Here is a 57,671-nt window from a genome sequence, read left to right as displayed (position 1 = left end):
CTTATGGCGGTTCGCCTCAATCTTCTTTGAATTCATCAGTCGAATGGAACGAGCACCAAGCGCCAATCTTGCTTCAGCTTCTGGCAGGTTAATCGATGCCCCGCGATAATGATTGCGAAAGAAACGTTGCACTATCGCAGCGGGAAATCAGTTGCTTGAGGTGGCTCGCAAGGGGGGGAAATTGTCTTGGGAAATGGGGAAGATCATGAATATCAGCGAGAATACAGTCAATTTTCATATCAAAAATGCGATGCGAAAGATCGGTGCGACCAGCCGGATTCAGGCGGTCACTATAGTAATTCGCCTCAATCTTCTTTGAATTCATCAGTCGAATGGAACGAGCACCAAGTGCTAAATCTTGCTTCAACTTCTGGCAGGTTAATGGATGCTTATGGAGCTCCGCAACCTCACGCGGCGAGAGGTTTCGGACTTGCCTCAAGGAGTGTTGTACTTGCGGCTTCGCCGAAAGTGCCATCAGATGTTGAATCGACGGACCTCGTCCGCCCGTGTTGAGGTCAGGCGGCGTCGTTCCATCCAGCCGGTGATCCCTGCTTAGACGAACTCGGACCTGGTGCTTCGGAAGGGGAAGCAGCGTGTGAAGAAAGAACCCCGACCGCGGTCGGGGCTCCCGATTCACGCAACCGCGTCGAGATCATTATTTGGCAAACCCAGGGCCGAACTTGTAATTGAGCCGTGCCGTGATGAGATCGACGTCCTGGTGGACGCGATCGGCCGCAACGGCCGCTGGGAAGCTTACGTTGCTGCGCTGCATGAACAAGTGGGAATACTCGACGCCAGCTGACCAGCTGGGCGCGAGGCTGACTTCGGCACCGGCGCCCAGCGCGCCACCCCAACGCACATCATTGTCTACAATCTCGGTGCCAGTAGCCACCGAGTTCAAGTGATAGGTGTTGCTGGTCACCGCAGCACCGCCCTTGGCGTACAGCAGCACGGCATTGAACGTGTAGCCAATATGGCCGGTGAGCAGACCGAACGCATCTGTCTTGGTGCCAATGGTGTTTGCTGGGAAGGCGGCGCTGACATTGGAGCCGCTGAAGTCGGCCCAATTGCCCTGGCCTTCGATCCCGTAGACCATGTTGAAGATGTGCCAACGATAACCAATCTGGCCGCCAACGGTACCGCCAGTCGAATTATGGCAACCCTCGGGAGTGACTCCATTGAAATCCCAGCAGTTGCGGCTCGTTCCCCAGCCGCCATTGACACCGATATAGTAGCCGGACCAATCGATAATCGGGGCTGCGACCCGGAGCGGTGGCGCCTTGACCTGGGCGGGCTGCCCGGCGAGGTCCGTGCCGAATGCGGGAGCGGCCGCACTGAGTGCGCCGATGCTTGCGGTCAGAATCAGAAAATTCTTCATTCGAGTGTTGTTCCTTTCGGTGCCCCCAGCGCCGTGCGTTTAACAACATGATCGCGAATTGCTGTAACTGCCGCACAACATGTCTTCGAAAGAAAAGGGTCAAATCGCACGCCGCGTCAGATTGTGGCGCGCGCAACTTGCCATGCACTGCCTCGGCCGAAATGCTGCGAGGTGTTTGATTCCCTCTCGCTAACTAGCGACAAGGCCAGTCTGCGCCAACACGTCCCGTGCATGCTCGCTGTTCAGAGAGTTCGGCAAATGAAGACCGCTGATCGAAGACGTCTCGGGCGCGCAAAAGCTCATTCTTCCGGCAGGAGGGCCGTGCTGCCGCTTGCAGTCATGGGCGATGCGGCGATGATCGATCACAGGCCTGGATCGCTTTGGCTCCGGACCTATCATAAGTGCAGCACGATTTTCCTCTGCTAAGACCTCGATCGACCATGCCAAGAAGCCGATGCGGCTGTGCCTGACGAGGCTCTCGCTTGAAGTTGAGCAAGCTCGTGCCGAGCCAAGGTCAGGAGAGAAAACGCTAGGGCGTTTCCGCTGGCGCGAGCGAATATTGCGCGGCTGTTCCGTCCCGTCGCCGACTTGCTCTGGGTTCCAGGTTACTGGTCTGGGGTCACTAGAAGAGCTGCATAGGCAACAGTCGTCGCGAACGTGCTTGTCTTCAGCGGGGCTGAACGTGAGTGGAGGAAGGTCAGCTCGAGCACGCTCTGCCCCGGTTGTTTTCCCGCCGCATAAGGTCCCCTTATATGGCAGTAGAGGTTCAAGCGCCTTATTGCTCCGTCGACGGCGCCAGTTCAGCCCGCAAGCTGCGTATCGCCTCATTTGCCAGATTTAAAGTATTCCGTTCGCCTTTCCTTATCGAAGACTCAAGGAAAGTGCGCAACCGGCTGTGGAGGACCGTCTTGAGATTATGCGCCAGCAACGGATCCTTCTCAACAAAGCGCCAGGCCTTATCAAATGCGACGCTCACGATAGCATCTGTCATCTGCACTTGCTCCGGTAAGAACTGATCCATCTCAACACTCCACGACGTCCTGATACAAGGAGGTACTTTGGCAAAGCTAACCGAGAGCCTGTGGCTTGTCCCAGCAAGTAAGACATCAGAGCAGCAGGACGCTCGGACATCGAGCTGCTCTCGGTGCTTCAATGAATCTATAGATGTTTGTTGAAGTTCCGATGACCCCGCAGTCGTATTGCCAGGCGCAATTCGAATAATTCTGAAGCGGCTGAAACGAGCACGCGTCGCGCGACTTCGTTACCGCAGCGCTCTTGTTGCTCGGCATCGGTCAATAACTGCGGCTCTTCCTGCAATCGGAAAATCGGCGCCATGCCAATCACGACTAAAGCCACAATGAAAATGGATCGTTACGCTCCATTCGCAGTCTCAAGCTAAGAAGCGTTTCTGGAAGCGTGTGGCGTTTTCCGAACACTGCTTGTTTGCTTTCTGATACGTGTCCGGGGCCCATCGTCCTTTGCTCTGCCCTGCGCGTGGTCTCCTGCTCTCGGTGCAGGCTCCAGCTTTCGAGCATGGTGGCGAACAGTTGCGATATGGAAAAGCCAGCGGAACCGGCGCGCTTACGGGACGGTGTGCCCATAGACGCCAAGTCGTCGATCCCCGGTACGTACGGCCGCAGCAGTCAGCCCAGGGACGTTCGATAAGCGCGCCATCAACCGCAGAAAAAGGCAAATGAAATCTCAGTCGGCTGCTGCTGAACGTGACAGAATTAGTTTCGCGATCTTCAGTTGATTTGCGGGAGTTCGAAGCACTGCCGGTAATGCTGCCACGGCCTGATCGAGAAGGCGTCCCAAAACCTGAAGGTCTTCTGGGTAGTAAACGCCACGGTCTCGCGACAGTCGCGTCGTTCGCTGGTCGCTGGCGCGGCCCCCGGTACTGGTATCGCCTAGCTGGCCGAGCTCCACTTCCGCCGTAATCATTTGGTTTGTGAGTGCGTTCAGCAGTCGGATCGCATCGAGCTCGTTGCCTTCTTCGCGTATGAGGGCGGCCACGATGTCGAGTTGCAGGTCGATGCGTTCCTCAAGGTCCTCTGCGCGTGAATTGGAAGGGTCAAGTTCCACGGTGTTGCTCCAAAGTGGTTAAATGCAGGCAGCAGGCTGATTAACGGTTGTGGCAGACGGCGATAGAACGAATGGCTGCTGCACAAGGCAAGGTGCGCACGCACGGTCGCCGAAGGGAGAGGATGGCAGGCATGTGCCGCGAAACGACCGCAAAGGCGGAATCGACGGTATAGAGCGCTGCGAACTGCTTGTAGATGGCCCGTCATTTGATTGGATCGTCGAGCCGGTCCAGCGCGTTGGGCCGTGGCAGTGACTCCAGCTAGCGGGGACACCGCTGATGACGGCAAGTCGAGAAGCGAGGCCCGAACTGCTGCGGGATTGCTTGCCGCCTGACATAGCGATCTAGACGTAACCGGAGGCCTCGCCAGACGAGGGATAACCGCGTCGGGATATGGTCGAAGAGCGCCGGCGCATAGAATGAGATAGGGTGGCGTCAGTCTGTAAGCAGTGGATGTGGGGGCGGCCCGCCGACGAGTACTGTGCATGCGAGCGGAGTGAGAATCCGCGATCACACGACGTATGGGCGTGGGCAGCAAGATCGCCAGACTGGTCTCATCACGCCGATCGACATCAGTGCATCGTCCTGGCCGGAGGATATGTCGCTTGCACTTAGCCTGGTCAGATAGCTGATCGCACTGCTTTGCCTGAAGGCCGCGACAGCGGCGGATTGTCGACGCTGCCCGCCTGGTCAGGGCGGAAAGTCCCGCCCGCACCGGTGTAGAGGGCAGTTCGACTGCCCGAATTCTATGCAGCGCACGCATTTGCTTTGGCCAAGCAGTGTGCGCGAGAGCCGATCTTCTTGGAGCGCCTTAGTAAGATTGCAAAGGGGCAGGCGACAGCGCGATACGCTGCGCGCCAGACGTTGCGATTGGCCATCCGACTGGATTTGCGCCGCACGCGTCTCGATTCCAAAGATTGATGGGTGTCGTTAGGGATGCAGCCACGAGAAGCTTGAATCGGCCTGCGACTATGCTGATAGCAAGAAGGATCCATGGTCACACGACATTCGTGAAATGTGCTTTCCGGAAACCGGCGATCGACTTATGGGGTATTTGGCTGAAATTGGTAAAATCGAAAGTGTTGATGGGACGCATCCAGTTCGTGGATCGCGTACACGAGTAATCTCATCGCGTACATCGAAAGTGGGTTATTTAGTGTTTTCCCGCAGTCTTGGTTCAGTGAGTTTGAGGGCCTTTAGGCGAGCCTGCTGATTCGTTGATGACCGGCCATGATAGAGAAGACAAAAAATCGCAGCGAATACGTCTAGATTGGACTCCAGATGTCACGAGGGTCCCACAAAAACTCCACCGATGTGCGTAAGAAGAGAAGGCCGTGGAATCTCGACGGCGACTATCCACCAGCTCCGGCCTCCCGCAGATGCAGGATGACCCTGAGCAATCGCTGGCCTTCATTGAAAAGGCCCGCGAGATCGAAGCGGACGAAGAGCGTCCGCCTGCGGATGAGTTGATAAACGCTCGCAACACTGAAGTGGACCCCGGGAGCAGGAGCACTGACGCCGCCTTCTTAGTTGGAACTCTCGCCGCTCCGATTTTCTGATATCGGGCCGCGAGGGCCTCTGTCTGCGTCTGTTGTTGAGGTTGTGGGCATGTGGGCAACGCCTCTTCGGCGTTGTCCACCATGTCCACAGCCTTGGCTGTAGCGCCGGCGCGCCAGACCGCTATCGGCGTGCGATAGCCGTGTGCCTGGTGCGGGCGCTCCTCGTTATAAAAGGCGATCCAGTCGGCGAGGCCCGCGTGCGACAGGCGGGTCAGATATCGCCGATTTTCTCCAGTATAACGTGTACCGGACTACCTCAACCATGAGCGCCTGTGGCTTCCCATCTGAGAAGTTGGCAGGCCAATCGAGCGTCAGGCTCCATCTGTTGTCTGCCGGTGCTTGAGCGCCAATTGCAAGCGTGCCGCCGGTTGGCGCATATAAGTGACAGTCCCCTTTATGCGGCCGCCTGCTCGATGTAGGTGCCACTATAGCGAAGGTTTCCAACATCGACCCCGACAATCTTGCCGTTGCTGACGTAGACGGCACCGCCGCCAGTTCGCCCATGCAGACAGTCCATTGCGCAAAGCGCGCTCACAACGAAGAATTCTCTTCGAAAGCAGAGTTTCATGTGCCGAAGTAAGAAGAAGCGCAGTCAGAAAAAGTGAATGCTTGATCGCTCCCATTGAGGCTGACGATCGCCTTCGCGCCCAGGGCAAACGACAACCAAAATCGCAACCAGATTCGGACAACCTCAGTGCGCCGGTCTCCTCTGCCAAGCCTATGATTCCCCAATGTAGACATTAACCACCAAAGCTATCGAGAATTTCAGCTTTGATTGCGGTTGCCGTGTACACGGAGACCTCCAGCGGAAGGTTTCCAAATGCAAGCTGGCAAAGCAAGTAGTTGGCACCTGCCTCTTCCATCTGCTGAAGAAGAAGCTGCCGGACGGAAGCTGGCGTTCCAACGACACACAATTCGCTCTCAAGTGCTGCATCGAAGGTCAGCGGAAGGGCGGGCGGCGTCGGAATGGCGTTCAAGTCGTAAAGAAACTTGAAGCTCTCCAGCCATCGTCCATACGCAGTTTTGGCCGCCGCATGAGCGTCCTGGTCAGACTTAGCAATTACGACCATGCGGGCGAGGCCGAGAAATGGCTCGCGGCCATGTGCGGTTGTATTGTGGCCGCGTTGGGAGCGGTAGGCCTCCGTAACTTTCCGGACAACAGAGGCGGGGCCTATGCACGCCAGATTGGCGCCATTTGCAGCGGCCCACTGCGCCGACTCGGCCCGATTGCTGGCGATCCAGGTCGGCGGATATGGACGTTGATGAGGCCTCAAGGTTAAGGGTATTTCGCTCAGCTCAAAGTGGTGTCCCTGATAGGATAGCGTATGTCCCTTCAGTGCAATATTCAGGATTTCGCTGGCTTCAGTATAACGGCCTGGTGCGGTTTCTGCACTGATGCCGAAATAGCCCCATTCAATCGGCTGGGAGCCGCGGCCGATCCCGAGCTCGAGCCTGCCGCCGCTCAACTGGTCAAGCATGCAGATCTCTTCGAATGCGCGCAATGGGTGATAAAGATTGAGCAACAGGACGAGCGGACCAAAGCGCAATTGCCGGGTGCGCTGCGCCAGGCTTGATAGAAACAGGTTCGGCGAGGGCCCTCTGCCATGAGGTGTGCAATGGTGTTCGGCCAGGTGATAAGCGTAGAAGCCCAGAGAATCACAGGCCTCCGCCAGCTTGAGACGATCTTCATATTGTCGTGCGGCATCTCGACCGTCGTCATCCAAATGGTCGAAAATGCCGCACCTTAGTCTTGAAGGAAGGCCACTCTTCACTCGATCAATCTCCGATTATATGGGGCGGCGAGCCCTGGTTGCTTCGTGCCGTCGCGCTCAAAGAGGTGTTGTTCCTCATTTGACGGCTTAGTGCGTTTCTCTTTGGGTGCGTGGATCTGACGTTGCACGTGTGATTGGGTCACGAGAATGCGTAGATGGCGGTCCGGCAGTTACTTTGAAAAAAGGTGGCGAAGCGCCTCCTCACCGAGCATGTGCTCGACCAGAAGCACCGTTAGCTTCGCGTTCTCCTCTTCTTCGCCTGCCCCAACGCTTGGCCGCAGAAATGTCCATGCCACCTAACCTAGCACCATTGTAGATGGCCGCTTCAGAGGTCATGTGCCCGCGAGCCGGATCAGCGCGACAGGCTACTATTTGTCTATGGTCGGACGCAGCGTCTCGTTCAGGTCGACATCAGGTAGCTCTGCGAGGGCTGCAACGAACGCGACGAACGCTACGAAAGCTGCAAGAATAAGAGAGCTTGCGAGTATCGCTGCTCCAACGTCCTGAGGGCGTCTCATCATCCGTGTCACTTTGGGTTTGGGGAGGCGGCGTTGACGCCAATCAGTTCTGCTCGACAGTTTCAACACGGCCGTCGCGCCAGCGGTAAACCAGAAAACCAGGAACCGCATTATCTCCCTTTGTATCGAACCGCACTGGCCCAATCACGGTATCGATCGCCCGTGAATGAAGTGCGCTGGCGACGCGCGCAGCATTGAGCGAGCCGGTCCGGTTCACCGCCTCTGCCCATGCTTGCACGGCAGCATAGGCGTAAAGCGTGTAGCCTTCAGCGGACAGGTTGGAAGCTTTGAGTCCGGCTACCACGCCGGCCGCATTGGCATTCCTGGCGGGATCCGGCATGAAGGTAAACAACGTGCCATTTCCAGCGGTGCTGGTAATGGCCCAGAATTCAGAGGTCATCAACGGATCGTTCGCCATGACGACGAGGCCCGCTCCTGCCTCTGATGCCTGGCGTACAAACAAGCCGATTTCGGTATGATAGCCGCCGATATAGACGACGCGCACCCCATCCTTCTTCATTCTTGAGACCAGGGCCCTGTAATCCTTTTCGCCGGCTACGTAGCTTTGCCGAATGACTTGTTCACCGAACATCTGAAGCTGTGCCTCAACCACGTCGGCAATACCCTTGCCTGCGGTGCTCTTGTCGTCGAGCACTGCGATCTTGGCGTTAGGGTAGTTCCTGTGAATGTACTCAGCGGCAGCGGTGCCCTGTTGGTCGTCGCGGCCGCAGATCCGAAAGACGGTCTGAAGGCCTCGTTCTGTTAGCTGAGGATTTGTCGAGCCAGGGGAGACCTGAACGATGCCTGCTTCGGCATAGATGTCGGAGGCCGCGATCGACGAAGAGGAACAAAAATGACCAATGACCAACCGTACCCGCTCTGTTGTGAGCTTATTCGCGACTGCGACGGCTTGCTTCGGGTCGCAGGCGTCGTCGGCGACACTCATAACCACCCTGGTATCGGGAAGTAGGCCCGAAGCGTTCAACGCCTCGACCGCCGCAGCCGCACCATCGCGCATTTGCAAGCCGAACGCAGCGCTGCTTCCGCTCATTGGCCCAGCCACGGCAATCTTGACTTCGGAGCCGCGCGCAGCCGAAGCGAGGGCGCAGAAGAGAAGCGCTGCACTCGCAGCAGAAGCGTTATGCCCATTTAACATTGTAAAGCTCCCAATGCTCACCTAAAGTGAACCGCCAACAGCTGTGATCAGACGTGGCTGCAGGTCGAGGCCGCCAGCCAAGCGAAGCGTGCGTCAGGTCGGCCAGATTGCGACCACGTAAGAGCCTACAATTTGACGTTACGTGCGGTTCAAGCCCCGTCTGAAGGGAGTCTCGATCAAGGCGTCAGGGAGCCCCGGATCGGCGAGGCCATGACGATCTGTCCGCTCGAACCCGTAAAGCTGTCGGCCAGCATCAGAGTCGCCGATCAGCCAAAGTACGGCTGATCCTCCAACCCGCCAAGGGCGAGATCGAGATATTGCATGAGGCAGGGATCCCAACCAGCCAGACTGCGGGGGGCGCTTAAACGTGCAAGTACCTTCAGGATCATCGAAACGCGTGAATCGGCGCCGGCGATTTCGCTGATCAGCAGGCGGGCTGCAGCTGCGACAGCTTTTGCTCGCTCGCCGCAAGGGGGCTCGCCCCGATCCATACAATCACGCAGGTCGTCGCGGATCTGCCGCCACCGCTCCTCGCGATCTGCAGCTAGCTTGCAGGTGCATCGGGATTTCTGACTACGCGTCTCGACCCGCGACATGGCATTCAAGGTAGCTGGCAGGTCATCCACACTTACCTGGATCTCACTGTCGATGGTCATGTTGCGCAGGCGATCTCGCAACAGAGTTGCCCGAGCGACTTGAAGTTCTATCCGCTCAAGATGTTTGCGCAGCAGGTCCGTGAGTGAGGCCGTGCCCTCCATAGCTTTGCGGATCTCGACAAGCGAGAAGCCAAGCTCACGTAGCGCCCGAATCTGGTTAACCCGTTGCACGGTTTCGCGGTCGTACATCCGGTGGCCGCCGTCAGTACGCTCTGAGGCTGCTAGTAGCCCCGTATGTTCATAATGATGCAGCGTGCGTACCGTTACTCCGGTCGCCTCTGCAAGTTCGCCAATGCGCCATCGACGCCTTCGTGGTGTAGCTTTGCTCATGTTGTTCAATTTCAAAGCCTACAACCTGACGTCACGTGTGATTCAAGCTTTTTCAAAGCTCTAGCTGGATCGTCTTCCATTCCAGCGCGAGAGTGGTGACTATCCTCAGAATGGCGGGGGATCAACCCTGAGGGCAAATGGTGTTCAACAAGTTCGTCAGGCATGCTAGTTGAGCATCGCCAGCCGCTGTACGCTCCAAGATGAGTTTGGCGATTGCAGTGCAATTTTCCGGATTTCGCATCGATGGGGGTAGCGCGATGACCGCACTATCATAAAGGCGTCCCAGGACGGAAAGCTCTTCCGGATCGAACACGCCGCTGCATTGCTCCAACGTCAGCTCCTTGTTTGTCATTGCGTAATGGCAGCGCACGTCGTCAAGACGTTTGGCGCCGATAGGGCCAAAAGAAGTCAGACCCGCGGCACGGAGCGACGAAGATGCGATGTACTCCAGGCTGATGCGATAGGGCAACACGCGTGCGCGATGCTTGCTTCGACAACGCAAGAGATCGTGGTCATGTGCATGATCGATGACCACCACGCTCACTGTGCGTGGTGGTACGACTCGGTAACCGCAAAGAACCGTCTCCGCTCGTCGGGAGCCACTACCGATTCGGAGAGTTGACGACGACAGCCCGGCGCCGATTCTGCTGTATCGAGGCAGGTGCGCCCGACGGCCAGGTGCAACGTGCGTCCCTGTCTCCAAAAGCAGGCCAACGGTCCAGCCGCCGCTCGCACGTCGAGCCTAATGCCAACGTTCGAAAGACCTACACAACGTCGTCATCATAGCCGTCCGCTGCGAGGATCTTTATAGAGCGACCACGAATTCGAGAGAGGCGAGCCTAAATTGTGCGTTGAGACATTCGTTGGGATGTAAGGTTCGCACGATCTTGAGATCGTCCTTACGACAACGGCGAGACGGGTCGTGCGAAATCTCCGGCAGTATCCGGTCGTTCCGAAGTGCAGATGATGGAGGGCTCTTGTCCAGTTGCCATGCGGGTAGCCTCCTGCAACAATATCTCTCGCATCCACTGGCTTTCCGGATCGCTATTGTGAAGCACGGGCCATTGGACCGCCTCAGTGAAGGCGGGGAATGGCTGCGGAAGCTCGGCAATCCGAAGGGGGATCGTTCTTTGGAAATGCCTTACAAGCCCTAATGGCATCGTCCCTATGCGGTTCGTGCCTACCAGCAGGGGCGGGATCATGCTGAAGCTCTGCACGAGAATGTCGATCCGCCGATTGAGACAGAGATCGAGTAGAAAGGATTCCTCGACCAGCGTCTTGCGCGCACCTCCGAGCTTAACCGCAACATGGCCCATCGACATATACCGATCAAATGTAAGCCGCCGTAGTAGTTGGCTGTTCGTGCAGCAACCTACACAAACGAGTCTCTCCTCGAATAGGGCCGCCCTGGGGTGCACGCTGGACATGAATAATTCCGGCAAGATAACAAAATCGACTTCGCCGCGGCGGAGAAGCTCATCGTGCTCATCGGTGAGCGTCACGAGTTCGAAGCTGACAGCAGGCGCTTCTCGCGCGACGCGCTCCACGATATTTCGAAAGAATACGACTGTTATAAAATCAGAAAAGCCGATCCTGAATCGCCGGTTCGATCGAGCTGGGTCGAACGCGTCCCGCGCGATTATTGAGAGCTCAATGCGCGTTAGAGCTTCGCGCACAGGAGCTGCGAGTCCTTCCGCGCGTGAGGTGGGGACAAGTTCCCGCCCCCTCATCCCAAACAGCTCGTCATCGAAATAGGAGCGCAGGCGGGCAACGGCTGCGCTCATGGCCGGCTGACTAAGGTTAATCTTGCGTGCCGCCGCGCTGAGATTGCGCTCAGTCATGAGAGCATCCAGCGCGACGAGAAGATTTAGATCTAGACCTTTGAAACGCATGTCTTCTTATCCGGCAGGAACGTAACTGCGGCGCATACAACGAGCGGTGACGGCTGCGTCTGGAGGTCCTATTGGCTCGCCCGAATGGACATCGTTTCCATCCTGCGATCGCGAGAAGACGCTCGTAAAATGACCGCAACATTGGAGAGCAAGGCGGCAGGCCACCCAGCGGCGGCCAGAAACCGTCAGGAGTCCCGAAGCTGATCGGTCTCGCCGTTTCCAGCGAGCCACGCAACAGGGCCCGATCAGTTGGTTAATGGCAGTTCAACCCAGTGTCCCGGCCAGCGCCGTCAGTTCACCAAACCGCCCAGTCGACGGTCGCGTAGCGCAGCGTTAGCACGGCGGCCAACCTACAACCTGACGCGGGGTGCGATTCAAGCGATTTTATCGGGCAAGCCAAACATTGTCGCACTGGTGGAGGCGAGTTCTGACGCGATAGGGCCGGGCGTCGCCGGTTTGAGGTGCAAGCGCACCAAACCTCACCAGCGAGATCACCGCTCGCCACTCGGCAATTCTTCGCAACCGATCGCCATCTCTGGCCGCTTCGCGCCAGAAACGTTGAAGTGACGAAAGCGGCCGAGCATGTCCAAGGGTTCGGAGCGTATTTGGAACTTGCCGAGAGCGGCTTATGATTCTAGCAGCGTCTGCGAGTTGGAGTCTCCTGAGGCCCAGATGCCATGTTGGATGCTTCCTCCAGCAATATCCGCCGCATCCAAATGCTTGCCGGGTCGGTATTGTGGAACGCAGGCCACTGCACAGCCTCGGTGAATGTGGGCAGAGGGAGCGGTGGTTCGACGATCCGCAGTGGCATCCGCTGTTCGAAGTGTTTGGCGAGTCGTAAGGGCATTGTGCCGATACGGCGCGTATCTAACAATATAGGCGGAATCAGGCTAAAGCCCTGCACAACGATCTCAATGCGTCTCTTGACGCCGTGCTCGAGCAAGAACCATTCTTCGAGGTTTGGTCTGAGCGCCCGTCCGAATTTCGCCGTAACGTGGCCCATCGAAATGTATTTCTCGAACGTAAGTTGCCGCGATAGCTGCTTGTTCGTGCGGCATCCCACGCATACGAGGGTCTCGTCGAACAGCGTCGCCTTAGGATGCGCGCTCGACATGAACAGTTCCGGCAGAATGAGAAAGTCGACCTCGCCCCGGCGGAGCAGCTCATCGGGTTCATCGGAAAATGGCAGCAATTCGAAGCGCACCGCGGGAGCTTCCTGTGCAAGACGGTCCACAATCTTGCGCAAAAAGACGATCGTCATGAAATCGGAGAGAATGAACCTGAAGCGTCGGCTCGACTGAGTCGGGTCGAACGCGTCCCGTGATATGATCGAGAGTTGGATGTGCAGCAGCGCCTCGCGAACCGGGCCTGCAAGCGCCTCCGCGCCAGGTGTCGGGACGAGCTCTCGACCTCTCATGGTAAATAGTTCATCGCGGAAATAGGTACGCAGCCGAGCGATGGCAGCGCTCATAGCGGGCTGGCTCAGGTTAATTTTGCGCGCCGCCGCTGTGAGGTTGCGCTCCGTCATCAGAGCATCGAGCGCAACGAGAAGGTTTAGATCAAGTCCCTTGAACCGCATCTTGTAAGTCTATCCATCGTGTGGATGTGTTCCATCGGAACTATCGATTTTACCAAATAGCGGGATGTTGGATAGCAAACATCAGTTTGGAAAAAATAATCGAGCATATCACCATGGCTGCTGCTCGTTCACGCGGACTCAGAGAACAACTCCTGGACGTGCGAGCTGGCGCCGCATGTGTTTCGAGAGCGGCTATGGGCGCGCCGCGCGAGCCGCGTCGCTTCTTCTCTGTGCGAAGCTCGCTCGATCGAGACGTCAGGCGGACCTCGATAAACCTTGGTATGCGTGTTCCATCCCTTTCCATATTGCAGGTTTACCCGCGTACACTTGAGAGCGCGTTCAGCCGCATTCTAGTGTCGCGACATAACGGCAGGCGCAGATTGCGGATGCCAAGAAATTCAGGCGACTCTGCAAATGGCTCGCCTATCCACCGCATTCAGGGCGTGTCGAAGATGGATAAGAACCAGTGTGATTTGATGGCGTTCCGATGCGCCATCGATGAGGCCCCGCGCATCGAAGACCTGCCCTCAGACGTCAAAGCGTCGACAGCGATGCTAGACGAGGCGGCAAAGCTTCGTGGTGCAGACAGGCTCTCGCCAGTCCAATCGCCTCGTCGGCATCTTTCGGCATATCTCGCGCAGGGCTTTGGCCGGATCACGAGCGCGAACCATGCGATATCTTCATCGCGAGCGAAGGCGCACGGCGCGGTGCAGGCGAGGAGTGCCGCGCTCCGACGGGTCATAGCAGCGCATTTCACTGTTGGCGACTAGCGAGTTCAAGTGACCATCTCCGCTCTTCATTCCACTGGCACAAGGAAGCTCGCCATGAACATCGCCGTATCCCGGACTGCGGAAGCTCCTTCTACACGCACTCAAGTGCAGTGGAGCCGTCGCTGGGAAAACGAACTGCGGCTCACCGATCATGCCGAACTCGCCGAGTTCTTCCGCAAGAGCTACGGGCCGACCGGTGCGTTCAATGCGCAGCCATTTGAGGGCAACCGAAGTTGGGCCGGGGCAAGACCTGAGCTCCGCGTAATTGGTTACGACGCGCGCGGGATAGCTGCTCACCTCGGGCTACTACGCCGCTTCATCAAGATTGGTGGGGTCGATCTCCTCGTGGCCGAACTGGGGTTGTATGCGGTGCGTCCGGATCTCGAAGGGCTGGGAATCAGCCACGCAATGCGCGTGATGTATCCCACACTGCAGGAGCTCGGGATTCCATTCGGCTTTGGCACGGTTCGGCCTGCGCTTGAGAAACACATGACTCGACTGGTCGGAAGGCAGGGGCTTGCCACCCTCATGTCCGGCATTCGCGTCCGCTCCACGCATCCGGATGTCTATCCCAATTTGTCGCCGACCCGCATCGAAGACGTGATCGTGGTGGTTTTCCCGGTTGGACGCTCGATAGGCGAGTGGCCGGCCGGGACGGTCATCGATCGGAATGGGCCTGAGTTGTGAAAGAGCATCTCCCCCTATCTGCTGTCCGCTGCGACTATGCTGACGTGGCCGGAAGTCGCCCCGTCTATTTGACGTTCGATGACGGGCCAAATCCATTTTGCACGCCAGAGGTGCTCGATGTGCTGGCGCAACATGGGATTCCGGCGACGTTCTTTGTGATCGGCACGTACGCGGCCGAACAACCTGAACTCATTCGACGAATGATCGCGGAAGGGCACGAGGTTGCGAACCACACGATGACCCATCCGGATCTTTCCAGATGCGGACCAGCGGAGGTACGCGATGAAGTTCTCACGGCGAGCGAGGCGATCCGTTCGGCGTGCCCGCAGGCCTCACCTAGGCACATGCGAGCACCTTACGGCATGTGGACGCAAGAGGTGCTCGCTGTGTCAGCGAGCGCCGGTCTCACAGCTGTGCACTGGTCGGTCGATCCGAGAGATTGGTCCCGCCCCGGGGTCGATAGAATTGTGAATTCAGTACTCGCGAGCGTTCGCCCGGGTGCAATTGTGCTCCTGCACGACGGATATCCTCCTGATGAGGAGCGACCGTGCACTGATGCCACGCTGCGCGATCAGACCACGATGGCCCTGTCACATCTGATCCCGGCACTACAACGGCGCGGGTTTGTAATCCATCCACTCCCTCAACTTCACTGAGCAAAAACTGACACCCTATGGACCTGCTCGCTACAACCAGTGCCGTCGCTGTTTCGTCTTATGCGCTGCTCTCGACGATCTACAAGAGCGCGCAAGCGCTTTATGCTCAACCGGCGATTAACTCATCGCTGCAGCACAACCTGGGACGATCGGAGGTGGTCCTTCCCAGTGTAGACGTCATCGTGCCGTGCTTCAACGAAGATCCAATCACGCTCGCCGAATGTCTGGAGTCGCTTGCGAGTCAAGACTACACCGGAAAGCTACAGGTCTATGTGGTCGACGACGGATCTGCAAATCGCGACCTTGTCGCGCCTGTGCACAAAATCTATGCGAACGATCCGAGGTTCAGCATCATCTTGCTGGCAAACAACGTTGGAAAACGCAAGGCGCAGATCGCTGCGATACGCAGCTCATCCGGTGACCTGGTCCTCAACGTCGACTCGGATACGATACTTGCCGCTGACGTTGTCACGAAGCTGGTATTGAAGATGCATGACCCGCAAATCGGTGCGGCCATGGGTCAATTGATAGCGAGCAATCGCAGCCAAACCTGGCTGACCAGGCTGATCGATATGGAATACTGGTTAGCATGCAACGAAGAGCGCGCGGCGCAGGCGCGTTTCGGTGCGGTCATGTGCTGCTGCGGCCCATGTGCCATGTATCGTCGCTCCGCGCTCGCCTTGCTTCTTGATCAATATGAAGCGCAATTCTTTCGAGGGAAGCCGAGCGATTTCGGCGAGGATCGCCATCTAACGATCCTCATGCTCAAGGCGGGCTTTCGAACCGAATACGTCTCGGACGCGATCGCAGCAACAGTCGTCCCGGACCGCCTTGGGCCATATCTACGTCAGCAACTCCGCTGGGCCCGCAGTACCTTCCGGGACACGTTCCTCGCATTGCGCCTGCTGCCAGAGCTCGATGGCTATCTGACGCTAGACGTTATCGGGCAAAATCTCGGCCCGTTGCTTCTCGCCCTTTCATCACTCGCTGCGCTCGCGCAGCTCCTAATGGCAGGCTCTGTACCCTGGTGGACGGTATTGACGATTGCAGCAATGACAATGGTCCGGTGCAGTGTGGCAGCCATTCGTGCTCGCGAACTGCGGTTTCTCGGCTTCTCGCTCCACACACCGATCAATATCTTTCTCTTACTTCCTTTGAAGGCTTATGCGCTTTGTACATTGAGCAACAGCGATTGGCTCTCGCGCAAGGTCGCCAACGTGCCGGCCGATGGGGAAAAGCAATCTGTCATTCTGCACCCGAACGCTGGACGAAGTGCTGCAAGTAAATGGGGAATGTCTAGTATAATTCGTAAGGCGAGGGTTTCCCAGAGCCCATCGAGCCTGACGGCAACAAAGAGTGTTTGCGGTAGCGATCGTTCGACTGCCTGCAAGTAGGTAATTGGCTCATGACCGTGGACGCAAACCATCAGCAATTAGAGCGAGAGTTGGCTGCCGACGATCCATGGCGTCTCGACAGTAGTGCCTTCGAGCAGGAGCGATACGCTCAAATGCTCCGGATGTCGGGTTGCAACGGAGATGTTTCGTGTGGCCTCGAAGTAGGATGTGCAGCCGGTGCATTCACGGACATGCTGGCTCCGCTATGCGAACGACTCACCGTGGTCGATGTCATGCCGCAGCCGATCGAGCGAGCGCGACTACGGACCAGGAAGTGGTCACATATCACGTGGGTGACCTGCGACATTCAGCGGTTCTCGACCACTGAACAGTTCGATTTGATCGTCGTGGCCGAGGTTCTTTACTACCTCAAGGACATTGTCGAGATGCAAGCGGCTATCCGCAACCTGGTGAGGATCCTAGCACCAAATGGGGCTCTGATATTCGGGTCCGCACCTGATGCCACATGTCAACGGTGGGGGCATGCTGCTGGTGCCGAAACGGCGATCGCCGTCTTCAACGAGAGCCTATCGGAGGTCGAACGTCTGCACTGCCACACCGAGTCAATCAACGAAGACTCCTTGATAGTCCGGTTCCGGAAGCCGGGTCACTCGTCAGAACAATCAAACGTCGGCCACTAGACTAGGGGATCGTATGCGCATCTGCGGCATCAAGTTAACCCATGACGGGGCAATTGCTGTCATCGAGGACGGGCGGCTTGTCTTTTGCACCGAGCAAGAGAAGTGCGGCAACGGTCCACGCTACCAATCCGTCGAGAATCTCGATGCAGTCGTGCTTGCCTTGGCGGAGCATGGCCTGGATCCGCGGGATATCGATCAGTTCGTCATCGACGGCTGGGATGGGGAGATTGAGTCGCAGTTCCAGGTCCTAAGTGGAGCTGTGCCGATCGCGCTGAAGGGGGCGCCATATGTCGAGCGCCATGCTGAGGGCCTTCTTGATTCCGTCGACGGCTTTGGCCTGATCCTCGGAGACAAGGTGTTTCCATATAAGAGCTACCCGCACGTCACAGGCCACGTCGCGTCAGCATATAGCACCAGTCCCTTTGCAGGTGCGGGAAAACCCGCGTTCTGTCTGGTATGGGACGGCTGCATCTTTCCACGTCTTTACTATGTGGAACCTCGGGGGGCACGGCTCATTGCATGCCTGTTTCCGATGATCGGACATGCCTATGCTGCCGCGGGCCTTCACTTCGGCCCATACAGGCAGCCGAACCGCTCCAGCTGGGATTTGGGCATCGCCGGCAAGCTGATGGCTTACATCGCGCTTGGCTCTGTCGATGAAAGCATCGTCGCAGTGTTTCAGGAGCTCTATGAAAAGCGCTTCGCCGCTGACACGGAGCAGGCACGTCGGTACCGCGCTGAGATCAACAATCCGGAAGCGTCTCTTGCAGCTCTGCACGACTTCTTCGAGGCAAGCGCTTTGCGCCTGACGGCCAAGCGAGCGGAGGACGTCCTTGCGTCGTTTCATGTGTTCGTGGAACGTCTTCTTGTCAAGGAAATGGCGATGGTTCTGCTGCAACACTCGTCGCTTCCGGGAGCGCGAAATCTATGTATTGCCGGCGGCTGCGGTCTCAATATCAAGTGGAACAGCGCGCTTCGTGCGACTGGATTGTTCGATAATGTTTGGGTGCCGCCGTTTCCGAATGACAGCGGCTCGGCGATCGGCGCTGCTTGCGGCGCGATGGCGGCGCAAAATGGCTTCGGGCCATTGGAATGGTCAGTCTACAGGGGTCCGGTCCTGCACGACAGCGAGCTTCCGCCGGATTGGGAGGCGGCGCCGTGCAGTCTGCGTGAACTTGCGGCGATTCTCGCGGACGACAAGCCGGTCATCTTCCTTTCCGGGCGCGCCGAACTTGGCCCGCGGGCGTTGGGCGGCAGAAGCATTCTTGCAGCCCCGACCTCCCCGGCAATGAAGGATCATCTCAACGACATCAAGCGTCGCGAGCAGTTCCGACCGGTGGCGCCGATCTGTCTGGAGGATCGGGCGCCGGAGATTTTCACCCCAGGTACGCCAGATCCCTACATGCTGTTCGATCACCAGACCCGCGCGGAATGGCGCGACAAGGTCCCCGCTGTCGTCCATCTCGACGGTTCGGCGCGGCTGCAGACAATCTCCCGCGACTCTCCGCACAAAATCGCCGAGCTTCTCGTCGAATTTGAGAAGCTTACCGGCATTCCGCTGCTCTGCAATACCAGTGCTAACCTCCACGGGCGTGGATTCTTCCCGGATGCTGCCGCGGCCTGCCACTGGGGACGCGTTGAGCATGTGTGGTGCGACGGCCTGCTCTGGACCAAAACGGTGGTAGGGAAGCCATTGTCGGACGAACGACTTCTCTCAGCCTAAGAGTGATCATGTCCACCGTAGCAATCGACCTTGCCGGCGTGAGAAAATCATTTGGCGACAAGGTCATCGTCAATGAGCTGTCGTTCTCGGTCGCGCGCGGAGAGTGCTTTGGCCTTCTCGGGCCGAATGGAGCCGGCAAGAGCACGATCGCGCGCATGCTGCTTGGCATGATCTCGCCGGACGGAGGAAAGATTACGGTGCTCAATGAGCCTGTGCCTGCACGCGCTCGTGTCGCACGTGTGCGTATCGGCGTGGTGCCGCAATTCGATAATCTTGAACTCGAGTTCACCGTGCGAGAGAATTTGCTGGTGTTTGGCCGCTACTTCGGCATGAGCGCTCGCGAGATCGAGGCGGTCGCCCCCTCGCTGCTCGAGTTCGCACGCCTCGAGAGCAAAGCGGACACGCGCGTTGCCGCGCTGTCCGGTGGCATGAAACGGCGGCTGACGCTGGCACGTGCGCTAATCAATGACCCGCATTTGCTCGTGATGGATGAGCCGACGACTGGTTTGGATCCGCACGCCCGCCACCTGATTTGGGAACGTCTGCGAGTTCTGCTTGCGCGGGGCAAGACGATTCTCTTGACCACTCACTTCATGGAAGAGGCCGAACGCTTGTGCGATCGGCTGTGTGTCCTCGAGGGTGGACGCAAGATCGCCGAAGGCAAGCCAGACGACCTGATCGATGAGCATATTGGCTGCAACGTGATCGAAATCTATGGGGGTGATCCACATCACCTCCGCGAGCTGATCAGGCCGTATGCGCGGCGCGTCGAAGTGAGTGGAGAAACGCTCTTTTGTTATGCGCCATATCCGGAGCAGGTGCGCGAGCAACTGCGTGGGCATGCGAGCCTTCGTATTCTGCAGCGCCCCCCGAATCTCGAAGACGTGTTTTTGCGGCTGACCGGGCGCGAGATGGAGAAGTGAGCGATGGGTGAAAGTTATGCGGCGGTGATGCCCGCTAACGCGTACAACTGGATCGCGGTATGGCGTCGGAACTTCCTCGCATGGAAGAAAGTCGCACTTGCATCGATTCTCGGCAACCTCGCAGATCCTCTAACCAATCTGTTTGGCCTCGGCTTTGGCCTTGGACTGATCCTGGGGCGCGTTGAGGGGACTTCGTACATCGCGTTCCTGGCGGCAGGCATGGTCGCGACCAGCGCCATGACGTCGGCGACCTTTGAAACCATGTATGCAGCCTTTGCACGCATGGACGCCAAGCGCACCTGGGAAGCAATTCTCTCTACTCAGCTAACGCTTGGCGATATCGTCCTAGGTGAACTGGTGTGGGCGGCCAGTAAGTCCGTTCTGGCCGGAACAGCGATCGCGATCGTCGCCGCCGCTCTCGGTTACGCATCATGGCTATCCATTCTCTATGCGATGCCAACAATCGCCCTTACTGGCCTTGTCTTCGCCAGCTTGGCGATGGTCGTCATATCACTTGCGCCAAGTTACGATTACTTCGTGTTTTACCAGACACTTGTCCTCACTCCTATGGTGTTTCTGTGCGGCGTGGTCTTTCCGTCAAGCCAACTGCCCGACTCATTTCGGCACTTCGTCGGCTTATTGCCTCTCGCACATTCGGTCGACCTTATTCGCCCAGCGATGCTTGAGCGCGGTGCCGACAGTGCTGCCCTGCACGTAGGTGCGCTCTGCGTTTACGCGGTTTTGCCCTTTTTTGCGTCGACAGCACTATTTCGGCGCCGCCTGCTGCGTTGACGTGAGTTGAGCGAAACGGACAAAGTCAAATCGATGCAGTGTCACGATGCTTCTGCGGTAGCTCGGGGGTGACCTCGTCTATTAGAGCAGCTTCTGCAATGGCCTTAAGAGGCCGCAATCGAGCCGGTTCTACGGTCGCCTGTTCGGTCGATCGGTGTCGGGGGCTAGCAGTCTTGCTTCTGAGCGCCTGTCGCTAGGCGCCGAGATGGACCTAGCAAAGTTGTGTTGTGCTGTCTGGCACGCGCGCCCGGCGGGGCGCGACTGTACAGATTAGATCGGTGGGGCGGCAGTTAGCCTTCCTGTCATGTTCAAATGGAGAACGGGATGTTGTGCCTGGGAGTGAGTGGCGGTCTTGATAAAGTCTATGAGAGCTCTCCGGAGCTGCCGACTACATTTCTTCACGATGGCGCTGCGGTTCTTGTGCAGGATGGCCGCGTAATTGCTGCTGTCGAAGAGGAGCGCCTCAACCGCGTCAAGCACTCCAACAAGTTCCCGAGCAATTCGATCCGATACTGCGTTTCTACCGCAGGAGTCTCGCTCGGCGAGATCGACCGTATCGCGTTCTACGCGACTGAAGCCTACTGCAAAACCATGCTCGAGCGTCTTTCTGTTTCTCAGCCCGTTCCCTTGGACCCCAAACTGTTGCTGCGGCAGCTGCTGGCACGGGAGTTCGGCGCCGAGATCGATCCGTCTCGGCTTTCCTTCGTGAATCACCACGAGGCACATGCCGTGAGCGCGTTTGCCATGTCCGGGTTCGAGCAAAGTCTCGTTTTTACGATCGACGGCGGTGGCGATTTTCTCTCGGGCTTATTGGCGGCGGGGTCTGGCACTGAAATTGCGCAACTTGCAAGCTTCCCGGAACATAACTCCCTGGGACTGTTCTATCTCGAGACGATTCGATATCTCGGCTACGGGTTGTTCGATGAGTACAAAGTGATGGGACTTGCCCCATACGGTGATCCCACTCCCTATCGCGAACTCTTCGCGCAGTTCTACGAATTGTTGGACAGCGGTGGCTATCGCGTTCACCTGGATCGAATCGGTCCGGCCCTGGTCCGCAACATCGATGTTCGGCGAAAAGGAATGCCATTCACCCAACAGCATCGAGATGTCAGCGCTTCGCTGCAGGAAGCGCTTGAGCGGATCGTGTTTCACATCCTGCGGCACCATCGTGAAGCGACGGGCATGACACGCTTGTGCCTGGCTGGCGGGGTAGCCCATAATTGCACGCTGAACGGTAAGCTGCTTTATTCCGGGCTATTTGATGACATCTTTGTTCAACCCGCGGCGCACGACGCCGGTTGCGCGCTCGGCGCTGCATTGATGGTCTCAAACGAACTGGGGAGGCCAGCGCCGCGCGAGCGACTGCCGGACGTTTATTGGGGGCCTGATCTCGGGAGCGAGCAAGCCGTAGAGCATGAGCTCAACGCATGGTCAGGCCACCTCGACATTCAACGAAGTGATGACATAGCATCCAGTGCGGCAGACTGGATGGCAAATGGTGCTGTAATCGGCTGGGTGCAGGGCCGCTCTGAGTTCGGCCCACGTGCGCTTGGTAACCGCAGCATTCTTGCGGATCCGAGGCCTGCGGAAAACAAGGACCGCATCAACGCCATTGTCAAGAAGCGCGAGGGCTATCGCCCCTTTGCGCCATCTGTACTGGAGGAGGATGCGAGCGAGTTCTTTGAGCTGCCGGACGGCACGCGGCAGCTCCCCTTCATGAATTTCGTGGTTCGTGTGCGTGAAGCCAAGCGTAACGTGCTCGGTGCGATTACCCACGTTGATGGGACCGCTCGGCTGCAGACAGTATCGCGAAGGACAAACCCCACCTATTGGGATGTAATTAGTGCGTTCAAGAAGCGAACGGGCATTCCGATACTTCTAAATACCTCGTTTAACAACAATGCCGAGCCGATCGTGCAGTCCGTGTCAGATGCGATCACCACGTTCTTGACGACTGACCTGGACGGACTTGTTGTTGGCCCTTTCCTCGTCAGGAAGCGGCCAGCATCACTGCAGGATTGGTGTGCACTGGGCGTGTCATTGCCGCCGTATGCATCCCTTCATCGTGTTCGATCCTACACAGCGCCAGATCGCCAGGAAACGGTGTGCGAGATCCGCACGGGACATTCCGCCCACAATAGTATGCGTATCTCACATGAGCTTTTCGAGATCTTGATGCGGATCGAGGGCGAGGCGTCGCTCAGCTGTCTTTTCGACGCAACCATGCTGGACCAGGCCAAGCGTGAAGATCTCGTGAAGGAATTGCGGCTCGTGTGGGAGGTGCGGGGCGTTTGCCTGCATCCTCCGCGCGCTCGAGGGCACAATAAAGTGCAAAACGAAACATTGCCCGAACTCATGAGCAATGGCCATGGCTATACCAGCATGTGAGGGGGCCAGGCTATCCAGCGCAGAGGGTGGCATCGGGCGTCCGCCTGAAATCGGGTACGTCGACGCAACACCGCTGAAGAAAATACGCAAACTGTTGAAAAAACGCGGCTCACCAGGGATAGCGCTGCTATGAAGTTCTACCGACGCAGCTCGCCGGCACCGCGATTTCAGGCCATGGCCTCGGACGAGATGATACGTGAGATGTCTGCGATGACGTCTATTGTCCAACCAGGAGCCCGGGAAGAGAAAATGCAGATGCTTAGCGGTTCGAGGAATGACCGGTTCGTAGTTTCCCGGCGACGTACGGGGTTCGGCGATTGCCTGTGGTCACTGGCGGCAGCCTGGCGTTTTGCAAAGCAGACGGGACGGACGCTAGCCATTGATTGGCGGGGATCTTGTTATCTCGATGAGCCATTCACCAATGCTTTTTCAGTCTTCTTCGAACCGGTTCAAGACATTGCTGGCGTGCGGGTGATTTGCGGTGACGAGATTAACCAGTGTTCATTTCCGGGACCATTCTTCCCGGCATGGTGGAACAAGCCGTCAATCGATTGCGTCTATCGCCCGGACGAGCAGATTTTCCGGGAACGCGACGAACTCGATCAACTGTTCCAAAATCAGAAAGATAGTGAGGCTAACACGGTTGTGTGTGACGCCTGCCTGATGTGGCGCTGTGATCAGGAGGCCGAACGAGAAATCTTTCGAAGCATCAAGCCACGACCTGAAATTCAGGCTCGGATTGATGCTATCTACCGCGAGAACTTTGAATCGTACAGCGTAATCGGCATCCATGTCCGGCATGGCAACGGCGAGGATATCATGGGGCATGCTCCCTACTGGGCTGACCCGGAGCGCGCCTTGCGACAGGTCTGTAACGCCATTGATAAGGCCATGGGGTTACCCCACGCAAAACCCGTGAGGGCTTTCCTGTGCACGGACAGCGCGCTCGTCCTTGAGAAGGTTTCGACTATATTCCCTGATGTTTTCACGATCCCAAAACGATTCCAGGCGCCTCAGGCTGGCCCATTGCACAACGCGGCGCTCGGAGCCGAGGGCGGCTTTTCCGCTCTCATCGAAATGTATCTCCTTGCGTGCTGCGACACCGTGATCCGTTTTCCCCCGACGAGCGCCTTCACGCGCTATGCGCGTCTCTTTGCCCCACGCGTTATAGAATTCGATTTGAATGATCCGAGCCGATTGATCTTGATTGAAGAAGAATCGAAAGATCTCGTAGCTTCATGAAAGTCGTAGCTCGATTGATCGATCTGATAGCCGCTCTTTGCATCCAGCAGTACTGGCAGTTCTTTTCGGGGCGGCAATTGTCTGTCCAAACGGATGCGCTGCCGCGAACCTCCAGCGGAGAACAGAACGATGCGGCGGGCGAATGCCTTCCGCAGAAGCTCGACGTCGATAAGAATGGCGCCAACGCGCTGCAGCCGCGTTAAACAAGTGGAACACATCTCGTCTTCGCCTCGGGCGGACCCGCAAATCGAAGCTGATCGGTGGTCGATCGCGGATGAACATATCGAAAGATTCGCCGTTCAGCCGGCGAGTTCCGTCGTGGCGGTCGGGCGCTCGCAGGTGCGACGGGCGCTCTCGAGATCCACTATTTTGGGGAAACATTCAGCACGCCAGGTCGTGGTCCGGAATCAATCCGCCCGGCGATGTGCCAGTGTTTGGACACAGCAGAGCAGGGCGCTATGAAGTCAGCATCAGCTGCCGGCAAATCTAACGTACGAAGCTTGTAACGTCAGTTTTCGAGTTGACGCGGCTACTGGCCGTGGCCGCTATCCTGATCGATCGTTGCTTCGACAAGAGGCGCTGGCCTCCGCTGGCTCTTCCGCCTGTGCAATCAGGAGAGAACGTGCGGCTTGCAACCTTGTCTTGACGCAGGCGAGTGTGCTCGTGACATTACGTAGCTGATGCACCATCACTGTCACAAAGCAAACGCACCGTGTCTTGAACCCGCCAAGCATTCCGCGTGCGCGACATTAGGACGCAAAACGGAGGCGGATTTACCTGCATCGCGGTGGCCCAAATCCTGCTACGCGTGCGGCGCGCAACAGGAGAGGAGGCGGGCGTGGGTCTCGATCTGCCAAATGACGATCTGATCACAGGCTCGTTGCCCGAAACACATTTGGGTTGCCCCTTTCACGCCGATAAAGCCCGCGTTCATGGCGGAGAACAGAAGGCGATGTTGCTCACCGGAGCATCGCGCGGAATTGGTCATGCCACTGCCAAGCTGTTCTCGGAGGCGGGCTGGCGCATCATTTCTTGCGCGCGTCAACCGTTCGACGGCGAGCGATGTCCCTGGCACGCAGGGGACGAGGATCATGTCCAGATCGACCTCAGCAATCATCGAATGCTGCCGCGCGCGATCACTGAGGTCAAGAAGCGCTTGGCCGGTGCACCTTTGCACGCGCTAGTGAACAATGCCGGTGTCTCGCCGAAAACGCCCGCTGGCGATCGGATGACGTCGTTGACGACGTCAACCGAGACTTGGATGAGGGTGTTCCATCTCAATTTGGTGGCCCCGATCCTGCTGGCGCAGGGTTTGTTTGACGAGCTAAGAGCCGCGTCAGGATCGATCGTGAACGTGACTTCGATCGCGGGCTCGCGGGTGCACCCGTTTGCCGGCAGTGCCTATGCGACGTCGAAAGCTGCGCTTGCGAGCCTCACACGCGAAATGGCGCACGATTATGCGCCGCATGGCATTCGTGTGAATGCGATCGCGCCCGGCGAAATCAGGACGGACATGTTATCGCCCGACACAGAAGCGCGTCTCGTGCCAAGCATCCCGCTGCGCAGAGTGGGAACCCCGGACGAAGTGGCCAAGGTCATCTTCTTCCTGTGCTCGGATGCGGCGAGCTATGTCACGGGGGCCGAGGTGCCGGTCAATGGTGGGCAACATCTGTGAATCGGCCGGCCTTGGCGACACAGCTAACTTGAGCTGCAGCAGCGGCGCTTATGGTCTCCGCTGACGATGCGCACGCAATCCGCAAAAATGAATGAAGGCACACTGTAAGTTTATCGTCGTGCCATGAAAAGGTGTCACGGTTCTATGTCATCTCGTCAACACTTGGCGTTAGATCGAGAGTGACATGCAAAACGAAGCTCGCCAACCAGGACAAGGTACCAGGGAGGATGATCAAGACAACGGAGGCCGCCTCATGCTGGATATCCCTTTCTCACACGAAAGATCTGCCTCGCAACCTGAGCCGGAGGGTAAGCCCCCGGGGGAGCCGTTGCGTGAGAGCGCGCTCACCGGCATCTTCGAAATATCGAAAATTCTTGCCGCTCCTTGTCGGCTCGAAGTCACGTTGGCCAACGTTGTTGGTCTTTTGCAATCGTTTGTGCAGATGCGACACGGCATCGTCTCACTGTTCGACGAGGACGGCATGCCGGATATTACGGTGGGCGCCGGCTGGAACGAAGGCAGCGACGAAAGTTACCGGATGCGACTGCCGCGGAACGCAATCGACCAGATCATCGCGACGGACAGGCCTCTTGTCGCCGAGAACGTGGCCGCCGAGCTGGTATTCAGCGCTGCCGACCGGGAAGTGCTCGGCGCCTCCGATAGTATGCCAGTGTCGTTCATCGGGGTTCCCATTCGCATTGACCGTAAGGTCGTGGGCACGCTGACGGTCGACCGCATCCGGGACGATAGGTCGAGTCTCCGGCTCGAGTACGATGCGCGACTGCTCGCCATGATCGCCAACCTGGTGGGTCAAACAGTGAAGTTACACCGCTTGTTCGCCTGCGATCGCGAACGACTGATGGCGGAGAAAGACCGGCTACAAAAGGAGGTATTAGAGCTCAGGCAACCCTCTCGGGAGCGCAAGAAGCTACACGCCCATGGGATCATTGGCGACAGTCCGGCGCTGCGCGGGCTGCTCGAGAAGATTGCCGTTGTAGCCAGATCGAACAGCACGGTTCTGCTGCGTGGTGAATCCGGCACCGGAAAGGAACTCGTAGCCAAGGCCATTCACGAATCATCGTCCCGCGCCAAGCGCCCGTTCGTTAAGCTGAATTGCGCGGCGCTTCCTGAGACCGTCCTGGAATCCGAATTATTTGGTCATGAGAAAGGCGCCTTTACCGGTGCGTTTAGCTCGCGCAAGGGACGCTTCGAACTTGCTGACAAGGGAACGCTTTTTCTTGACGAGATCGGCGAGATCTCAGCTCCGTTCCAGGCGAAGTTGCTGCGCGTTTTGCAAGAGCAGGAGTTCGAGCGCGTCGGGAGCAACCAGACTATTAAGGTCGATGTTCGAGTGATAGCTGCGACCAACAAGAACCTCGAAGAGGCTGTCGCAAAGAGCGAGTTCCGGGCGGACCTTTACTATCGCATCAGCGTAGTTCCCTTACTGTTGCCACCGCTACGCGAAAGACGCAGTGATATTCCTCCGCTTGCCAGGGAGTTCCTCAGAAATTTCAATAACGAGAATGGCCGTACTCTGACTTTGGAGCCGAGTGCGATCGATGTACTGATGAACTGCGGCTTTCCGGGAAATGTCCGCGAACTCGAAAACTGCATCGAGCGAACAGCGACGCTGTGCGCCGGATCATCGATCGTGAGAAGTGACTTTGCATGCTGCCACGGCCAGTGCCTTTCCGCGATGCTGTGGAAAAGCACGTCGGACGAGAGGAAAGAGCAGCCCGTACCCATGCCAGCGGTGCCGGCAAAGCCCATCATTCCGCTAGCTGAAGCGAGCCAGCCGGTCCAGTCTGTCGGCGACGAACTGGCCTCACTGGGGCCTCCCGGCACAGTTCTCGTTAGTGGCGCGAAGATGGCCGATCGCGAACGGGTCGTTGCGGCCATGGAAAAATCTGGCTGGGTGCAGGCAAAAGCAGCGCGCCTGCTCGGACTAACGCCGCGCCAGATTGGCTACGCGCTGAGGAAATATGGGATCGAGATAAAGCGGTTCTGAACGACGACATCGGCCGGAACTGCTACTCCCAAATAGCTATATGAGGACGATCTCCGATAGGCAATCTCATCGCAATCTGAACGGAATGGTCCGCCCTGGGCGGCAACTTGGCCCCGAGCGAAACCACCCGCCCGCTTGCGGGACTGCTGTCGAAAGGCGGGTTTACCTGGTTCGGTGAGAGATGGACTCGCGCGCCATGACATACCGAGCGTCACCTGTGGGCCATGCAATCGCGAATCGTCGGTTGCTCACCTCTAACAAGCTATGATGCCTATCCGCCGATCCCCGGAAAAGTGTGAAGCGTTTTCCGAAAAGATCATGCTCAAACAAAGATCTAAAGCGCGATGATGATTCATCTTAATCTCATCGCGCTTTAGTGAGCGGCAATGCTCAATAAACGTCAATCGGTCCGCCGCCCGCTGGTGATTAGCGACCGCAATCTGTCAAAAGGCTGGCCTCACTCAGCTGGCGCGCCGTGCGGAACAGCGCTGTCGCAGCCCTGACTTATGTTGGCATTGTTCGTTGGGAAGAGCGAGCTAGAGGGGCGCATCACCTGATCTAAGCCTGTGTGATAGCAAGCCGATTCCAAAGGGGCGGGTGATGGTACAACACTTGCTCTGCTCTTCGCAGCTGTCGCAATTGTTGGAGCAACACCGTGCACAATGTCGTCTGCATCAAACAGGTTCCGGACTCGGCGCAGATCCGCGTGCACCCCGTGACCAATACAATCATGCGTCAGGGGGTGCCGACCATCATCAACCCATATGACCTCTTCGCGCTCGAGGCCGCGCTCGAGCTGCGCGATCGGTTCGGCGGCGAAATTACCGTGCTTACAATGGGACCGCCATCGGCGGAAGAGTCTTTGCGAAAGGCGCTGACTTATGGCGCCGATCGCGCCGTCCTACTCACCGATCGCTGCTTTGCGGGCTCCGACACCCTGGCAACAACGTATGCACTTGCAACAGCCATCCGAAAAATTGATAAGGAATATGGCCCGACAAAGCTCATCTTCACGGGAAAGCAGACCATCGACGGCGATACGGCGCAGGTTGGGCCCGGCATCGCAAAGCGGCTGGGCGTAATGCAGCTAACTTACGTTGCGAAGGTCAGATCCTTAGATCTCGCCAACCATACAATTGAAGCGGAACGACGCTCCGAAGGTGGTGTCCAGGTGCTGCACACGAGGCTGCCCTGTCTCATCACCATGCTGGAGGCAACGAATCAGATTCGGCGCGGCGCGATGGTGGATGCCTTGCGTGCCGCGCGTGCCAAAATTGTGAAATGGAGCGCGCACGATGCCGGTATCGAAGACGTCTCCAAATGCGGCCTCAAGGGATCGCCGACCGTCGTCAAGCGAGTGTTCGCCCCCTCTGCGCGGGCTGAGAAGGCGGCGTTGGTTGAGGCCGCCGAACAACCGGCGCAAGCGCTGATAGACGCGATTTTCAAGCGTGAACCGAAGCTCGAAGCCGATCTTAAGGCACTTGTCCGTGACGCTTGATCTGGAGAGTCCTGGCAACGACAGATTGAAACGGTCCAAGGATGTGCCAACGCCAAGAGGCACCGGAGTCAAGTGAGCGCGCAAGATGTAGCTAGGCATCGCGGCCCGCGACCAGCGCATTCGGGGTGCATGCCGTTCTCGATTGCTCGCGATCACCTGGGACCGCATGTTCCGTAGACCACGGTTATGGCCTCGATCGATGTCCGGAGTTGGCCGCGATTGTCAGGCAGATCGACAAAAGGGCTGCGCATGCGTCCAGATCCCACTGCATGGTCGTGTTCGACGGCGTTGAGGCGACTGTTTCGCGCGTAGTTGTCACGAGCAAAGACGGAATACGTCCGCGACCGGGACCACCATACTAGCGCCCGAACGCCCAAAGCACTGTCGCGCTGTTGAGGGTGCGAAGCCCACCTATGTGGCATCTTTTGGCCAATCTCCGCGATTCAACAGCCCTATACCCATTGTGAGTGGCGGCTGGCTCTTCGCCGTTTGGTTTTTGACGGCCGTGCAAGCGCTATCAGGTTCAATACACTTGCAATGAGAAATCGGTCGCCAGCGCTTTGTTTCAATGTATTCAGAACCTGTGGGGTGAGTGCAAGAGTTGGCACGGTGATTGCTGTAAGCATGCAAGAAAGCGGCGGGGCGGTGCTCGCGAAGCGCGAAACCTAGCGGCGGTCTCTTTGAGAAGCTCGTGCCGGCCAGCAGCCGGCATTCGCGCGGCTTGCGGCCGAAGGCCCCAAGAGTCAGGTGGATGCGGATAGTCCTTGTAATGCTGTACGAAGATCATAGCGGTTTGACCAACTGGCAGGAGCAGAAATCGAGAGGGCCTGCGCGGCGCAAATCTCGCCATGGCTCTGCAAGCGAATGCTGGCCGTGTCGGGAATTCGCGGCATCGGACTTTTCGTGGACCGGAATTCGTCTGGATCGCCGCCGCTCAGCTGATGAACGCGTTCCCTTCCATGCGCGCGAACAGGACTGAACATGCCGCCGTCTGCTAACGCGAAGGTGGCCACCAAGAATTTCGCCTGGATGGTAAACGCGATCACAAGCCCATCGAAACCAACGAAATGGCGGTAGCCAATAGTTGGCCCGGATACGAAGTTGCTCCGTCAAGGACCGTTCTCTCCTCATCGCCAGGGGTCAAATGGCATCTCAAGCGTCTCGATTTACACCCGGTCAGCCTCCGCAGATATGCTGCGAGTATTTGACCGAGCAAGCGCGAGCCCTGTTCGGCCCGCACCCGTTCGCTGCGGAGATGTCCCAGGACCAGGTTGCTAGCCTGCTGCCTGAATATCTGGCGATGTCACAGGCGTTCCCGTACCTGCAGGCGGGCTCGCAAAAGGATCTCATATTCGATGCAATGAATCACAATCGAGATCTTGCGAGGGACGTTGAACTAACCAGCGTGGTCGCAAATTTCATCTGTTGGGATGAGATGGGTGGTTATGGCCAAATTCTCCAGGGCGGAAAGGCGGCGCTACCCGGTATTCTGGTGACTGAAAACTTCCACTCGAACCTGTTTAGAAAGGATGCGTCGCAACTACTCGGCCGAGCAATACGGCCCAACTACAGCGCCACGACGAAGCGGTACCTGCATTCTCTCTATGCGGGATTGTCATCGAAAGACCCCTTGGTGCGTTGCGCCTCCATGGTCGCTTTTGAGCTACATGCTGCGGACATGATCCAGTCGCTATGGACCACTCTGGTCAAAACCTTTAAGGCGCGGCCTGACGATCTTGAGTACTTCCGCAGCCATGTCGGCGGAGAAGATCCCGCGGAGAAGTATCATGGAGAAATGACAAGCCGGCTGATTGGCGAACTTGTCCCGGCTGACCGTAATAATCGCTTTTTGGATGAATTCGATCGAGCCTATCGGCTCAGCTTACAGTGGTGCCGCGATCTGCTCCGAATTGTCTCACTTTATGATGATCAGTCGGAGATCGAACACCATGGCCGTTGTCATTGTGGCTCTGTCAAGTTCTACGTCCAAGCGCCGCGAGAGCTCTCTGCAGTTCGATGCAATTGCTCAATCTGTCAAATGTCTGGATTTCTGCACTTGCTCGTACCTGGCAAAAAGCTTGGCATTGAGTGCGGCGAAGAATTCCTCACGGCGTACCAGTTCAACAAGAACATCGCTCGGCACACGTTTTGCCGGGTTTGTGGCGTAAAGCCATTCTATAGGCCGCGGTCGAACCCGTCCGGATTCAGCGTAAATATTCGATGTCTGGATAACAGGACCATCGAACGCATAACAATAAGCGACTTCGATGGCGAGCATTGGGACCAAGCATTCCGCTCGATGCACCAGGACCTGGAGTCCTGCGTCGAAGATAAAACACTGGAGTGAACTCGAATGGCGCGCGCAATAAATCATAAATCCCGTCTGCTTTCAGAAGAGGCTTTGACAAAATACCGCATAGAGCTGTTGGTGAAGGGGACGGTCGTGATTGGCCCCCAGATATTGTTCACCCAAGATGACTTGGCCAAGATCGATCAGCTGCAGGCTGAGATTCCCGAAGAAGAAGTGAGGGAGGGAGATGCCGGCGACTCGCACAATGTTTTCGTCAAACGCGTGAGGATAGACCCGCCCGGCCGCGCTCCTAGCGACGCGAGTGGTGCAGCTCCAAGGCAGATCATGGAACTACTTGAAAGGAAAGACCGCACCTTCGCGCTAAGAAAGATTTTGGGAGCCACGTCAGATTACGTGATTCGCCGATGCCAAATGCATCGGATGCCCCCTGGCTCCTTTGTTGGCATTCATCTGGATGCTGCGAGCGACCCGGATTTCGAGTACTCGGTGATTGTGCAGCTGGCGAGAGACTTTGAGGGGGGTGAGTTCGTGGTATATCCAAGCGGGTACGAACAGCAGGTGTTCCAACCGCCATTTGGTGCGGTACTTGTCACCACATGTAAGCTCCGGCATGAGGTGATGCCTGTGCTGACCGGCGAGCGCCGATCGCTGGTCTACTTCTGTTCAAAGCGCAGCGGCGCGAACCGCCGGATCATCGAAAGCTCTACCAAGGGCCCTTGATTGAGGTGGCTGAAATGGCTTCGAATGAGTTGGGTAACGGGTGAGCTCTCAGGAGAGATTGGTAGCTTGGCCATGTTGTGGTCAGACTGTCGCTCGCAAAGGCTGCCACAATGCAGGTCAGAAGCCACAGCTAGTTTTGCTGCCTGTATAAAGGTCACCATAATCCGAGCAAAAGGTTTGCTCAGGGTAGTTGTGGTAAGTCATCGTCGCGGCCTCGAACCGAGAGGCGTGTCGGCGCGTGATGGTGTAATCGCGCTGCGCGCGGGAAGGCCCTGTTGTCGTCAGGTTCTCGACGGCTACACACCTAGCAAACAGCCGAATGCTCGGGCTAATTTGCGACGGATGTGCGGGGACTGGGCCTTTGCAGGGTCCATCAGAAGAGAAGTCTCGTCTAAAGCCCCTAATCGCGCGCGGTCTTTTGCTCGATCGTCCTGCATTAGCCGAGTCCTGAGTATTCATTTCGAAAGAGAACGGATGGACTTTACCTCAACTCGAGGGAGGCTCCATGAGTCGGGCAGCGCGGGCCAGCAAAGAGAACTTGTCGGTTTCCCCGTCGCCAGACGCCCGGCCGGCCGCCCTCGTGGACGAGTTGCACAGGAACGATCCGGATCTCGCCGCCCAGACCGGATTCGTTCAACCCGAGCAAGCCCACCTGGTGCGCTTAATCCGGAGCCGGAGCGACGACGCACAAACCTTCCGGCAGATTGTCAATGATCAGGATGACAAAGGTACCGCCAACTTCCTGTTCGTGACTGTGAACGATGGTGGTGTTACTGGCGGCGGCGCCGACTGGTCGCTGCTGCTGGTTGATCGCCGCGTGCCCGCCGCCCCCGTTGCCTATCACTATGACTCCGCTGGGTCTCACAACAGCACCGCGCAGAGCAGCTCGCAGCACGTCTCGGCTCCCGTCTGCAAGCGGCCGGCATGGCCCGGCAGCGGAACGGCCTAATTGCGGAGTACTTTGTGGTAGACGCGAACCGAGCGCTGATTAGACGATTGTCGCGAGGGGCGAGCGGCCAGACGAAGCCGCTGCACATCGAGCACCTCATCCGCCGAACCTGCCCATACGGTACAAATGGTTACCGATGTTCTGCTCCTATGCAGCAAGCAGCCAAAAGACTCCCGTTGTGTTCCTTCCAGGCCGCCTAGATTGCCTCGTGAGGCCACTCGTTCAGCGCTGAAATCGTAGCGCTCAATGCTCAATGAAAACCGACCAATGCAACAAATCCCGCATGGGCGCCTAAATTCGGCATTCCATCGCCTTCTTTCGTGGTTTTGCTGCGCGTATTATCGGTTTGTCCGGCAGAGCGCGATGTTTGATCACTGCGCCTGCTGTGATCATCGATGAAAGCCCGCCATGTAGCGGATTACTAGAAAGTCACGGCGACGACGGCGGACGCTACAGCGAGTGAAAACGCTACTCGCGCGAAGAACTGGCCACGGCTAAGCCCGTCCGATGAACTCATTTTCGTGCTTGCCTTACGACTCGGATTTGCGCCTGCAGGATGATCGTACCAGACGCACTTTGCGAGTAATCAGCGGAATTCGGTTTGTGCGCGCCGCGAATCGTCGCGCCCCTTGAGGCAGTCACTCTGGAACCCTAAGCTCCATTAGGGTACAAAATTCCACTGCTGAGCAACTGACCCGTTGAATTGGTAGAGCCAAGTAGGATTGCCATCTTTCGTGACGCGATTTTGTTGTCGATGCACAGCTTATTGTCGGCGATACTCAGAATAAAACCTGGACTCTTGAGTAATTCCCATCGCTGCTTGGGATCGGCAGGGTGTAGATTGCAAGCGTCAGCGCTACTTCCGGAGCGATGAGATCGCCCTTGTGCGATTGCGAGCTTACCTGCGCTTGAGTTCAACGTTGACACGCGAATGTCGGGTTGCAAACATTTTGCGTCCTAATGGACTATGGGACAGAACAAAATAGGACAAACTCGACAAGTACACACAGCCAGGCGAGGTACAGCAGCCTTTTGAAAAAAGGCACGTTGCTTGCTTGGGTGCAGTGAGCGTCACCGGTCTTACAGGGGCTGTGATGCTGGGGCGGGCCTGACATGTTTCAGTGCCATTTCGGGTCCGCCCCGCTATTGCTCGCGAGGCAACATGGAGCAACGTATTCGAGCGGCTTCAGCGGCTATCGCGTTCGCTCATGCGTTCGGTCGTGAAGTCCTCAGCGTGTACGAACATGAAGGCCGCAGGTACAACAGAATCAGAACCCGCGTAACCGGGAGCGTAACAAACGGTTACGACTTCGAAAGTGAATGTCCCATGGCCGGTGCGCTACCGAGTATATATCACTTCGGTGCGGAGCCGCATTGGCTACCGGGGCCCAAGTGCCCACGACTCTACAGCGGCCTTGATTATTGCACCTCAACCCACTTCTCCGTGAGAGTGACGGACAATGGTGTCCAGATAGTCGATTGGCGGAGGAGTTCCTTCACATACACCGTCTGGTGGGTGGTCCGCGCAATAGAAGGAAGCCGACGATGGAAATTGCGCTAGCAATTGGCGCTGTGTTCGTTTTCACCGCAATCACGGTCGCTTGCCTGTGGGCGCTTGGAGCCTGGGGTGGCTGAGTATCATTGATGAATGAGGCCGATGGAGAAAAGCGTTTGCTACCATGCCGCCCCTTCTCGTTGAACTTCCGTGCGGTCCTACTGGATTGGCCTGACGGCCCCCCTAGCGGTCGTGCTGTTGTGGATGTTGATTGTGTGCGAATGCCGCCCGAACAAACGGGTGCGGACTGCTCGAAAGCCATACGGGTGCGGTGGTCTAACTCGCCAGTTGCGGCCGCCTGAGCTACTCAAGTTCCAGCTCCAATTGATCGAGCAGTCGCGCCGACCGCTCCGAGCGCGTTCCATAAAATGTCCGCCGCAGCTTCTCAATCTCGAGCTTGAGGTGGGAGATCAGCGCTTGCTGCTCGATTGCTTTGCTTGGGCATTAGCCGCTTCAGCAAGTTTCGCCTCCGCCGCAAGCCTGGCCGCACGCTCGGCCAGGATCTTTGCATGCGCGGCAGCGAGATCGGGCGGCAGTCCGCCGCCGGCGGAGTCCATGACAAAATGGAATCATGTTCGCCGCCAGATTCAAATGACAAACTCTCAGCCCACGCTGGTTGGACGCAAGGACTCCTGGGGATTGCGCCAATCGATGCCGGACAAAAGATAGCTCATCTGTGCCTGCGAGATCGACACCACGCCGTCCGCCAGCGACGGCCATATAGGACGACCTCTCTCCAACTTCTTTGTAAACAGGCATGCTCCCTGGCCATTATGCCAGATCACCTTCAATAGATCGCCCCGGCACCCGCGGAAGCAGAACAAACGACCGCTCAGGGGATCACGGCGCAGCACCTCTTGGACCTGCAACGAAATTGAGACGAAGCCTTTGCGCATGTCGGTGTGGCCCGTCGCCAGCCACACCCGAACTCCCGTAGGGATTGGAATCATCCTGGATCCGGAGCCTCGATAGTCCGACAAAGCGCCTCAACGTCGAGCCCCGCATCGACAATGACGCGCCGCCCGCCAGCCAGCTCTATCTCAATCCGATGCTCCGTCCAATGTGCTGTCGCGCTCTCCGATGAGGCCGCCACCGGGACCATGCCCCACCCTCGGCCACAACTGCCCTGACAAAGCTAGCCTCGGATTTGCTCCGGTCTGCCGCGACGGCCCTTCGCCAAGTCACCAGCAGAGAACGCGACAAGCCATATCTCCGCGCTGTCGCCGCAACCAGGCGTGGCTCGGACATGCTTTCCGAAGCAATCCGAGCCTTATCCTCTCAGACCAGCGCCGCCGCCGGCCTGTTTCCACCACCTCAAGTCGATTCAGCGCACTGATCATATGGCTGTCCATACGTACAGTTCTCAACTATCAGGCCAGTCCGCTGCAAGGCGTCTCTTCTCGGAGGCTTACCGCCGATCGGCACGCACTTCACGAGCGACTTAAGGGTAGCCGCGATTAGGGCTGACAGAGCCAGAGCGAGACGGAGCAGACATTCACGTCACGTCCTCAGGTGCGGGTTTCAAGGTGCGATCGAAAGCAGGAGCAAGTTCGGATCAATTGAACGGTCCAAGATATGGTCGATGGGATCTCAATCAAGCAATTCTCAGTAGGCGGTGCTGCAGATCGCGGGCCGCGGGCCTGTCGCGCGCGATCACAAGGCACTCCACCGTGCCAGCCTCTTCGTCGGCAGCAAGCGGGATCACGCCCTCCTTGCGTGTGCGGTCGAATAGAAATCCTTCCTTGCCGAAACGATCATGCGCTGTTTGGAGGGATCGTGATCGAACATTTCTCACGGATAAAATAACGTTGCAACCGGAATAGTCGAAGCCCAGCAGTCGGACCGCAATACTGTGTAACACCGAGCCGCCACCCCAGCGGCCGTTCGCTTCATTAAACAGCAACCGACCGTGATTCGCGAAAATGGCATCAATGTTGATCATTCCGCGATATCCCAGGTCTCGCGCAAGTGCCACAAATCGGTAGGCGTGTGCCTGGGCGGTCAACCATTGCTCGTTCATCAGGTCACTTGGAAGCTCAAGTCCTGTCCAGATCAGAGCTCTTTCGGATCGATCTGTGCTTTTACGCAGACGTATGTTTCCACTGTTGATGAAAACGATTGAACCATCATCCTCGATTTCATACTCGAGATAGAACAAAGACCGGGCCAGGTGGTACGACTCCACGACCAGCGTCTTACACGACGCTGTTGTCATCTCAGACCAAAGCGCGTCAGGATCAAACGACGGCCATGAAATTCGCCGGGTATCTCTTGCCCCAGGTAGTGGATCGCTTTCTTTGCCGGTCAGGATGACATTTCCGACCCCACCGGCTCCATTGTCCAGCTTTACAATGACTCTGCCAGTCTCGGATCTGAGGGAAGTGACCGCTCTGAATAGTTCGTTTGAGTCCGTCGTGACAGATCCATTGGGCAGCGGAAGTGCGACGCTTGTCGCCAATTGACGGAAGTGGCTCTTGCGGTTCAACAGATCAGGCCCTCGCTGCAGAGCGAAGTCGTCGCCGGTCTGCGGTATGCCCAGCATGGCCGCCAGGCGTGCGACGCCTTCAGTAGAGTAGCAGGGACGCAATCGCCAGTTTGATTTCTGACGAATATGGCGGTTGATCCGCTCAACGACAGTCTTGGACAGCAATGTGCAGTCATCAAGGACCGGCGATTGGCGGCCGCCTTCAGGTACAAGCAGAAAAAGACTCGATGCGTCGAAATCGAGCGTCGCGCCAATGAAGGATAGCAGATCCGCCGGGATGACTACCGGGGAGACTATTAGGTCGCCGTGCTGGGCAAACCACGCTGAACGGTATGCCGAGTTGGCGGCCAGCGAAAGTTGAGCTGGTGTCAGATCGGCGCCCGACATTTGAGCCGTACCGGCATTCATGATCAAGATCCGCGGCATCCGCGACCTCCGGGCATCTGGACGCGATCAGACAGGGATCGTCAGGCCACAATGTTGAACTTGCTGCGCCGTGGTGAGGCACTGAGCGAAGGTTGATTTCGCGCCGTCTCGATATCACCTGCGATGTAGCGGGAGAGTAGGGCGCGCCTCCAATCTGCCGATCTCAATTGATAGCTCCTTTCGGGCTGATCACGTGGCGATCCTTCAGCAAAAAATGCTGGATCTTGCCCAACGCGGTTTTCGGTAGTTCTTGTGTGAAAATGATTTCGCGCGGCACCTTAAAACGGGCGAGCTGTGACTGGACATGTGCCGTCAGCGCTTCCGCCTCGACCCGGGCGCCCGGTCGCTTGATCACATAAGCGACCGGTACTTCTTCCCAGCGCGCATCGGGTCGACCGACCACGGCGCATTCCGCGACATCCGGATGGTCCGCAAGCACACGCTCTACTTCTGCCGGATAGATATTCTCTCCGCCCGAAATGATCAGGTTTTTCTTGCGGTCGTGGACCCAAATATATCCATCTGCGTCGCAGCGGCCAATGTCCCCAGTGCGATACCAACCATTGCTCAGAGCCTCACGCGTTGCCTGTTGATTGCCCCAATATCCGCAGAAAACGTTGGGTCCACGGACTGCGATTTCGCCTGGGTTACCGGGCGGCAACTTGCGGCCCGAATCATCGAGGATCGCCGCTTCGCAGCAGAGACCTGCCAAGCCGCTTGAGCCCTCAGGCACGAGATTTCCGCCGAGCTTCGTATACACAGCGATCGGGCAGGTCTCCGTTGAACCGTAAACCTGCAGGACTGGAACGCCGCGCGCGACAAAGCGCTCGACAAGGTGCTGAGGCACCATCGTCGATCCGGTACAGATTGCTCTGAGCGAGGATAGGTCGGTGCTTTCCCATCGACCATTGCTGGCCAGGGCTTGCATCATGGCTGGCACGAGGGCTGCCAGGCTCGGCCGGTCACGCTCGAACGCATCAAGCATGGTCTCCGCCCCAAAGCGGGTGTGGATACTCACCGTCGCGCCGTGATGCAAAGTCGGCGTCGTCTGGATGTTCAAGCCACCAACGTGGAAGAACGGCAAAACAGCCAGCGTGTGATCGGCCGAGGTGAGGTCATGCATGTGCTGACTCATGATGCCGTTCCACAGCAATGCTTCCTGACGCAGCACGGCGCCTTTCGGTCGCCCTGTGGTGCCCGAAGTATAGACGATCAGAAGCGGGCAAGACGGCTCCGCGCGAGGATTGCGTCCGTCGCCACAGTCTCCCTCCAGGAGATCGTCCAACTTGCAGCCGCCGAGAGGCGTAAAGTCCAACCCGACAAGAGAGGCATGGCGCACTTGCTTCGTCAGGACAGGCAAAGCTGCGCCGAAGCACTGCTCAAGAACGAGCACTTTTGCCCCGGAGTCCGACAAAATGAAAGCGTGCTCGGCGGCCGCAAGACGCCAATTCAATGGTACGAGGATTGCGCCGAGCCTCGCGCACGCATAGAGCAGCGCCAGATAATCAGGCCTGTTGAGGCTGAGGATCGCGATCCGGTCTCCCCTTTGGACGCCGAGCTGGCTCTTGAAGGCGCGAGCGATCCGCTCGATCCGTCGATTGAGGCTGGCGTAGCTGAGACTCTGCCCTTCGAAATGGATCGCGGTTTTGCCGGGAGTATACGCAGCGTTTCGCTCGATCAGTGTGCAGAGATCCAACTTGTTATCCATGCGCCTCAGGCTCGCAAATTACGTTTGTCCCGATGCGCTTCAGCCGCAACCCGGAATTGCTTGGCGAGGCTCCGATCACATGCTTCGGTTTGCCTTTGTACAGGCTATGATCACACGGCCTAGGCCTTCTTGATGGATGTCATGGGTTGCGAACAATGGATATTGCTTGAGGGATCTCGGGCGATTGATCACTCACTCTCTGCTCGGCGGCGGTCGTGTGCATCTGTCGGTAGTGATAGGCACACCACGAAGATAGTTTCTTGCCGCGTCTTTGATATACAGGCTCGCCGCACATATAGGCCGCTCTGGCATCTCCATCTTTGAAGCCGATGATGCAACGGCATTGGCCTTCAATATGGTCGATTAACAGGACCTTCTTGACGTCGTCGGGCGCTTTCAACTTGCTGCTCCAGAATGCAAATATCTGCGATGCCGGGTGGTTGCGCGGAGCGGCACTTGCAGCTCAGGCTCTTTGAAAACCTGCGCAGGCCCGCCGTCTGCCTTGCCAGCCATGGGAAAGCAGTTTGAACAGAGCGGAAAGCCGGTTCGGCCAACTGATTTTGGCGCGGTGTCGCGCCAGAGGAGGGGTTTGGTTCAGATTCAGGAAGCAGCGACCCTCCGCAGGGGCTTCGGATGGAGGTCTACGTCCATCAATCCTGACCTCAACGCCTGTCTCGTGGCCCGGCCCAGCACAGTCACATAGTCTCGGTTCCGGAATGCCGAACCATTCAAAGCTACGTGCGAGCAGTAGCTCCGCAACCGGCACTCGCTGCATAGCCCTTCCGACCGACCCAGCATCGGGGATGAGGATCACGACCGACCATGGGGGCTTGGATCTGACCAGCTGAGACATTCTCAATCCTTCACAATCCCGGCGACAGACCGAGATAGGTGCTAACCTCAAGACCGTACAACTTAACGTTACGTGAGATTCAAGCCCTTTTTGGGAGCCTGTGACAACATGGCCAAGCTCTCAGGCTGCCGGAAAAGGGCCGCCGGCCGGTGTGCTGTCGCAAGCATTCAGCGCTGCGATGTGAGCCAAGAAAGTTCGTCTCCCGTCGAGATCAGGGTCGCCTGCCGATGAGCCCATTGCCGGAAACGCTTGCCCTTCGACCAGGCGCTCGCTGCCCTTGCAGCCGATTGCGCGCGTGAAGTCCGCTGCGCCGTCATTGAATAGCTCAGTCACGTCTATCTGGCGCCGACCGTGCGATGCCAAATGCGGCCGACCGATAGTTTTCGATGAGGTCGGCCTGATAGGGGCACCAGCCTATAGCCCTTGCGGCGTTGGAGAAACGATCCCGCGAATGTGCCGGCGGGCGTCATCCAACGTACCTCGTGGTCACTGACTTCGCGATTATCGCAGTGTCTGATAGAGGCGGTACAGCAGCCGCGCGCGAGGTTCAATCGACGAGATGTAGAGTTGCTCATAATGCGTATGCGCGCCCTTGCCATCGACGCCAAGGCCGTCAAGGGTCGCGGTATGCGGCGCGGTGAAATTGCTATCGGAGCCGCCGCCGCTGAACGCGTCGAGCAGCTCGAATCCAAGCTCGGCAGCAAGCTGTTTGGCGTGTGCGTAAAGCGCGGCGCCGGCGCTGGTCTTCTCATATGGCGGACGGTTCAATTCGCCTGATACCTTCACCTTGACGCCCTCGGTGCGCGAGCTGATGCCCAGAATCTTCGGCACCAGCTCGTCGGCATGGGCCATGGTCGGGACGCGCATGTCGACTTGCGCGTAGGCCAGTTCCGCGATCACGTTTGGCCTGGTGCCGCCGCGGACGACGCCGACATTGACGGTGATACCGCGCGTGAGATCGTTCATCGCCTCCAGCGTCTGGATCACATGGCCGAGTTCCCGAATCGCGCTGCGGCCGTCCTCGGGGCGCGTGCCGGCATGCGCGGCCGCACCCTTTATGAATACCTCGAAGCGCGCAACGCCCTTGCGCCCGGTGATGACCTTGCCGCCGTCGCGCGCCGGCTCGGTCACGAGCACGTATTTGGCCTTGCGGCCCTCGGCCTCGATCAGCGCGCGCGAGGTTGGGCTGCCAATCTCTTCGTCCGAGACGTAGAGCTGGGTGATGCCGAGCGGCGGGCGTGCGTCATCGGCGCAGATCTGCCGGAATGCGTGATAGGCGAGGTAGGCGCCGCCCTTCATGTCGTAGATGCCAGGGCCGAACGCACTGTCGCCGTCGATCTTGAAGGGTAGCCGTTCGATGGATCCCATCGGATGGACGGTGTCGAGATGGCTCAAGATTAGAAGGCCCGGTACGCCCTGCCCCCAAGAAGAGCGGATAACCAAATGATCGCCGCAGCCGTCATGCCCCGCAACGCGCTCGACGCTGGCGGGCAGGTCGCGATAGCCTGCTGCGACGACATCAGCCAGTTTGTTGATCTGATCCGGCCGCTCCGTCGGAGATTCGATCATGACCCAGCGGCGAATGCCCTCGAGAATCGGGGCGATTTCGAACGCGTTGCTGGACATAGTTGTCTGACGCCTTTGAATTCGATTGTTATCGTTCTGCAAGATCATGACATCAACCATGTACTCACATCAGAATCGAGGCCGAACATCTAAAGGGTCGCCAGCCATTGTGACCCAGGCGTGCCTCTGGATCCGATCTTGCTGCGGCAACGATGTACGCGCCTGTCGATCTTAACTTGAGCTACCAAAGCTGGTAGTTTTCGACGGGATTATGCGGCCCTAAGAAGAAGGCCCTTCTGGAGTTGGTCGTTCTGGTGAGCTGTAATTATTCTGATCAGGACCTTCCTGCGAGATCCGCGCAAATCGCATTGTCCTGACCAGGTGACCCCCACGCCTCTCAACGCGGAAGGTCGCCGGCCAGCGGCAGCATCGTACGAGCGGCGAAGCGCCGAAATCGCCGGAGCTGAGGGGACGGACCTCTCAATACGAGCTCTAATCTGTGAAAGAGTTGCAGCCCGGTCGATTGTTCGACGACTGTCGCTGGAAGCGGCCAGGGATCGATGCCATCCATCGTTCTGCTCTCCCGACGGCATCTGCGCAACCCGCGCTCAGTCAAGCAGTAGGGTTCCGCGCCCCGGAAGTTGATCAATGGATTGCCACGGCCTTGTCGGGTCGCGATAAATTCATCCGATAAAGATGGTATGTGTGCCAAGCACCTTGTGGTCATACAAAACGCATTCGAGCGCGCAAAATGCGTTCGGCAATAGCGGTGGGCGCTGTATCGAAGCGTTGAACACCCTTGGGCCCCTCCCGACCGCCAAAATGCAGGGCAAGGTCTTCCTGGTCACTGCGGAGAAGACTGACTCCAAAGCTGCCGCTGGCGAGGATCTGATCATGTGCCTCGCAGCGGGCATTGATGCCAACGACCAGGCACGGCGGCTCCATGCAGATGGACGTCAAAGAACTCACCGCCAGTCCACGTCGTCCGGCTGCCGTTCCGCTCGTCACGATGGCGACACCCGCTGGCCAGATTGCGCATGGTCTGACGGAACTCTGTCGGTCGGATAGACGGCATTTCAAACTGGTGGCTCATGATCTGCCTCCGGACTTGTACCCGATTCCGACTTTTATCCGTATTGGGCGGCCCCTAATAAGGTATCCGGTGTCGGAATTACGTGACGAGCAAGCTCAGGTCGAGCTCGGCTATGACTTCGATGTCCTCTGGATTAGCTGAAGTCATGACCAGACGGACGTGCAGTATCTCACCTTGTTACCGGGATCGGCGATTGCAGCGGCAGAACTGAGAATTGCCGCCGCCAGGAGTTTCAATAGGACCCTTCTCAAGCAGAACCGCGCTGAGCGGCCGCCGACGCGCCAGCGCACACAGAGTTGTGGTCGCGATCCGACCAGCTGGGCTGGAACCTCGCTGGGCCGCCGCGCGGAGGGGATGATGCCGATTTCGGTACCGGCGCGCCTACCAGAGTTTCTCCGCATGTAGACGGCATCGGCGTACCTAAAGCGCCTTTAGGAGAATACGTTTTTTTGCCTCGAGAAGATGCTTATCCAGCGTCGCGTGCAGCGCTCCCCGCAACTGCGGCGGGATCGAGCCATCTGTATCGATCAATTCTCGGAACTTCCGAATGATGTGTTCTAACACTGCAATAGATCCTTGTGCTTCAACCTTCAGCCAGGACATCATCGATTTTCTCCTTTGGCGCGCGGCGCGCTTCCTCGTGGGTCCTCACCTCGGCAACTCTGGCTGCAACAGACTCTCGTCGAAAAAAAGTTGGCGCTCGGGCCGCGTGCTCAGCGCGACTTGCTTTGATGAGGGCGAGCGCAGGCGGCGCACGCTCCTTGAAATCCCGCAGAAGTGACGCGCATTCGCGCCTGCAATACTTTCGCGCTCGTGAGCAACAGTCTTGGTCGGAATACTGGAACATCGGCCAGCTCGGCTGTCACGCGTTCGAAACCGCGATCAGGCGCTTCAGTCGAGCGGCTGCGGCGCCGCCATCAAGTGATACTTGTCCAAGTGCTACGCCTTCCCGCAGGGTCGAGGCCCGCCCGGCCACGACCAATGCCGCCGCCGCGTTCAAAAGCGCAGCGTCGCGAAATCGACCTGGTACGCCATCAAGCACATTTTGCAGCGCAACGGCATTAGCCTCTGCATCGCCGCTCTCCAGCGCGTCGCGGCAGCGGGGGAGCCCGGCTTCTTCCGGCGTCACTTCGAAGGTGCGGACTATACCCGCCTCAAGCGCAGCAACAAAGGTTGGACCGGTAAGGGTTATTTCGTCGAGCCCGTCCGAGCCATGAACAACCCATACCGACTCGGCACCGAGGTTCTTCAAGACGTACGCCAGAGGCTGGACCCATTCGGGAGATAATACCCCAACGATCTGCCGCTTGACCCTGGCCGGATTGGACAGAGGCTCGATTAGATTGAAGATCGTGTGGATTCCAAGTGCTGTCCGGATCTGGCCGACGCGCTGCATCGCCGGATAATGGGCCGAGGCAAACATGAAGCCGATGTTGGCTTCCTGTACACAACGTGCAATAGCTTCAGGCTTGAGATCGACCTTCACGCCGAGGCGCGCCAACACGTCTGCGACGCTTGAACCCGAAGACGCAGCGCGGTTGGCATGCCTGGCGACAGGAATGCCGACCCCGGCGACGATGAAGGAAGCACACGTCGACACGTTGACCGAATATATAGGGGTGTCGTTCGTGCCAGCGATACCGACGGGGTCGCATGCCGCCTCCACGCGCAGCATTCTATTCCGCATCGCGGAGGCGGCCCCGGTGACTTCTTCGACCGTCTCGCCCCGGACCCGCATCCCCATCAACAAGCCACCGATTTGCGAGGGAGTCGCGTAACCCGACATCACGCTGTCGAAGGCTGACGCAGTTTCCTCGCGCGTCAGAGTGGCGCCGCTGGCAACTTTGCCAATGATTGATCTAAGCTCTTCCATCGAACTTTACACGTTCCTTGTTCAAACCTCGATCTCTTCCGCGACGTTTGAGGCGGCAGTCGGTTGAGTGTGGGCGCCCTCGGCGAGGCTACAACCTGACGCTACGTGAGGGTCAAGCTCTCCATTTCGTGCCGTCGAGAGGAGGTCGTCGGCCAGTAGAACACTGTAGTTTCTTGATGCCAGGACCGATGGCACTCTCTCGCGCCCGCTTGCCACGCCCGCAGCGGCCTCTTTACCGCGGTGTTCCGACCGGATCACCGCCAAAGCCTTTTAGCGTCGGGCGCCGCCGTCGTGGAGCATTGAAGCGGCTTCCTCGACCTGCTTCGCGAGTATTGGTGCTGGGGAGATGGAGCCCGATCTCAGCTGGGCTCTACAAAATAACGCCACCTGATTGTAAATGAAGGTGCGCAGGACAGCCTTCATAGAGCGATCGACGCGTCCCGTTGATCCGCGCGCATGAAGCGGTGAGCCAGCCGTGTTCGGTCCTGCCTTACAGTCGGAATACGCCGCATTGCGGCGCATCGATCGGCGCATTGAGCGAAGCGCTCAATGCGATTGCGAGGGCAGTTCTGGTATCGACAGGATCAAGAATGCCGTCGTCCCAGATTTCCGAGGTCGCATAATAGGCACTTGACCGCTCGCGATATTCTTCAAGAATTGGTGCTCGAATGGCTGCCAATTCCTGCTCCGAGAGGCGCCCTCCGGCGCGAGCCAATTGTCTCGCCTTGACGTGTGTGAGAACTCCGGCGGCCTGCTCGGCGCCCATCGCAGATATCTGAGAATTCGGCCAGCTGAACACGAATCGAGGATCAAACGCGCGTCCCGACATAGCGTAAGTTCCTGCGCCGTGCGAGCTATTGCAAACGATCGTAAACTTCGGCACGGACGCTCCGGACACCGCCATGATCAGCTTGGCGCCGTCCTTGGTGATCCCACGCCGTTCATATTCGCGGCCAACCATAAAGCCAGTTACGTTCTGCAGGAAGAGCAGGGGCGTCCTGTTCTTGTCGCACAGTTGAATGAAATGAGCCCCCTTTAGCGCGCTGTCGCCGAACAGCACGCCATTATTGGCAATGATCCCGATTTGATATCCATAAAGCCGCGCAAAGCCGCACACGAGTGATGTCGCATACCGCGGCTGGTATTCTTGAAATCGGCTGCCATCGACCAGACGAGCGATGATCTCTCGCATGTCGAACTGCGCTCGCGCGTCCTTTGGAATGATACCGTAGAGTTCGGACGCACTATAGGCGGGCGGCTCGGGGGCCACTCGATCGATCGAGGTCTTCGCCGGTTGGTGGAAGCGAGCAACGACGTCGCGGGCAATCGCAATCGCATGGATTTCGGAGCTTGCAAAGTAATCACAGGTGCCCGACACGCTGGTATGCATGAGAGCGCCGCCAAGTTCGTCGGCGGACACTTGTTCGCCGGTGGCAGCCTTCACGACCGGAGGGCCGCCGAGAAAAATCGCTCCAGTGCCTTCGACGATAATGTTGTATTCACTAAGCGCAGGGACGTAGGCCCCTGCCGCGGTGCAGTGGCCCATGACGATGGCGACCTGCGGCACCCCCATCTTCGAGAGAACGGATTGATTGCGGAGAATTCGACCGGCATGGTAGCGATCAGCAAAGAATTCCGCCTGCAAAGGCAGAAATCCGCCGGCGCAGTCGCACAGGTGAACCACCGGCAGACGGTTTTCGATGGCTATATCCAGTGTCCGCACGATCTTCTTGACCGAGAGTGGATACCATGCGCCGCTCTTCACGCTGGCATCGTCGGCATGAACAATAACCTCTCGCCCCGCCACAATGCCGATGCCGACAACCTGGGCGGCGCCGGGCACCTCGCCGTCGTATGCCTTGTTAGCGGCCAGCGTCGAAAGCTCTAGGAACGGAGTTTCCGGATCGAGCAAGGCCGCGAGCCGCTCACGAACAAAAAGTTTATTCTGCCGACGCAGCCGCTCGAAGTCCCGCTCAGGCCTGTGGAAGCGGGCAACGCGTTGGCGCTCTTTCAATTCGGCGGCAAGTTGTCTGTTGTGCAGGTCGTTGCGACGAAATTCCTGCGAGTTCACGTTCGCCACGGAACCGATCCGCTGCATTTCAGCGCCCTTCTTTAGAGAGCGTGACCAGCACAGCGTCGTGCTCGAAGCTCTCACCTTCCTTGACGTGAATTCGATGGACGATGCCATCCTGTGGTGAGCGTATGATCGTTTCCAGCTTCATGCTTTCAATCGTCATCAGTGCCATTCCCGCCGAGACCGATTGACCGGACGAAACTGTGATCGCAACAACAAAGCCGGGCATCGGCGCCCGGGCCTCCAAAGCGTGAGTCTCGTTATTGCCGGATGCGCACGCTCGCAACGGGTCGTTGTAGCGCAAAATGCGCGTCCTGCCGCGGATGTGGAGGTGAATTAGCTCCCCCTCGATGGCGAACCTGACCGGTTCGCTCTGGCCCGCAATGGTCAAGATGCCGCTACTGTCATTGCAATGGCTGAACGCGACAGGGGTAATCACCTGGTCTCGAAGATGGAGCCTGTAGTCTTGCTGGTTGGGTGAAAGCCACAATTCATGATATACGCCGTCGACCTCGAATGAGTGATACACGTCAATTTCTCCAACTACCGAGCGCTGCGTGAAACTCGGGCACGGCATCGGCCGACTCGCGGACCGGTCTTGTCAGGAGAGCCGCAGATGCCAGGAACGCAGACATTTCGGCAGCAAAGTTGTCGGCTGCGAGATGTGGATTTTCTTCTAGGTATCCCGTATGGAACTGACCGCCAAGAAATGCCTCGTCGCAAAGAATCCGGGCGAGCAAGCTCGCGTTGGTCTCGCACCCAAGTAGAACCAGTTCGCGAACGGCGCGGTAGGCTTTCAGAGCAGCCTCTATGCGGCTCGGTGAATGCACAATGATCTTGGCGAGCATGGGATCGAATGCCGCCGTGATGTGCTGGCCTTGCATGATGCCGCTGTCGATTCGTGCGCCATCCGGATACTCGAGAAGAAGTACTTTGCCGGTGGTCGGGACGTATCCGCGTTCGGGAGCCTCGGCGCAAAGCCTGAGCTCGATTGCATGCCCATTTGAAAGAATGTCGGACTGCGAAAGTGCAAGTTTTCGGCCCGCTGCCGCATAGACTTGTTCGGCGATCAGGTCGACGCCGGTGATCATCTCGGTCACCGGATGTTCGACCTGAAGGCGTGTATTCATTTCTAGAAAGTAGAACTCTCCGCCGCTGAAAATGAACTCGACCGTTCCTGCATTCTGATAGTTCGCTGCACGGGCGATGCCGACGGCGGTTTCGCAAATCCGGGTCCGCAATTCTGGTGATAGCGCTGGCGAGGGCGTTTCCTCGATGATCTTCTGGAAACGGCGCTGCACCGAGCATTCGCGCTCGAAGAGATGGACCAGGTTACCGAAGGCGTCACCGAGCACCTGTACTTCAATGTGTCTCGGTCTTTCGAGATATCGTTCAACATAAAGTCGGCCATCTCCAAAGTAGCGACGCGCTTCACTGCTCGCCTGCTCAATGGCTGCCTCCAACGTAGCGAGGTCGCGTACAATCCGCATTCCCTTGCCGCCACCGCCAGATGATGGCTTCACGAGCAAAGGAACTCCAATAGCCCGCGCTCTCGAAACGAATGTGGCCGGATCATCTTCCTCGATGGCGCAGGGTGCGACTGGAAAGCCGTTGCCTTGAACGAACTTACGGGCGCGGATCTTATCGCCCATTAGCTCGATCGCTTCTGGAGCGGGTCCGATGAATACAATACCGGCCTTTGTCACTCTACTGGCGAATTCCGCATTCTCGGAAAGCATTCCATAACCCGGATGTATCGCGCCGGCGTTCGCCTTGCGCGCGGCCGCGATGATCTGCTCGATGTCCAGATAGCTTGCGATCGGCGTGCGGCCGCTGATCGGAATAGCCAGGCCGGCCATTGAGACGGCCGGGGTTCCCGCGTCAACCTCATGGTAGGCAATTGCAGACCGAAGCCCAAGCTTGTTCAAGGTTTTGATGATACGTGCGGCTATCTCACCCCTATTGGCGATCAGAACGGTATCGAAGGGTAATTTATGCATTCGCCTATCCGGACAAGCGCGATTGAACCAGAGCGTCGGTCAATTGTAGGCGAGCCATGCTCGTCATCTGACCTCGGGTGACCGTCCTGCAGGTCAGGCTTGGACCACTTCTGTGGATGAGGCAAACGAACAGGCAGCACATCTTCACTTCGAGTCGCTGCTTTTTTTGCCAGTGTCGCGCACGGAGATCACGTAGCGACATTGCTGACTGAGGCTCGCTTGCTTGGATCTGAGGCAGGCAGTGATAGCGGTGCGATCTGGTATGTGGCTGCTACAAAGGCGGAACACGTCCTCCATGCAAGCCTCTTTCTCCTCTGCGGTCGGCGCTTGATCGCGCGCGTTGACCAGCCTGGGTATTAGAGCTGTCATTGCGACGGCAAGAGCGACGGCGCAGTAGTAGAGTGTGAGGCGCGAAGGCAGCTGAGTTCGTTGATTTTGAGTCATGATATCCCTTTAGGTCGGTCGGGCTGCGGTATTGTTCTTCCTGCGCGAAGCGCCAACATGACCTGTCAACCGCGAAACAAGCCGGAACTGCTTAAGTGCGGTGCCGGCAAGCTCGTCCTTTCTCTTTTGCGGTCTGACTGTACGGTGCTGGTCATCTGTCCGGCACGACGAAACGACACCTGCCCTAGTGGTGGAGCTCCGCGAAGAGGGGAAGCACTGGCGGGTGAGCTGGCCAAACAAGTGATCATTTCGGAGCTTTCGGTGATTGTGCGGTTGTGCATGCTTGGATGTCGCGAGGCATTGCTTGGGCGTGATATGTGCTTAGGTACTCTGGCTGAGCCTATCCGCCAGGCGACTAATGACGCCGTAGCCGGCCACGGGTTGAAGGGCCCGGGCCAGCTATCGCGAGGCAGAGAGATCAGGCAAAAGCCAGGTGCGCTCAAGCCACGGTTGATGATGCATTCGATCGTTCAGAGCGACCCATGATGGCGCGGGCCGAGACTGTGTTTGGTGTAGTCGCGCCTGTGTTCGTTGGGTGGGGTATCTGGGGCGGAGCCTCCGTCTTGCGTCCGTTCCGGTGAGGCTACGGTGATGGAAGCGCCTGCCGTGCAGATCTCGAAACGTGCGATTTCGTCCAGCCGCGACAGGAACAGCTCCGACGAAGCGCGGACAAGGATGCGCCTGGAAGATCTTATCGTTCTGATCGAGTCGCGCCAGGTGAGTTTAGGTGTTTGAAACATTCGCAATTCTCATGACGTGTCCGGACCGCTGGATTGTCGGACGTGGTTCCCACTTGTCCAGGATCGTACAATCTAACGCTAGGTCCGATTCAAGCCCCTTGTGCATCCCATCGTCTGAGGATGTCGGGGCTGTGCATTCTTCGTACGAGCCTCGGCTGCAAGGCGCACTTTTGTGTTTCAGAATAGCAGCTGTGCATGGCGACTGCCCGCTTCGGCAACCGCGGCCACGAGCGTCGCTGTTACGTGATTATACGGAGCGCCGGTGTCGCATTTCTTTGATCTGCCAATTGCATGCTCTCGGCATGAATCCGAAAAGTAAACTCTACCAGCCCGACCACTGGCGAGGCCGTGCGGAAGCAACGCGAAAGAAAGCGGAAGCGCTCGCTGACGGAAAAGCCAAAGACAGGCTGCTTAAAATTGCCGTGGAATACGACAAGCTGGCTCGGCGTGCCCACGTGTGGCGGATGCACAAAAACGAGGACGATACGTGGCCTGAGGAAGAGCTGTAAAGCGTCGCTGCGGATCATCAAAAGGCCCCCAGCCCGTTGATCGCTACCCGACCTAATGGCCCGCGCAAAATGTCGCTCAGCTGCAAGTTAGTGCCTGGAAGGGACGTTGAGGGGCACCGTGGGCCAAGGCATCCTGACGGTCCTGTGGCGCGCTCCTGATCGCGACACGTAGGTGAAGGCGGAGCAGGCCGCCTGCCCAACGCTCCTTCAAGTCTACTTGTTTAGTCAGCTTCTCGAAAGCTAATTCTCATATGACGAAAAATGCGGGATCCAGACCTCAATTTGAGTCAATGCGTCGCAGTTAAAGCGGAAGCCCGGATGACATCCGCGCGGGGACATGTTGAGCTGTTACAGGTCAGTGTTTGGCACTTCGTCGCGGCTGCAATGGCATATCAGTTTCGCCAATTCGAGATTTCTGCGGCATCGGTCAATATTTACTTTGCGCTCGTCGGAGGGGCGGATTTCCAGGTAGTCGCGCGAAGTGTGTCACTGGAACCAAGTCTGTGAAGAGGTCTCCACGTCCGATTGATGGTGCGCATACGGTGCGGCCGCGGCATGCGAGAGGCGTCGGTAAGCTCCGCGCGCCTTGGCATCCGCGAGATTATTTCAGAAGAGCGCTGCGATGATCCAGTAGATACCGGCCCAAAGCAGCGCATTTATGAGGAGTGCAGCCAGGAGCCAAAGGTTCCACCTCCTTTGCACCTGCCGAAAGCGACAATCGGCGCCGTAATGCTTGATCGGTTGTTGCTTTGGTGCGCGCCAATGCGTCATTTCATCAGACGTCGCGCTGGTCCACGGAAAAATGCCGGATTTTGCCTGCCTCGTACTACTCATAAGTTCGCGGTCCTCTTTCATAAGGAGAAGTCAGAATCGTTGTCTGAGCGCGGCGAGCATCCGGCCGATGGTATGCTCGTCGTATCGTCGGTGCATTTAAGGTCGGCGTTCCGTTGCCACAGCAATCTACATGCCACGACGGAGAAGTGTCGGCACCGCTTTGATGTAAGCAAAAACGCCTCTGTCGGGCGTTGGCGACACGGAACCGCTGTCCAAGGTCGGATTCGCGACGTCCATGTCTGAAAGACAACACCCGCATTAGCAGCAAAAGCGTGAGCGCTTCGCGAGCGTCATACCGTGAGAAATGCGTAAGAGCTGTATCGTAGTAGCGCGGGAAGAAGGCCGACGGTCGCACTCATAGAGATCGATTAATCATTGTTTCTGACCATCACCTTACGAGGAGACACCGAGATGGCAGGCGATCCGCTGGATGCTATCAGCTCGAAAACAGTTCTTGCTCGGCGTCAGCGGCTCTGGTGCAGGCCCGTTTGATTTGGTCCCGTACAATTCAATCGTGCTTACGTAGATGGCGCATTGGCACCGTTCAGACTCGACCGAAAGCTGCGAATGGCCAAGTACTGCGATCTCACCAAGCAGTAAGATCGCCGCGAAGCATCAACTGGTGCCAGCAGTGGTTTTGCGAGTCATCATGGAATGTGGATGTCAAACGCCACCATAGGGAGCATGCCATGATGACGACCAATTCATTGAAGAGGAGGTGACGGCCAAGAGCCGACAAGTTCTTGTGAAGAAGGTCACCATGAAACATGAATGGGCGCTAACGCTTGCTTGAAGCGGGCAAGAGCGATGGCGGACATTGCTGTTGCTGATGCGCGATCTGTTCGGCGACGTGCGACCAATACTGGCTGGCATCGATAAGTAAGATGATTCGCATGAGAGGGGCTTGATGGCACAGCTGCCTTACGAGCGGGAAGGTGCAATCGGCGGACTGATTCGCCATCGCGCAGATCGTGCTATCGCGCATGCTCAGGCAATCAATGGCCCTTGAGAGCGACCTTCGCCCACAATGCGAGTGTTAGAAGACTATAACAGGAGAACGAGTGATGATGAACATCTGCGGCTTTCTCAGATGGTGCGCTGAAAAGGGGTATAGGAGCGCTGGGCCGAGGATCGAGCCGGTTGACGAGTTGCGAGACAACGTCATCTGCGTCGAGTTCAAGGCCATCCGAGAGGCAAAGGAGCGGGCGTGCGGGCGCAGATGATAGAGAAGCTGGAGGCCGGCCGCGTGCAACACGGCCGGTTCGCTACCGTTCCGGGATCAGGCCCTTGCGGCGTGTTCCTCGTGCAGGGGCCTTGCGGGTGTGAACTAAAGATAAGTGGATTCGTCCGTCCTGGCTGGGAGCATGTCGCTGTCTCGACGCCGCGGCGCTGTCCGAATTGGGACGAGATGTGCTTTGTCAAAGACCTGTTCTGGGATGAAGAGGAGTGTGTCATGCAACTGCATCCGCCACATTCGCAGTATGTGAATAACAGCCGATATTGCCTGCACCTGTGGAGACCCACTCATCGCGGCATCCCAATGCCGCCGCCGAGCTTTGTGGGCATCGTTGGGCTAGGGCCATCAGAAGCCGCAATGTTGTTCGCCCAGATGAGCGCGACAGCATGATGAGCTGAGTTAAAAGGATATCTGAGCGGAAGATGAGGCCGAGCGGGTGCAGAAGCACCGGTTCGGCGCCGCCGGAACGCGGCGTCGCAAGCGGATATAGTCGCCGATCGCCTGTTGCACTGTGCAGGGGTGCTGAGCCTGAAATCGCTGTTTTCAAAGGAGCTGCTGATGGTGCACTGATCCGGTTCAAGAGATGTCTCGTATGCGCTTGGGACCAATTATTATCGAAGGAACGAATTGGAGTTCGGGTCTTGGTGGCATTCAAACCAGTGTTTGCAGTACCGTGCTGAACGCCGGTTCGGCAGCAACAAGGACGTCTCACCGGGCAGACGACTTGTCACGAGTCAATCACTGGACGATCCGACGAAGCGAAAAGCATGTGCCGACCGAATGGCATAACGCGAAATGCTGAGACCGAAGCCAAAGCGAAGGCCGAATTCAGTTTGACGAAGGCGCTGTCCAGGCGCCGCCTACGCCACGAGCCGGGGTCCGGTCACCCTGACGGCAGCGGAATTGCTCAAGCTAGGCCTACCGGTCGCTCTGCAAGAGCCGGTAGCTCGTCGGCACTACTCCTCATCTGAAGCGGGGCTGATGAGCAGAGACGGTCGAGTCGCCAAATAGCCAACTCGGGCGGTAGCTTCTCCAAGCCTATTTGGTTGTCAGCTCGTCGTCAGCTTGCCGCAATAGCATTCGCAGGCAGGGCGTAAGCAGCCCGCCCTCGCTCTGAGGAAACGTACGCTGAAGAGGCAGGCGAGCCGCCATGTATAATCGAGTTAGTGGTCAATCGACACGCCCTAATCAAACTAACGAACCGAGTCAGCCGGCAGACAGCAGCGAATTTGCGCAAACACTGATGGATCTCGCTCGACGGGAGAGCTCGTCACCTGGGGAATTGCCCGACAAAATGGGGCTCTGCTGCAGCAGGCCACATACCTCCGATGCAAACATTTACAGTCCAAGCACCTCAGATTCCAGCATAACCTCTCTGTCCTCCAGCTCAAGTCCATCCTCTCCAGCGAGGCCTATCCCTCCTCTGTTCGGTTACAGGACTGCTGAATTGTCCGAGGCCAATGTCAACGGCATCTGCGTTGGATTGGCAGCGGAGTGGATCCGCAATCTCCCAAGCAGTCCTTCATCCCGGATGAGGGCGCTGCGCCCGGGTACTGAAACTCACAGCTCAGCCGCAGTGCTGCAGCAGCGGTATGAACGCCTCAAGGCGGCGGAAAGTTCTCACAATTCTCAGGCAAGAAGCACGATGTTACGCGAAGCTGGCCTAGAGCCGTCCGCCGAACAAAAGCGATATAGGTTTGGTACATCTTCGCGCATTGGCCAGATCGTGAGCGAGGTCACCCACGATCCATCGATCTATTTGGTCAGCTTGCGATTCGCCGAAGGTGACGCCCACATGATCGCAACGTCTACATCGAATGGAATGACGACCCTCTTTGATCCTAACTATGGAGAGTTTACAGTTCGGTCAAATCAGATGGGTGAGTTGTTCAAAAGTCTTGCCGACCGCTACCGCAACCCGCCGAACGAACTTGATATATCGATGGTCGTCACACAGAGGATGACGTGAGTGTTGCGGAGGTTCCAAAACGGACCTTGCCGATCCCACGCGCGGATGCTTTCGCGATTAATGCCGGACAGCCGCGTCGCGTCCGACAGTGCAACACCAGGGCACGGAAGACGGATTGTGGCACCCTGAACGTGCGCCCGACGTGGTAGCGGAGCTCACCGGCGCCCTTCGGACGTTGGAGGGGCACGCTCGACGGAAGCTCTCTGGAAGTAGTGCAGCGAGGGGGAGAATATTCAGAGAGAGGCTGGCCGGTCACTCGGGTTCATGAGCTCGTGCCCTCGCGCGTCAAAGACTGAATGGGCTTCGCTTGCACGGAAGCAGGACCGTTGGCCCGTTAGAGCTTGCATGAAAGCTGGTTAGCTCCTCGCGTGGGGTTCGGCGCTTTTCGTCCTTGCGCTCAGGGCCAAGGGCGAGCATCACGCATCCAACACAGGCGGCACAAGCTGTATTTCGTCGGCTTCGGAATCGTCGCCGGCCACTTCTCTACTGACCTCGCCAGCCAAACAGCTGCTGTGGACGACAATGCATGCCGTCGCACCAGCGCACGACCGAGTCGACGCTCGCCACGAGCTCCGCAACAATCCGCGCCTTGTCCTCGTCGCTGCACTTCCGCTGACGTTCGGCTCTGGAGAAGACCTCAGCCCCGGAACCGACGCAGGTTCGTTCCAAGCCTGACGGTCAAACTTTGCATCGAGCTGGGCTAGAAGGTCATTTGACACTTCCCGAACAATGCCAGGTGACATGCGACCCGGAGCCCTCTCCGCGGAATGCGCGCAAGCTGGCTATTAGCTTGATCTGGAAGACGTCGCCCCGTGGTTTAGATATGATCCCAGTCTCACACCGGAAGCAGCGCGGGCGCGACTCGGCGCTGGTCGGGCTGGATGGATCAGACGCTGTCCCTGCCACGCCCGCACTGGTTGAAGTTAGCAGAAACGTGACTCGGCGCCCAAAAGCCCCACGCATACACGGAGCAAGCGCTGTCCCTACCACGCGCCGCTAACTTCAACGGCATTGTACACGGACTAGCTTTCCGAAAGCTGACGAACCCGACGCGATCAATAAAACGAAAGCGGCCGGTGTGGGTCGATGCTCCTGTCTGGAACCCCGCGTCTGTCCAGCGGACGTCCGACTTAAGGGTATGGTCAAGCATAGACACAAGCCGATCTCTTCAAAGAGGTCGTGAAACTCGCATGTGCCATGTGCCGCAGAAAGTGTCATCAGAAGCCCATCGATGTTTGCAAGGCGCGGCTCTGCGACATCATTCACGAAAGACGATCCATTATCTCTGCGACTTCGACGACAGCTGGGCCCATCCGATCAAGTGCGAAAAGTGATCCGACAACAGGCGAACGAACGGCCTTCCACTCTTACTCGATGCCGCCGGTCGTTGTCCTGATGTCTGCGGTGTGCCGGACTATGTCGGAATACCTCGATGTCATAGGTGACCCCTCTCGTCCCGAGCACGGACATATGCGTCCGTGCGGCCCAGAGAGATTCGATCGCCGCTTCATCGACCGGATAGCGCTCGAGGCCGCTGTCTCCGCATTGTCCGGAAAATGGAAGGCGCATAAGCGCTTCACGCGGGCCAAAATAGCCGTGAACGGCCAGTCAAAACGGGATCCGATCTACGCTTGCCTTTCACGGACCCCTCTTTCTCGACATTGTGGTCGGGTGTCACGTAGATGATACGATGCGATCGTGTCCCATGTCATAGTGCAACGGGCGGCGGGTCACGGCGTCCCGCGGCTGGAGCCGGGAGGTCAGTTGGCGATCGCCGGTAGGCTTGACGGTGGGATCATCGCTCAACGTTGCGATGGCTTCCAGTGTCATGTAACGGGCGCGCTGGACGGCCCATTCGTGGTTCTGCTCGGGCAGGAATTGCATCGATGAGGCGGACGATGGCGTCCTCGTTGGGGAAGATGCCGACCACCTCGGTCCGCCCGTTGATCTCGCCGTTGAGTCTTCGGCTTTCCGGAGTTGCATAGTCGCGCGCGGGACCACCAGGTGGAAAGAGGTCCGGCATCCGCTAGTTCTCAGACATACTGCACTAGCTTAAGGTAATCGTCAGTGAGAACAGGTGAGCGAATAGAACAAGCCGCGTCTTGAAGGAAGGTGGTCAGAGTCCGACTGGCCCGATTGCGGACTTCGACAGATTGCCGTGCCGGCGCGCGAGTACGGAGAGTTGCTAGCTCGGAACTGACCAGGTCAGCCGCTGCTGCGGCGCAATCTGAGATAGAAAAGCAACCAGCAGACATGACAGCTTTTGCCAAGCCCAATGTGGTGAGCCAACCCGCATAGATCAGCACGGCACCGTCTGTCTCATCGAGCCCAGAGAGTTCCTCAATTGCAGCGGCATGGACTGAAGCCGTACCAACTGACCGAAACAGATCGGCTATTTCGTCACGGGTGGCTTTAGAGAGGAGGCAGCGGCCGAGGTGTGATAAGAGCGCCTCAGTCGGACCTTCGAAGATGCGGAGGATGCGAGCGTCTCGATAGATTTTAGCTAAAGGCGTTCCCTCATCGTAACCACGGCCACCTAACAGCTGGACGCATTGATCAGCGACAAGACCGCACCACTCCGAGGACAAAACCTTCGTTGCCGACGCAAGGTGGACGTTGGGCGCGCCCTGCGCTGAAACAAGCCGGCAGGATGCTGCCAGCATCGCCTTCACGACTTCACGCCGCAGCACCATCTGCCCAAATAACTGCTCGATGTAGCTGTTCTCGATCATACGCAGTTTACCGAGTCGACGATGGCTTGCATAAGAGGCTGCGAGCTGGATAGCGCGCTCAAGCGCTCCAAGACCCATAGCAGCCACACCGATGCGGCCGCGGTTCATACTAGATGACGCCGCGCCCCAGCCGTCTTGATCGCGAGAGAGCACGTAAGCACGCGGCACCTCGACATCCTGAAACTCCAGAGTATTCTGAATAATGCCACGTAGCCCGAGTGTGCGATGCTCGTGCGTGACCTTTAGCCCTGGAGCCTGCCTGTCAACGAGTAC

At 57.8% G+C, this 57,671-nt stretch carries 46 protein-coding genes and 3 pseudogenes (2 of these 49 cut by a window edge); 21 read left to right on the top strand and 28 right to left on the bottom strand.

The features are described from left to right. A protein-coding gene (locus I6F33_RS31305; RefSeq protein ID WP_225145117.1) for a LuxR family transcriptional regulator crosses the window boundary here: on the top strand, positions 1-30 show its 3' portion. 696 nt of this gene lie to the left of the window's left edge; only the last 30 of its 726 coding nucleotides appear in the window; the start codon falls outside the window, past its left edge; its stop codon occupies positions 28-30. Positions 31-116: 86 nt separating this feature from the next. Then, positions 117-319: pseudogene (locus I6F33_RS31300) on the top strand (helix-turn-helix transcriptional regulator); the annotation flags it as partial. Positions 320-655: 336 nt separating this feature from the next. On the opposite strand, the gene I6F33_RS31295 reads toward I6F33_RS31300, so the two are convergent. From I6F33_RS31295 to nodD1, 10 genes are all read right to left on the bottom strand, one after another. Next, complete coding sequence (locus tag I6F33_RS31295) at positions 656-1,378, bottom strand: outer membrane protein (protein ID WP_225145098.1); 723 nt, start codon at positions 1,376-1,378, stop codon at positions 656-658. 775 nt (positions 1,379-2,153) lie between these two features. Next, positions 2,154-2,399: a hypothetical protein gene (locus I6F33_RS31290; RefSeq protein WP_225129708.1), complete on the bottom strand. Its 246-nt coding sequence runs from the start codon at positions 2,397-2,399 to the stop codon at positions 2,154-2,156. Positions 2,400-3,079: 680 nt separating this feature from the next. Further along, positions 3,080-3,460: a NolY gene (locus I6F33_RS31285; protein ID WP_225145097.1), complete on the bottom strand. Its 381-nt coding sequence runs from the start codon at positions 3,458-3,460 to the stop codon at positions 3,080-3,082. 1,175 nt (positions 3,461-4,635) lie between these two features. Further along, complete coding sequence (locus I6F33_RS38670) at positions 4,636-5,223, bottom strand: integrase core domain-containing protein (RefSeq protein ID WP_369418085.1); 588 nt, start codon at positions 5,221-5,223, stop codon at positions 4,636-4,638. Between the two features lie 534 nt (positions 5,224-5,757). Then, the gene (locus I6F33_RS31275) at positions 5,758-6,789 is read right to left on the bottom strand and encodes an LLM class flavin-dependent oxidoreductase (RefSeq protein ID WP_225145096.1); all 1,032 of its coding nucleotides are present in this window, start codon (positions 6,787-6,789) and stop codon (positions 5,758-5,760) included. A gap of 561 nt (positions 6,790-7,350) precedes the next feature. After that, the gene (locus tag I6F33_RS31270) at positions 7,351-8,463 is read right to left on the bottom strand and encodes a branched-chain amino acid ABC transporter substrate-binding protein (protein WP_225145095.1); all 1,113 of its coding nucleotides are present in this window, start codon (positions 8,461-8,463) and stop codon (positions 7,351-7,353) included. A gap of 266 nt (positions 8,464-8,729) precedes the next feature. Then, positions 8,730-9,449 carry a MerR family transcriptional regulator gene (locus I6F33_RS31265; RefSeq protein ID WP_225145115.1) on the bottom strand — a complete coding sequence of 240 codons (720 nt, stop codon included), beginning with the start codon at positions 9,447-9,449 and terminating at the stop codon, positions 8,730-8,732. A gap of 121 nt (positions 9,450-9,570) precedes the next feature. After that, positions 9,571-9,987 (bottom strand): hypothetical protein, encoded by a 417-nt coding sequence (locus I6F33_RS31260; RefSeq protein WP_225145094.1) that lies wholly within the window; start codon positions 9,985-9,987, stop codon positions 9,571-9,573. A 361-nt stretch (positions 9,988-10,348) separates the two neighbouring features. Next, on the bottom strand, positions 10,349-11,341 hold the full coding sequence (locus I6F33_RS31255; protein WP_225145093.1) for a LysR family transcriptional regulator: 993 nt from the start codon (positions 11,339-11,341) through the stop codon (positions 10,349-10,351). Positions 11,342-11,975: 634 nt separating this feature from the next. Then, positions 11,976-12,920, bottom strand: coding sequence for a transcriptional regulator NodD1 (gene nodD1, locus I6F33_RS31250; protein WP_225145092.1), 945 nt, complete (start codon positions 12,918-12,920; stop codon positions 11,976-11,978). Between the two features lie 824 nt (positions 12,921-13,744). Here nodD1 and I6F33_RS31245 point away from each other — a divergent pair. From I6F33_RS31245 to I6F33_RS31185, 13 genes are all read left to right on the top strand, one after another. After that, positions 13,745-14,377 carry a NodA family N-acyltransferase gene (locus I6F33_RS31245; protein WP_225145091.1) on the top strand — a complete coding sequence of 211 codons (633 nt, stop codon included), beginning with the start codon at positions 13,745-13,747 and terminating at the stop codon, positions 14,375-14,377. 44 nt (positions 14,378-14,421) lie between these two features. Further along, the gene (nodB, locus tag I6F33_RS31240) at positions 14,422-15,033 is read left to right on the top strand and encodes a chitooligosaccharide deacetylase NodB (protein WP_225145114.1); all 612 of its coding nucleotides are present in this window, start codon (positions 14,422-14,424) and stop codon (positions 15,031-15,033) included. A 17-nt stretch (positions 15,034-15,050) separates the two neighbouring features. Beyond that, entirely contained in the window at positions 15,051-16,427 is a 1,377-nt protein-coding gene (nodC, locus tag I6F33_RS31235) for a chitooligosaccharide synthase NodC (protein ID WP_225145090.1), read from the top strand. Positions 16,428-16,438: 11 nt separating this feature from the next. After that, entirely contained in the window at positions 16,439-17,068 is a 630-nt protein-coding gene (nodS, locus tag I6F33_RS31230; protein ID WP_225145089.1) for a nodulation methyltransferase NodS, read from the top strand. A gap of 13 nt (positions 17,069-17,081) precedes the next feature. Then, on the top strand, positions 17,082-18,791 hold the full coding sequence (gene nodU / locus I6F33_RS31225; RefSeq protein WP_225145088.1) for a nodulation protein NodU: 1,710 nt from the start codon (positions 17,082-17,084) through the stop codon (positions 18,789-18,791). An 8-nt stretch (positions 18,792-18,799) separates the two neighbouring features. Then, on the top strand, positions 18,800-19,714 hold the full coding sequence (nodI, locus tag I6F33_RS31220; RefSeq protein WP_225145087.1) for a nodulation factor ABC transporter ATP-binding protein NodI: 915 nt from the start codon (positions 18,800-18,802) through the stop codon (positions 19,712-19,714). Positions 19,715-19,717: 3 nt separating this feature from the next. Next, positions 19,718-20,506 carry an ABC transporter permease gene (locus I6F33_RS31215; protein ID WP_225142032.1) on the top strand — a complete coding sequence of 263 codons (789 nt, stop codon included), beginning with the start codon at positions 19,718-19,720 and terminating at the stop codon, positions 20,504-20,506. A gap of 324 nt (positions 20,507-20,830) precedes the next feature. Continuing rightward, entirely contained in the window at positions 20,831-22,897 is a 2,067-nt protein-coding gene (locus I6F33_RS31210) for a carbamoyltransferase (protein ID WP_225145086.1), read from the top strand. 129 nt (positions 22,898-23,026) lie between these two features. Further along, positions 23,027-24,139 carry a nodulation protein NodZ gene (locus tag I6F33_RS31205; RefSeq protein WP_276573708.1) on the top strand — a complete coding sequence of 371 codons (1,113 nt, stop codon included), beginning with the start codon at positions 23,027-23,029 and terminating at the stop codon, positions 24,137-24,139. Beyond that, positions 24,136-24,342: a hypothetical protein gene (locus I6F33_RS31200; RefSeq protein ID WP_225145085.1), complete on the top strand. Its 207-nt coding sequence runs from the start codon at positions 24,136-24,138 to the stop codon at positions 24,340-24,342. The genes I6F33_RS31205 and I6F33_RS31200 overlap by 4 nt, the downstream gene beginning before the upstream one ends. A 635-nt stretch (positions 24,343-24,977) precedes the next feature. Next, positions 24,978-25,814, top strand: a complete 837-nt coding sequence (locus I6F33_RS31195; protein ID WP_225142036.1) for an SDR family oxidoreductase — start codon at positions 24,978-24,980, stop codon at positions 25,812-25,814. Positions 25,815-25,998: 184 nt separating this feature from the next. Then, positions 25,999-27,822 (top strand): nif-specific transcriptional activator NifA, encoded by a 1,824-nt coding sequence (nifA, locus tag I6F33_RS31190; RefSeq protein WP_225145084.1) that lies wholly within the window; start codon positions 25,999-26,001, stop codon positions 27,820-27,822. Between the two features lie 655 nt (positions 27,823-28,477). After that, complete coding sequence (locus I6F33_RS31185) at positions 28,478-29,320, top strand: electron transfer flavoprotein subunit beta/FixA family protein (RefSeq protein ID WP_225129669.1); 843 nt, start codon at positions 28,478-28,480, stop codon at positions 29,318-29,320. 743 nt (positions 29,321-30,063) lie between these two features. Here the strand turns inward: I6F33_RS31185 and I6F33_RS31180 are convergent. Beyond that, on the bottom strand, positions 30,064-30,366 hold the full coding sequence (locus I6F33_RS31180) for a hypothetical protein (RefSeq protein WP_225145083.1): 303 nt from the start codon (positions 30,364-30,366) through the stop codon (positions 30,064-30,066). A gap of 158 nt (positions 30,367-30,524) precedes the next feature. Here I6F33_RS31180 and I6F33_RS31175 point away from each other — a divergent pair, with 158 nt between their 5' ends. From I6F33_RS31175 to I6F33_RS31165, 3 genes are all read left to right on the top strand, one after another. Continuing rightward, complete coding sequence (locus I6F33_RS31175) at positions 30,525-31,667, top strand: GFA family protein (RefSeq protein ID WP_225145082.1); 1,143 nt, start codon at positions 30,525-30,527, stop codon at positions 31,665-31,667. A gap of 6 nt (positions 31,668-31,673) precedes the next feature. Further along, on the top strand, positions 31,674-32,351 hold the full coding sequence (locus I6F33_RS31170; RefSeq protein ID WP_225145081.1) for a 2OG-Fe(II) oxygenase: 678 nt from the start codon (positions 31,674-31,676) through the stop codon (positions 32,349-32,351). 505 nt (positions 32,352-32,856) lie between these two features. Beyond that, positions 32,857-33,300, top strand: a complete 444-nt coding sequence (locus I6F33_RS31165) for a hypothetical protein (RefSeq protein ID WP_225145080.1) — start codon at positions 32,857-32,859, stop codon at positions 33,298-33,300. A gap of 1,861 nt (positions 33,301-35,161) precedes the next feature. Here the strand turns inward: I6F33_RS31165 and I6F33_RS31160 are convergent. From I6F33_RS31160 to I6F33_RS31125, 8 genes and pseudogenes are all read right to left on the bottom strand, one after another. Continuing rightward, positions 35,162-35,412: pseudogene (locus I6F33_RS31160) on the bottom strand (IS66 family transposase); the annotation flags it as partial. Positions 35,413-35,457: 45 nt separating this feature from the next. Next, entirely contained in the window at positions 35,458-35,778 is a 321-nt protein-coding gene (tnpB, locus tag I6F33_RS31155; RefSeq protein ID WP_346656690.1) for an IS66 family insertion sequence element accessory protein TnpB, read from the bottom strand. Positions 35,779-35,890: 112 nt separating this feature from the next. Further along, on the bottom strand, positions 35,891-36,103 hold the full coding sequence (locus I6F33_RS31150; RefSeq protein WP_249789106.1) for a hypothetical protein: 213 nt from the start codon (positions 36,101-36,103) through the stop codon (positions 35,891-35,893). 346 nt (positions 36,104-36,449) lie between these two features. Beyond that, positions 36,450-37,766, bottom strand: a complete 1,317-nt coding sequence (locus I6F33_RS31145) for a peptide ligase PGM1-related protein (RefSeq protein ID WP_225145078.1) — start codon at positions 37,764-37,766, stop codon at positions 36,450-36,452. Positions 37,767-37,929: 163 nt separating this feature from the next. Continuing rightward, positions 37,930-39,462, bottom strand: a complete 1,533-nt coding sequence (locus tag I6F33_RS31140; protein WP_225145111.1) for a class I adenylate-forming enzyme family protein — start codon at positions 39,460-39,462, stop codon at positions 37,930-37,932. 151 nt (positions 39,463-39,613) lie between these two features. Then, positions 39,614-39,874 (bottom strand): hypothetical protein, encoded by a 261-nt coding sequence (locus I6F33_RS31135; RefSeq protein WP_225142049.1) that lies wholly within the window; start codon positions 39,872-39,874, stop codon positions 39,614-39,616. Positions 39,875-40,828: 954 nt separating this feature from the next. Next, positions 40,829-41,953, bottom strand: a complete 1,125-nt coding sequence (locus tag I6F33_RS31130) for a M20 family metallopeptidase (protein WP_225130984.1) — start codon at positions 41,951-41,953, stop codon at positions 40,829-40,831. 663 nt (positions 41,954-42,616) lie between these two features. Next, the gene (locus I6F33_RS31125) at positions 42,617-42,862 is read right to left on the bottom strand and encodes a flavin reductase (RefSeq protein WP_346656691.1); all 246 of its coding nucleotides are present in this window, start codon (positions 42,860-42,862) and stop codon (positions 42,617-42,619) included. Between I6F33_RS31125 and I6F33_RS31120 the strand changes: the two genes are divergently transcribed. After that, positions 42,837-43,127: a hypothetical protein gene (locus I6F33_RS31120; protein ID WP_225145118.1), complete on the top strand. Its 291-nt coding sequence runs from the start codon at positions 42,837-42,839 to the stop codon at positions 43,125-43,127. The two genes, I6F33_RS31125 and I6F33_RS31120, sit on opposite strands and share 26 nt — an antisense overlap. A gap of 279 nt (positions 43,128-43,406) precedes the next feature. Here the strand turns inward: I6F33_RS31120 and I6F33_RS31115 are convergent, their stop codons facing one another. The 5 genes from I6F33_RS31115 to I6F33_RS31095 form a co-directional block, all read right to left on the bottom strand. After that, positions 43,407-43,592, bottom strand: coding sequence for a hypothetical protein (locus I6F33_RS31115; protein WP_225145077.1), 186 nt, complete (start codon positions 43,590-43,592; stop codon positions 43,407-43,409). A 256-nt stretch (positions 43,593-43,848) separates the two neighbouring features. Further along, positions 43,849-44,859 carry an anthranilate phosphoribosyltransferase gene (gene trpD / locus I6F33_RS31110; protein ID WP_225145076.1) on the bottom strand — a complete coding sequence of 337 codons (1,011 nt, stop codon included), beginning with the start codon at positions 44,857-44,859 and terminating at the stop codon, positions 43,849-43,851. A 490-nt stretch (positions 44,860-45,349) separates the two neighbouring features. Beyond that, the gene (locus tag I6F33_RS31105; protein WP_225145075.1) at positions 45,350-46,957 is read right to left on the bottom strand and encodes an acyl-CoA carboxylase subunit beta; all 1,608 of its coding nucleotides are present in this window, start codon (positions 46,955-46,957) and stop codon (positions 45,350-45,352) included. Between the two features lies 1 nt (position 46,958). Further along, on the bottom strand, positions 46,959-47,462 hold the full coding sequence (locus I6F33_RS38530) for a biotin/lipoyl-containing protein (protein ID WP_225142053.1): 504 nt from the start codon (positions 47,460-47,462) through the stop codon (positions 46,959-46,961). A 1-nt stretch (position 47,463) separates the two neighbouring features. Continuing rightward, a complete protein-coding gene (locus I6F33_RS31095; RefSeq protein ID WP_225145074.1) occupies positions 47,464-48,933 on the bottom strand; it encodes an acetyl/propionyl/methylcrotonyl-CoA carboxylase subunit alpha in 1,470 nt (489 codons plus the stop codon). A gap of 1,035 nt (positions 48,934-49,968) precedes the next feature. Here I6F33_RS31095 and I6F33_RS31090 point away from each other — a divergent pair. Further along, a complete protein-coding gene (locus I6F33_RS31090; RefSeq protein WP_225145073.1) occupies positions 49,969-50,112 on the top strand; it encodes a hypothetical protein in 144 nt (47 codons plus the stop codon). 244 nt (positions 50,113-50,356) lie between these two features. Here I6F33_RS31090 and I6F33_RS31085 read toward each other — a convergent pair whose 3' ends face one another. Together I6F33_RS31085 and I6F33_RS31080 are read right to left on the bottom strand one after the other, a co-directional pair. Beyond that, positions 50,357-50,644 (bottom strand): hypothetical protein, encoded by a 288-nt coding sequence (locus I6F33_RS31085; protein ID WP_225145072.1) that lies wholly within the window; start codon positions 50,642-50,644, stop codon positions 50,357-50,359. A 2,267-nt stretch (positions 50,645-52,911) separates the two neighbouring features. After that, entirely contained in the window at positions 52,912-53,277 is a 366-nt protein-coding gene (locus I6F33_RS31080) for a hypothetical protein (RefSeq protein ID WP_225145071.1), read from the bottom strand. Positions 53,278-53,847: 570 nt separating this feature from the next. On the opposite strand from I6F33_RS31080, the gene I6F33_RS31075 reads away from it, so the two are divergent. After that, positions 53,848-54,666 (top strand): YopT-type cysteine protease domain-containing protein, encoded by an 819-nt coding sequence (locus I6F33_RS31075; protein ID WP_346656689.1) that lies wholly within the window; start codon positions 53,848-53,850, stop codon positions 54,664-54,666. Positions 54,667-56,442: 1,776 nt separating this feature from the next. Here the strand turns inward: I6F33_RS31075 and I6F33_RS31070 are convergent. Then, positions 56,443-56,629, bottom strand: a pseudogene (locus I6F33_RS31070) (transposase); the annotation flags it as partial. A 70-nt stretch (positions 56,630-56,699) separates the two neighbouring features. Then, positions 56,700-57,671 carry the 3' portion of an acyl-CoA dehydrogenase family protein gene (locus tag I6F33_RS31065; protein WP_225145070.1) on the bottom strand. The gene runs 573 nt beyond the window's last position, so only the last 972 of its 1,545 coding nucleotides appear in the window; its start codon lies off the right edge, out of view — the gene reads right to left on this strand; the stop codon is at positions 56,700-56,702.

The organism is Bradyrhizobium sp. BRP20 (genome assembly GCF_020194215.1).
GTDB classification, from domain to species: Bacteria; Pseudomonadota; Alphaproteobacteria; order Rhizobiales; family Xanthobacteraceae; genus Bradyrhizobium; species Bradyrhizobium yuanmingense.
This window is presented reverse-complemented; position numbering and strand designations above follow the sequence as displayed.

What these genes read in the sequence shown, in the direction of transcription:
- I6F33_RS31295 (WP_225145098.1), bottom strand. Translation starts at nt 1,378, where the DNA reads ATGAAGAATTTTCTGATTCTGACCGCAAGCATCGGCGCACTCAGTGCG.
- I6F33_RS31290 (WP_225129708.1), bottom strand. Translation starts at nt 2,399, where the DNA reads ATGGATCAGTTCTTACCGGAGCAAGTGCAGATGACAGATGCTATCGTG.
- I6F33_RS31270 (WP_225145095.1), bottom strand. Translation starts at nt 8,463, where the DNA reads ATGTTAAATGGGCATAACGCTTCTGCTGCGAGTGCAGCGCTTCTCTTC.
- I6F33_RS31265 (WP_225145115.1), bottom strand. Translation starts at nt 9,449, where the DNA reads ATGAGCAAAGCTACACCACGAAGGCGTCGATGGCGCATTGGCGAACTT.
- I6F33_RS31255 (WP_225145093.1), bottom strand. Translation starts at nt 11,341, where the DNA reads ATGCGTTTCAAAGGTCTAGATCTAAATCTTCTCGTCGCGCTGGATGCT.
- nodD1 (WP_225145092.1), bottom strand. Translation starts at nt 12,920, where the DNA reads ATGCGGTTCAAGGGACTTGATCTAAACCTTCTCGTTGCGCTCGATGCT.
- I6F33_RS31245 (WP_225145091.1), top strand. Translation starts at nt 13,745, where the DNA reads ATGAACATCGCCGTATCCCGGACTGCGGAAGCTCCTTCTACACGCACT.
- nodC (WP_225145090.1), top strand. Translation starts at nt 15,051, where the DNA reads ATGGACCTGCTCGCTACAACCAGTGCCGTCGCTGTTTCGTCTTATGCG.
- nodS (WP_225145089.1), top strand. Translation starts at nt 16,439, where the DNA reads ATGACCGTGGACGCAAACCATCAGCAATTAGAGCGAGAGTTGGCTGCC.
- nodU (WP_225145088.1), top strand. Translation starts at nt 17,082, where the DNA reads ATGCGCATCTGCGGCATCAAGTTAACCCATGACGGGGCAATTGCTGTC.
- nodI (WP_225145087.1), top strand. Translation starts at nt 18,800, where the DNA reads ATGTCCACCGTAGCAATCGACCTTGCCGGCGTGAGAAAATCATTTGGC.
- I6F33_RS31215 (WP_225142032.1), top strand. Translation starts at nt 19,718, where the DNA reads ATGGGTGAAAGTTATGCGGCGGTGATGCCCGCTAACGCGTACAACTGG.
- I6F33_RS31210 (WP_225145086.1), top strand. Translation starts at nt 20,831, where the DNA reads ATGTTGTGCCTGGGAGTGAGTGGCGGTCTTGATAAAGTCTATGAGAGC.
- I6F33_RS31205 (WP_276573708.1), top strand. Translation starts at nt 23,027, where the DNA reads ATGAAGTTCTACCGACGCAGCTCGCCGGCACCGCGATTTCAGGCCATG.
- I6F33_RS31200 (WP_225145085.1), top strand. Translation starts at nt 24,136, where the DNA reads ATGAAAGTCGTAGCTCGATTGATCGATCTGATAGCCGCTCTTTGCATC.
- nifA (WP_225145084.1), top strand. Translation starts at nt 25,999, where the DNA reads ATGCAAAACGAAGCTCGCCAACCAGGACAAGGTACCAGGGAGGATGAT.
- I6F33_RS31170 (WP_225145081.1), top strand. Translation starts at nt 31,674, where the DNA reads ATGGCGCGCGCAATAAATCATAAATCCCGTCTGCTTTCAGAAGAGGCT.
- I6F33_RS31165 (WP_225145080.1), top strand. Translation starts at nt 32,857, where the DNA reads ATGAGTCGGGCAGCGCGGGCCAGCAAAGAGAACTTGTCGGTTTCCCCG.
- I6F33_RS31150 (WP_249789106.1), bottom strand. Translation starts at nt 36,103, where the DNA reads ATGTCCGAGCCACGCCTGGTTGCGGCGACAGCGCGGAGATATGGCTTG.
- I6F33_RS31145 (WP_225145078.1), bottom strand. Translation starts at nt 37,766, where the DNA reads ATGCCGCGGATCTTGATCATGAATGCCGGTACGGCTCAAATGTCGGGC.
- I6F33_RS31130 (WP_225130984.1), bottom strand. Translation starts at nt 41,953, where the DNA reads ATGTCCAGCAACGCGTTCGAAATCGCCCCGATTCTCGAGGGCATTCGC.
- I6F33_RS31120 (WP_225145118.1), top strand. Translation starts at nt 42,837, where the DNA reads ATGCAGATGGACGTCAAAGAACTCACCGCCAGTCCACGTCGTCCGGCT.
- I6F33_RS31115 (WP_225145077.1), bottom strand. Translation starts at nt 43,592, where the DNA reads ATGATGTCCTGGCTGAAGGTTGAAGCACAAGGATCTATTGCAGTGTTA.
- trpD (WP_225145076.1), bottom strand. Translation starts at nt 44,859, where the DNA reads ATGGAAGAGCTTAGATCAATCATTGGCAAAGTTGCCAGCGGCGCCACT.
- I6F33_RS31105 (WP_225145075.1), bottom strand. Translation starts at nt 46,957, where the DNA reads ATGCAGCGGATCGGTTCCGTGGCGAACGTGAACTCGCAGGAATTTCGT.
- I6F33_RS31095 (WP_225145074.1), bottom strand. Translation starts at nt 48,933, where the DNA reads ATGCATAAATTACCCTTCGATACCGTTCTGATCGCCAATAGGGGTGAG.
- I6F33_RS31090 (WP_225145073.1), top strand. Translation starts at nt 49,969, where the DNA reads ATGGAAGCGCCTGCCGTGCAGATCTCGAAACGTGCGATTTCGTCCAGC.
- I6F33_RS31085 (WP_225145072.1), bottom strand. Translation starts at nt 50,644, where the DNA reads ATGATCCGCAGCGACGCTTTACAGCTCTTCCTCAGGCCACGTATCGTC.
- I6F33_RS31075 (WP_346656689.1), top strand. Translation starts at nt 53,848, where the DNA reads ATGTATAATCGAGTTAGTGGTCAATCGACACGCCCTAATCAAACTAAC.